At 62.2% G+C, this 57671-nt stretch carries 49 protein-coding genes and 1 other RNA gene (2 of these 50 running past the window's edge); 29 read left to right on the top strand and 21 right to left on the bottom strand.

Going from position 1 to position 57671, the window contains the following annotated elements; genetic code table 11:
- From PXK01_RS10915 to PXK01_RS10905, 3 genes are all read left to right on the top strand, one after another.
- On the top strand, nucleotides 1-383 hold the final stretch of the coding sequence (locus PXK01_RS10915) for a sigma-54-dependent transcriptional regulator (protein ID WP_274860025.1). 955 nt of this gene lie to the left of the window's left edge; only the last 383 of its 1338 coding nucleotides appear in the window; its start codon lies off the left edge, out of view; the stop codon is at nucleotides 381-383.
- A gap of 602 nt (nucleotides 384-985) precedes the next feature.
- Nucleotides 986-3970 carry a ribonuclease E/G gene (locus PXK01_RS10910; RefSeq protein WP_274860024.1) on the top strand — a complete coding sequence of 995 codons (2985 nt, stop codon included), beginning with the start codon at nucleotides 986-988 and terminating at the stop codon, nucleotides 3968-3970.
- A gap of 55 nt (nucleotides 3971-4025) precedes the next feature.
- Nucleotides 4026-4424, top strand: a complete 399-nt coding sequence (locus PXK01_RS10905; protein WP_274846353.1) for a nuclear transport factor 2 family protein — start codon at nucleotides 4026-4028, stop codon at nucleotides 4422-4424.
- Between the two features lie 24 nt (nucleotides 4425-4448).
- Here the strand turns inward: PXK01_RS10905 and PXK01_RS10900 are convergent, their stop codons facing one another.
- Nucleotides 4449-4682: a sulfurtransferase TusA family protein gene (locus PXK01_RS10900; RefSeq protein ID WP_274860023.1), complete on the bottom strand. Its 234-nt coding sequence runs from the start codon at nucleotides 4680-4682 to the stop codon at nucleotides 4449-4451.
- A gap of 93 nt (nucleotides 4683-4775) precedes the next feature.
- Here PXK01_RS10900 and PXK01_RS10895 point away from each other — a divergent pair, with 93 nt between their 5' ends.
- The 3 genes from PXK01_RS10895 (at nucleotide 4776) to PXK01_RS10885 (ending at nucleotide 8255) form a co-directional block, all read left to right on the top strand.
- Nucleotides 4776-5528, top strand: a complete 753-nt coding sequence (locus PXK01_RS10895) for a cytochrome c biogenesis CcdA family protein (protein ID WP_274860022.1) — start codon at nucleotides 4776-4778, stop codon at nucleotides 5526-5528.
- 70 nt (nucleotides 5529-5598) lie between these two features.
- Nucleotides 5599-6891, top strand: a complete 1293-nt coding sequence (locus tag PXK01_RS10890; protein WP_274860021.1) for a hypothetical protein — start codon at nucleotides 5599-5601, stop codon at nucleotides 6889-6891.
- Nucleotides 6888-8255: a cytochrome P450 gene (locus PXK01_RS10885; RefSeq protein ID WP_274860020.1), complete on the top strand. Its 1368-nt coding sequence runs from the start codon at nucleotides 6888-6890 to the stop codon at nucleotides 8253-8255. The genes PXK01_RS10890 and PXK01_RS10885 overlap by 4 nt, the downstream gene beginning before the upstream one ends.
- On the opposite strand, the gene PXK01_RS10880 is transcribed toward PXK01_RS10885, so the two are convergent.
- From PXK01_RS10880 to fumC, 3 genes are read right to left on the bottom strand one after another with little or no spacing between them, the layout of a single operon-like run.
- The gene (locus PXK01_RS10880; RefSeq protein WP_274860019.1) at nucleotides 8240-8470 is read right to left on the bottom strand and encodes a ribbon-helix-helix domain-containing protein; all 231 of its coding nucleotides are present in this window, start codon (nucleotides 8468-8470) and stop codon (nucleotides 8240-8242) included. The genes PXK01_RS10885 and PXK01_RS10880 overlap by 16 nt on opposite strands.
- Nucleotides 8467-8667: a DUF4169 family protein gene (locus tag PXK01_RS10875; protein WP_274860018.1), complete on the bottom strand. Its 201-nt coding sequence runs from the start codon at nucleotides 8665-8667 to the stop codon at nucleotides 8467-8469. Before PXK01_RS10875 ends, PXK01_RS10880 begins: the two co-directional genes overlap by 4 nt.
- The gene (fumC, locus tag PXK01_RS10870) at nucleotides 8667-10061 is read right to left on the bottom strand and encodes a class II fumarate hydratase (protein WP_274860017.1); all 1395 of its coding nucleotides are present in this window, start codon (nucleotides 10059-10061) and stop codon (nucleotides 8667-8669) included. The genes PXK01_RS10875 and fumC overlap by 1 nt, the downstream gene beginning before the upstream one ends.
- A gap of 275 nt (nucleotides 10062-10336) precedes the next feature.
- On the opposite strand from fumC, the gene PXK01_RS10865 reads away from it, so the two are divergent.
- Entirely contained in the window at nucleotides 10337-10876 is a 540-nt protein-coding gene (locus PXK01_RS10865; RefSeq protein WP_274860016.1) for a hypothetical protein, read from the top strand.
- A gap of 230 nt (nucleotides 10877-11106) precedes the next feature.
- Here PXK01_RS10865 and PXK01_RS10860 read toward each other — a convergent pair whose 3' ends face one another.
- The 6 genes from PXK01_RS10860 to PXK01_RS10835 form a co-directional block, all read right to left on the bottom strand.
- Nucleotides 11107-11586 carry an SspB family protein gene (locus PXK01_RS10860; RefSeq protein ID WP_274860015.1) on the bottom strand — a complete coding sequence of 160 codons (480 nt, stop codon included), beginning with the start codon at nucleotides 11584-11586 and terminating at the stop codon, nucleotides 11107-11109.
- 125 nt (nucleotides 11587-11711) lie between these two features.
- Nucleotides 11712-12935 carry a chromate efflux transporter gene (gene chrA / locus PXK01_RS10855; protein WP_446728445.1) on the bottom strand — a complete coding sequence of 408 codons (1224 nt, stop codon included), beginning with the start codon at nucleotides 12933-12935 and terminating at the stop codon, nucleotides 11712-11714.
- A gap of 175 nt (nucleotides 12936-13110) precedes the next feature.
- Complete coding sequence (locus tag PXK01_RS10850) at nucleotides 13111-13560, bottom strand: nuclear transport factor 2 family protein (RefSeq protein ID WP_274846342.1); 450 nt, start codon at nucleotides 13558-13560, stop codon at nucleotides 13111-13113.
- A 242-nt stretch (nucleotides 13561-13802) separates the two neighbouring features.
- Nucleotides 13803-14237: an ester cyclase gene (locus PXK01_RS10845; protein WP_274846341.1), complete on the bottom strand. Its 435-nt coding sequence runs from the start codon at nucleotides 14235-14237 to the stop codon at nucleotides 13803-13805.
- Nucleotides 14238-14459: 222 nt separating this feature from the next.
- Nucleotides 14460-14837, bottom strand: a transfer-messenger RNA (tmRNA) gene (ssrA, locus tag PXK01_RS10840).
- An 85-nt stretch (nucleotides 14838-14922) separates the two neighbouring features.
- The gene (locus PXK01_RS10835; RefSeq protein ID WP_274846340.1) at nucleotides 14923-15660 is read right to left on the bottom strand and encodes a FadR/GntR family transcriptional regulator; all 738 of its coding nucleotides are present in this window, start codon (nucleotides 15658-15660) and stop codon (nucleotides 14923-14925) included.
- Nucleotides 15661-15833: 173 nt separating this feature from the next.
- Between PXK01_RS10835 and PXK01_RS10830 the strand changes: the two genes are divergently transcribed.
- The 9 genes from PXK01_RS10830 (at nucleotide 15834) to PXK01_RS10790 (ending at nucleotide 29989) form a co-directional block, all read left to right on the top strand.
- Nucleotides 15834-16937 (top strand): dimethylsulfoniopropionate demethylase, encoded by a 1104-nt coding sequence (locus PXK01_RS10830; RefSeq protein ID WP_274860013.1) that lies wholly within the window; start codon nucleotides 15834-15836, stop codon nucleotides 16935-16937.
- 17 nt (nucleotides 16938-16954) lie between these two features.
- On the top strand, nucleotides 16955-17947 hold the full coding sequence (gene acuI, locus PXK01_RS10825) for an acryloyl-CoA reductase (RefSeq protein ID WP_274846338.1): 993 nt from the start codon (nucleotides 16955-16957) through the stop codon (nucleotides 17945-17947).
- A 143-nt stretch (nucleotides 17948-18090) separates the two neighbouring features.
- A complete protein-coding gene (locus PXK01_RS10820; protein ID WP_274860012.1) occupies nucleotides 18091-19314 on the top strand; it encodes an aminotransferase class V-fold PLP-dependent enzyme in 1224 nt (407 codons plus the stop codon).
- A 27-nt stretch (nucleotides 19315-19341) separates the two neighbouring features.
- Nucleotides 19342-20766, top strand: coding sequence for a cryptochrome/photolyase family protein (locus PXK01_RS10815; protein WP_274860011.1), 1425 nt, complete (start codon nucleotides 19342-19344; stop codon nucleotides 20764-20766).
- A gap of 136 nt (nucleotides 20767-20902) precedes the next feature.
- Nucleotides 20903-21343 (top strand): TrgA family protein, encoded by a 441-nt coding sequence (locus tag PXK01_RS10810; RefSeq protein WP_274860010.1) that lies wholly within the window; start codon nucleotides 20903-20905, stop codon nucleotides 21341-21343.
- A 55-nt stretch (nucleotides 21344-21398) separates the two neighbouring features.
- Nucleotides 21399-22532 (top strand): NUDIX domain-containing protein, encoded by a 1134-nt coding sequence (locus tag PXK01_RS10805; RefSeq protein WP_274860009.1) that lies wholly within the window; start codon nucleotides 21399-21401, stop codon nucleotides 22530-22532.
- A 72-nt stretch (nucleotides 22533-22604) separates the two neighbouring features.
- Complete coding sequence (locus PXK01_RS10800; RefSeq protein WP_274846333.1) at nucleotides 22605-23639, top strand: cysteine synthase A; 1035 nt, start codon at nucleotides 22605-22607, stop codon at nucleotides 23637-23639.
- A gap of 5 nt (nucleotides 23640-23644) precedes the next feature.
- Nucleotides 23645-26089 carry a DUF3772 domain-containing protein gene (locus tag PXK01_RS10795; protein WP_446728444.1) on the top strand — a complete coding sequence of 815 codons (2445 nt, stop codon included), beginning with the start codon at nucleotides 23645-23647 and terminating at the stop codon, nucleotides 26087-26089.
- An 813-nt stretch (nucleotides 26090-26902) separates the two neighbouring features.
- Complete coding sequence (locus PXK01_RS10790; RefSeq protein ID WP_274860007.1) at nucleotides 26903-29989, top strand: Hint domain-containing protein; 3087 nt, start codon at nucleotides 26903-26905, stop codon at nucleotides 29987-29989.
- Between the two features lie 287 nt (nucleotides 29990-30276).
- Here PXK01_RS10790 and PXK01_RS10785 read toward each other — a convergent pair whose 3' ends face one another.
- Entirely contained in the window at nucleotides 30277-30702 is a 426-nt protein-coding gene (locus tag PXK01_RS10785) for a MarR family winged helix-turn-helix transcriptional regulator (protein ID WP_274860006.1), read from the bottom strand.
- Nucleotides 30703-30802: 100 nt separating this feature from the next.
- On the opposite strand from PXK01_RS10785, the gene PXK01_RS10780 reads away from it, so the two are divergent.
- From PXK01_RS10780 to PXK01_RS10745, 8 genes are all read left to right on the top strand, one after another.
- On the top strand, nucleotides 30803-31915 hold the full coding sequence (locus tag PXK01_RS10780; RefSeq protein ID WP_274846328.1) for a substrate-binding domain-containing protein: 1113 nt from the start codon (nucleotides 30803-30805) through the stop codon (nucleotides 31913-31915).
- Nucleotides 31916-32050: 135 nt separating this feature from the next.
- Nucleotides 32051-33646 carry a flotillin family protein gene (locus PXK01_RS10775; protein ID WP_274860005.1) on the top strand — a complete coding sequence of 532 codons (1596 nt, stop codon included), beginning with the start codon at nucleotides 32051-32053 and terminating at the stop codon, nucleotides 33644-33646.
- A gap of 51 nt (nucleotides 33647-33697) precedes the next feature.
- The gene (locus PXK01_RS10770) at nucleotides 33698-34918 is read left to right on the top strand and encodes an urea ABC transporter substrate-binding protein (protein WP_274860004.1); all 1221 of its coding nucleotides are present in this window, start codon (nucleotides 33698-33700) and stop codon (nucleotides 34916-34918) included.
- 83 nt (nucleotides 34919-35001) lie between these two features.
- Complete coding sequence (locus PXK01_RS10765) at nucleotides 35002-35868, top strand: ABC transporter permease subunit (RefSeq protein WP_274846325.1); 867 nt, start codon at nucleotides 35002-35004, stop codon at nucleotides 35866-35868.
- On the top strand, nucleotides 35868-36905 hold the full coding sequence (locus PXK01_RS10760) for a branched-chain amino acid ABC transporter permease (protein WP_274860003.1): 1038 nt from the start codon (nucleotides 35868-35870) through the stop codon (nucleotides 36903-36905). The genes PXK01_RS10765 and PXK01_RS10760 overlap by 1 nt, the downstream gene beginning before the upstream one ends.
- Entirely contained in the window at nucleotides 36898-37614 is a 717-nt protein-coding gene (locus PXK01_RS10755) for an ABC transporter ATP-binding protein (protein WP_274860002.1), read from the top strand. The genes PXK01_RS10760 and PXK01_RS10755 overlap by 8 nt, the downstream gene beginning before the upstream one ends.
- 1 nt (nucleotide 37615) lies before the next feature.
- The gene (locus PXK01_RS10750; RefSeq protein ID WP_274860001.1) at nucleotides 37616-39973 is read left to right on the top strand and encodes an amidase; all 2358 of its coding nucleotides are present in this window, start codon (nucleotides 37616-37618) and stop codon (nucleotides 39971-39973) included.
- Nucleotides 39974-39985: 12 nt separating this feature from the next.
- Nucleotides 39986-41734, top strand: coding sequence for an AMP-binding protein (locus PXK01_RS10745; RefSeq protein WP_274859999.1), 1749 nt, complete (start codon nucleotides 39986-39988; stop codon nucleotides 41732-41734).
- Nucleotides 41735-41777: 43 nt separating this feature from the next.
- On the opposite strand, the gene PXK01_RS10740 is transcribed toward PXK01_RS10745, so the two are convergent.
- The 7 genes from PXK01_RS10740 to PXK01_RS10710 form a co-directional block, all read right to left on the bottom strand.
- Nucleotides 41778-42362, bottom strand: coding sequence for a nucleotidyltransferase family protein (locus PXK01_RS10740; protein ID WP_274859998.1), 585 nt, complete (start codon nucleotides 42360-42362; stop codon nucleotides 41778-41780).
- A gap of 132 nt (nucleotides 42363-42494) precedes the next feature.
- On the bottom strand, nucleotides 42495-44912 hold the full coding sequence (locus tag PXK01_RS10735; protein WP_274859997.1) for a GcvT family protein: 2418 nt from the start codon (nucleotides 44910-44912) through the stop codon (nucleotides 42495-42497).
- Between the two features lie 111 nt (nucleotides 44913-45023).
- Nucleotides 45024-46646: a hypothetical protein gene (locus PXK01_RS10730; RefSeq protein WP_274846318.1), complete on the bottom strand. Its 1623-nt coding sequence runs from the start codon at nucleotides 46644-46646 to the stop codon at nucleotides 45024-45026.
- Nucleotides 46647-46692: 46 nt separating this feature from the next.
- Nucleotides 46693-48003 (bottom strand): HlyC/CorC family transporter, encoded by a 1311-nt coding sequence (locus PXK01_RS10725; protein WP_274859996.1) that lies wholly within the window; start codon nucleotides 48001-48003, stop codon nucleotides 46693-46695.
- Between the two features lie 95 nt (nucleotides 48004-48098).
- Nucleotides 48099-49058 carry a site-specific tyrosine recombinase XerD gene (locus PXK01_RS10720; RefSeq protein WP_274846316.1) on the bottom strand — a complete coding sequence of 320 codons (960 nt, stop codon included), beginning with the start codon at nucleotides 49056-49058 and terminating at the stop codon, nucleotides 48099-48101.
- Nucleotide 49059: 1 nt separating this feature from the next.
- Nucleotides 49060-50610: a hypothetical protein gene (locus PXK01_RS10715; protein WP_446728443.1), complete on the bottom strand. Its 1551-nt coding sequence runs from the start codon at nucleotides 50608-50610 to the stop codon at nucleotides 49060-49062.
- The gene (locus PXK01_RS10710) at nucleotides 50600-50740 is read right to left on the bottom strand and encodes a hypothetical protein (protein ID WP_274860042.1); all 141 of its coding nucleotides are present in this window, start codon (nucleotides 50738-50740) and stop codon (nucleotides 50600-50602) included. Before PXK01_RS10710 ends, PXK01_RS10715 begins: the two co-directional genes overlap by 11 nt.
- Before the next feature lie 90 nt (nucleotides 50741-50830).
- Between PXK01_RS10710 and PXK01_RS10705 the strand changes: the two genes are divergently transcribed.
- Both PXK01_RS10705 and aroB read left to right on the top strand, forming a co-directional pair.
- Entirely contained in the window at nucleotides 50831-51421 is a 591-nt protein-coding gene (locus PXK01_RS10705; RefSeq protein ID WP_274846313.1) for a shikimate kinase, read from the top strand.
- Complete coding sequence (gene aroB, locus PXK01_RS10700; RefSeq protein WP_274859994.1) at nucleotides 51421-52545, top strand: 3-dehydroquinate synthase; 1125 nt, start codon at nucleotides 51421-51423, stop codon at nucleotides 52543-52545. The genes PXK01_RS10705 and aroB overlap by 1 nt, the downstream gene beginning before the upstream one ends.
- Before the next feature lie 21 nt (nucleotides 52546-52566).
- Here the strand turns inward: aroB and PXK01_RS10695 are convergent, their stop codons facing one another.
- Nucleotides 52567-53646: a site-2 protease family protein gene (locus tag PXK01_RS10695; RefSeq protein ID WP_274859993.1), complete on the bottom strand. Its 1080-nt coding sequence runs from the start codon at nucleotides 53644-53646 to the stop codon at nucleotides 52567-52569.
- Between the two features lie 33 nt (nucleotides 53647-53679).
- The gene (ssb, locus tag PXK01_RS10690; protein ID WP_274859991.1) at nucleotides 53680-54216 is read right to left on the bottom strand and encodes a single-stranded DNA-binding protein; all 537 of its coding nucleotides are present in this window, start codon (nucleotides 54214-54216) and stop codon (nucleotides 53680-53682) included.
- A 430-nt stretch (nucleotides 54217-54646) separates the two neighbouring features.
- Between ssb and PXK01_RS10685 the strand changes: the two genes are divergently transcribed.
- The 3 genes from PXK01_RS10685 (at nucleotide 54647) to PXK01_RS10675 (ending at nucleotide 57065) form a co-directional block, all read left to right on the top strand.
- The gene (locus PXK01_RS10685; protein WP_274860040.1) at nucleotides 54647-55222 is read left to right on the top strand and encodes a lytic transglycosylase domain-containing protein; all 576 of its coding nucleotides are present in this window, start codon (nucleotides 54647-54649) and stop codon (nucleotides 55220-55222) included.
- A gap of 163 nt (nucleotides 55223-55385) precedes the next feature.
- On the top strand, nucleotides 55386-55760 hold the full coding sequence (locus tag PXK01_RS10680) for a hypothetical protein (protein ID WP_274859988.1): 375 nt from the start codon (nucleotides 55386-55388) through the stop codon (nucleotides 55758-55760).
- Between the two features lie 201 nt (nucleotides 55761-55961).
- Entirely contained in the window at nucleotides 55962-57065 is a 1104-nt protein-coding gene (locus PXK01_RS10675) for a cytochrome-c peroxidase (RefSeq protein ID WP_274860039.1), read from the top strand.
- An 87-nt stretch (nucleotides 57066-57152) separates the two neighbouring features.
- Here the strand turns inward: PXK01_RS10675 and PXK01_RS10670 are convergent, their stop codons facing one another.
- Nucleotides 57153-57671, bottom strand: partial view of a dipeptide ABC transporter ATP-binding protein gene (locus tag PXK01_RS10670; RefSeq protein ID WP_274859987.1) — the 3' end only. The gene runs 1569 nt beyond the window's last position; the window shows 519 of its 2088 coding nt (coding positions 1570-2088); its start codon lies beyond the right edge, outside the window; it ends in the stop codon at nucleotides 57153-57155.

The following is a 57671-nucleotide window of genomic DNA, read 5'->3' as shown; positions in this document are numbered from 1 at the left end:
AACAGTTTTCCGAGGAATATGGCTGCGATGCGCCGCAGGTCACCGCGCAGGAGGCGGCACAGCTGCTGCAGGCGCCCTGGCCGGGCAATGTGCGCCAGTTGATCAACGTGGCCGAGCGCGCGGTGCTGCAATCGCGGCGTGGCTCTGGCACCATTGCCTCGCTCCTGATGTCCGATCACGAGGAAATGCAGCCGGTGATGACCACCGAAGGCAAGCCTCTGAAGGAATATGTCGAAGCCTTTGAGCGGATGCTGATCGACAATACCATGCGGCGCCACAAGGGCTCCATCGCATCGGTGATGGACGAACTGTGCCTGCCGCGCCGAACCCTGAACGAGAAGATGGCCAAATACGGCTTGCAGCGCTCCGACTACCTGGGCTGAACACCGCTTGTGAAAGCTGACTGGTGGTTTTGAAACCGGTGCATCGGTTCAGGGTGCTGACCCTTTTCTGAGTGTCCCATCCACCAGCGCACCCTGCACAGCGGCCTCTGCGATGCGAAAGCAGGCGGTATTTGTTAACGATTACCGCCTATGGAAGAATAGTTTACAGTTTCACGACTGCCTGTTGCGAATGCCCATTGTCATTTCCCGGCGACAGGCCTTATGCTGAAAATGCGGGATATACGTGCCTTGGATGCACGTCCCCAGATGAGATTCGCTGCGTTGCGCTTTTGTCCGGCATGATCCGAGAAGGCTGACGCAGACCGATTTGCCCCGGAAAACGGGGCAGCCTAACACCTCTTCCGGGATATCCGGGAAGGAATAACATGGCAGGGTTCGGGACATCCCACCTGTCGGAGAAGAACCGCGATGACGCGCGCGCGAGCGAAGAGCATACAGGACAAAGGGCCGGACAGACGTTCCGGGATCCTCTCCTGCGGTGCGACGTCTCATATCGCCCTGACAAGACGCCCCCCAAGACATGCGCTCCCCCCTGGACAGGGAGGGTTTTCGTTTGCACTGGGCAGGTGCACCAAGGACACATGGCCAAGAAGATGCTTATCGATGCCACCCACGCGGAAGAGACCCGCGTCGTGGTGGTTGACGGAAACAAGGTTGAAGAATTCGATTTTGAATCCGAAAACAAACGCCAGCTTGCCGGCAATATCTATCTCGCAAAGGTAACACGGGTCGAACCGTCGCTTCAGGCGGCTTTTGTGGACTATGGCGGCAATCGCCATGGTTTCCTCGCCTTTTCCGAGATCCATCCCGACTACTATCAGATCCCCGTCGCCGACCGCGAGGCGCTGATGGAGGAAGAACGCGCCTATGCCGAGGCGATGCGCGCCCGTGACGAGGCCGAAGAGGAAAAGCCCTCCCGCTCGCGCTCGCGCAGCCGGAAATCCTCGAGAAGCAAGGCTGCAAAGACGACGTCGGCCGATGCGGTGGAGACCAAGGAGGTCGCGCAGCCGGAGGTGGACGAGGCCCAGCTTGACCAGGGCGGCGAGATCGCCGGCATGGAGACCATCGATCTGACAGCGGATGAAGCCGTAGCGGATGCGACCCTTGCCGAGGTTCCCGAAGGGACCTCGCCGATGGAGCGTGTCGGTGAAACCCCGGTGGAAGAGCCGGAAGGGGAAGAGGGCAGCGTCGAGAGCGCCACAGAGACGGCCTCCGATGACACGTCCTCCGACGAGGAAACCGCCGACGCCGCCGAGGCAGAGACTGCCGAAGAGGCTGCAGCCGAGGACGACACTTCGGCCGAGGAGACGACGGCGGATGCGGGTGACGACGGTGACGCGCAAGAGGACGAGACCGACGAGTCCGACGAAGACGATGCGCAAAAGCAACCCGATGCGGCATCCAAGGATGAGAACATCGAATCCGTTGCCGATGACGATGACAGCGAGGACATTCGTCCGCCGCGCAAGCCGCGGCCGCGTCGCTACAAGATCCAGGAAGTCATCAAGGTGCGCCAGGTTCTTCTGGTGCAGGTCGTCAAGGAAGAGCGCGGCAACAAGGGCGCGGCTCTGACCACCTACCTGTCGCTGGCGGGCCGTTACTGCGTGTTGATGCCCAATACCGCCCGGGGCGGCGGCATCAGCCGCAAGATTACCAATGCAGCCGACCGCAAGAAACTGAAGGACATCGCCACCGAGATCGACGTGCCCAAGGGCGCCGGCCTGATCGTGCGCACCGCAGGCGCCAAACGGACCAAGGCCGAGATCAAACGTGACTATGAATACCTGCAACGCCTGTGGGAGCAGATCCGCGAGCTGACGCTGAAATCCATCGCGCCGGCCAAGATCTATGAAGAAGGCGACCTGATCAAACGCTCGATCCGCGACCTGTACAACCGCGAGATTGACGAGGTTCTGGTGGAGGGCGAGCGCGGCTACCGCATCGCCAAGGACTTCATGAAGATGATCATGCCGTCCCACGCCAAGAACGTGAAGAACTACAACGAAGCGCTGCCGCTCTTTGCGCGCTACCAGGTGGAAAGCTACCTGGCCGGCATGTTCAACCCGACGGTGCAGCTGAAATCCGGCGGCTATATCGTGATCGGCGTGACCGAGGCCCTGGTGGCCATCGATGTGAACTCCGGCCGTGCCACCAAGGAAGCTTCGATCGAGGAGACCGCGCTCAAGACCAACCTGGAGGCTGCCGAAGAGGTGGCCCGCCAGTTGCGCCTGCGCGACCTTGCCGGGCTGATCGTGATCGACTTCATCGACATGGACGAGCGCAAGAACAATGCGGCCGTCGAAAAGCGCATGAAGGACAAGCTGAAGACCGATCGCGCCCGCATCCAGGTGGGCCGGATTTCCGGTTTCGGCCTGATGGAAATGTCGCGTCAGCGCCTGCGCCCCGGCATGATCGAGGCGACAACGGCACCGTGCCCCCATTGTCATGGCACCGGCCTGATCCGCTCGGACGATTCCCTGGCGCTGTCGATCCTGCGTCAGATCGAAGAGGAGGGCACCCGTCGTCGCTCGCGCGAGGTTCTGGTGAAATGCCCGGTGGCGATTGCCAACTACCTGATGAACCAGAAGCGCGACCATATCGCCCAGATCGAAACCCGCTACGGCATGTCGGTGCGGATCGAGGGCGACGTGCATCTGATCAGCCCCGATTTCGAGCTGGAGAAGTTCAAGACCGCGTCCCGCACCGTGCCCGCGGCCACTGCACCGGTGGTTTCGGTCGACACCTCGATCATGGATGAAGTGGATGCTGATGAAACCGCGTCCGAGGCCGTCGTCACTGAGGCAGAGGAAGCACAGCCCGAGGGTGACGGCGAGGCCAAGCCCAAGCGCAAGCGCCGTCGTCGCCGTCGCCGCAAGTCCGGCTCCTCCGAAGGGGGCAACGGCGAGAACGGCTCGGAAGAGAACGGCTCTGACGACAAGTCGGACGAGGGTGAGGCCACCGCTGAGCCGTCTGAGGCATCCGAACAGGATGCTCAGGTCACCGAAGGTCAGGCTGATGGTTCGGAAGAGGTGAGCGACGGCGAAGAGGCCACGCCGGAGGCCGAAGACAAGCCCAAGAAGCGCACCCGCAAGCGCCGCAGCCGCAGCCGCAAATCCACCGACAAGGACGCGGAAACCGAGGCAGCAGAGGCCGAACCCGCAGAGGCGGCAGAGGAAGACACGGCTGCACCTGCGCAAGAGACCCCTGTCGAGGAGGCTGCCGAAGCCGAAACCCCGGCTGAGGAAGCCCCCGCAGCCGACGCGCCGCAGGACGCTGTAGCCGAGGTCTCCGAGGCAGAGCCCGAGGTGGCGGAGGCAGAGCCTGCCGAAGCTGAGGCCGCAGAGCCGCAAGTCGAAGAGATCTCCGAACCGGAGGGGGGCGTCGAAGATGCGGCGCAAGCCTCTGATCAGGACGTGGAGCCCGAACCGGAAGCTGAGGCCGAGCCTGAGGCCGCCGAGGTTGCCGAGCCGGAACTGGCCACGGCCGATGCGGAACCGGCGCCTGAGGCGGAGCCGGACAGCCCGCCCAAGCCAAAGCGCCGCGGCTGGTGGTCGCTGGGCGGCTGATAAACGGAACAAAAGGCGGTCCTGCGGGCCGCCTTTTCTTTTGGAGCGAAACCCCATGGTTGATGACGACGATCTGTTGCAGGATCTTCTGGGCTGTGAAACCGCTGTCTGGCGCGCTCTGCAAAGGGGCGATGCAGCGGCAGACCGGGCGGCGCTTCACCCTGCGTTTCTGGGCGTCTATCCCAGCGGGTTTGCAGGGCGAGACGCCCATTGCGCCCAATTGGCAGACGGGCCGACTGTTGCGCGCTTCACCCTGTCGCAGGCGCGGGTCATGGCCCTGGCTCCGGATTGCGCGCTGTTGGCCTATCGGGCCGCCTATCATCGCCCCGGGGACGAGGTGGAGCAGGCCATGTATGTCAGTTCAATCTGGAAGCGTGCTGAAGGGGCTTGGATCAATGTCTTCAGCCAGGACACCGAGGCCCTGCCAGAAGGCGCGGTGAACCCGCTGCCCTGAAACCCGCCCCCGGACTGGCCCGCGTCAGCCGCCCTTGCGAATCCGGTAGATCTGGTGGTCCGAACCGTCGCTTTGTCCCAGGAAGTCATGCCCCGCTTCGGCGCAGAAATGGGGGACATCCACAATGGCCGCCGGATCATCGGCCAGCACGGTCAGGACATCGCCTGGCGCAAGCGATTTCAGCCGCTTGCGGGCCTTCAATACGGGCAGGGGGCAGAGGAGGCCAATGGCGTCCAGGATCGTGGTCTCGTTGCTCATGGCACTGAGATAATCCGGCACTCACAGCCTGTCCACAAGGATGTGACCGCAGGTCCCCGTGACCTTTGGCTGCGGCTGGTCTAAGTGAGGGATATGTTTGGAATTGAGATCATCGACGCAGGACTGATTCCTGCCATGTTCGTGGCGCTGATGGCCGGGCTTATCAGCTTTCTGTCGCCCTGTGTGCTGCCGATCGTGCCGCCCTATCTGGCCTATATGAGCGGTGTCACCATCGGCGAGATGCAAGGCACGGACACCGCGCGGCGCAAGGTCATCGCCTCAGCGCTGTTCTTCGTGCTGGGGCTGTCCACGGTGTTTCTGCTCTTGGGGTTCACCGCGTCTGCCTTTGGCGCCTTCGTGCTGCAGAATCAGGAGGTCTTCGCCAAGGTATCCGGCGTCGTGGTGATCGTCTTCGGCCTGCATTTCCTGTCGGTCTTCCGCATCCCGATCCTGGATCGCGAAGCGCGCATGAATGCCGGGGAATCCGGTGGATCGGCCGTGGGCGCCTATGTACTGGGCCTGGCCTTTGCCTTTGGCTGGACGCCCTGCATTGGGCCGCAACTGGGCGCGATCCTTTCGCTGGCGGCATCTGAGGCCTCTGTCAGCCGGGGCACGCTGCTGCTGGGCGTCTATGCGCTGGGGCTGGGCGTTCCCTTCCTCCTGGCGGCGATCTTCCTCAACCGCTCCATGGCGCTGATGAACCGGATGAAGCGTCACATGGGGCTGATCGAGAAAATCATGGGCGGGCTGTTGCTCTTCGTGGGCATCATGCTGGTGACCGGGCTATTCTCCACCTTCTCCTGGTGGCTATTGGAAACCTTCCCGGCACTTGCAACACTCGGCTAAGACCCTGCGCCTTGGGTCTTACTCTTGCCCAGATCCGCCGCTAGTCTGAGCGAAATCGGATGAGGCCGGAATGGGCAGAGCGGCAGATCAGGATCAGGCAAGGGGGCAGGGCGGTGCAGCAGTGCGCCGCCGCCACGTGTTCTATATTCCCGGATATGATCCGATCCATCCCCGCCGCTACCGGGAGCTATACCGCAGCGAAAGCGCGGCGCAGGCCGGGATTTCAGGCTATGAGATCGCACAGCGTCCCAAACAGACAGGCGGCCCCTATGGCTGGCATGTGACGGCCCATGTGGAGGGCGCCGCTGTCGAAGCGGACGTGGAGGTGCTGGTCTGGTCCGACATCGTGCGCGATAGCATGGCGGCCTCGATCCCGGCGACCTATCTGCAACTGCTGCGCACCGCCTGGATCTACATCTCCACCGGCGCCTTGTTCCGCCTGATGCGCCTGCGCAAGGGGCCGGTGATCGCAGCGCTCTACCCGGTTGGCATGCTTCTGCTGCAGTTGCTGCTGGCCCTGGGCGTTGGGGCGCTGCTCGGCTTTGCGGCCGGGGGGCTTGCTGAATGGGGGTTTGTGCCGTTCCTTGGTGCAAAGGCGCTATCGATTGTCGGGCTACTCCTGTACCTCGGCACCTTCTGTGCCGTTTCGCTGCTGCTGCTGCGCTGGTTCAAGGCACGCGATGGCACTTTCTTTGCCTACTACCTGATGCATGATTACGCCTATTCGGCAGCCGCGCGCGGAGCCAACCCGCCAGAGTTGGAAGCCCGCATCACCGCCTTTCGCCAGTTGATCAGCAGCGCGATGGAAGAGAATGCGGTGGATGAGGTTCTGCTGGTTGGCCATTCTTCCGGCGCCCATGTCGGCGTTTCGGTTCTGGCGGATCTGTTGCGCGAAGGCCTGCCAGAGACGCGCCCGGCCTTGGGGTTTCTCAGTCTCGGGCAGGTGGTGCCGATGGTGTCCTTCCTGCCAGAGGCGGATCGCTTGCGCGGCGACCTGCGGTATCTCTCGGCCAGTGCCGATATCACCTGGGTCGACGTCAGCGCGCCGGGGGATGGCTGTGCCTTTGCTCTGTGTGATCCGGTTGCCGTCAGCGGGGTCGCGCCGAGCGGCAAACGCTGGCCGCTGGTGATCTCTGCCGCCTTCACCCAGACCCTGAGCCCCGCGCGCTGGAAGGAGCTGCGCTGGCGTTTCTTCCGGCTGCATTTCCAGTACCTCTGCGCCTTCGATCAGCCCGGAGACTATGATTATTTCAAGATCACGGCAGGCCCAATGACACTGGCCGACCGCTATGCGGGGCGCCAGCCGTCCAAGTCCCGGATCGAGGCTGCACGTTCCGGCTATACCTCGGTGAGGGCGCCATGACGCCGCGCCCGCCCAAACCACCTGCGCGGCCAGACAAGGTTTCGCTCTGGCGCTATGTGCAGCTCTTTCGCAAGGATATCCTGTCGGCGCAGCCCGCGCGCCTCTACCGGGCCTGGATGGCAGAGTTCCGCACGCCCTTTTTCCGCTCCTTCCTGCTCAATCAGCCGGATCTGGTACGGACGGTGCTGAAGGATCGCCCGGATGATTTCCCGAAATCAAACCGGATCAGCGAAGGCCTGCGACCCCTGTTGGGCAATTCGGTCTTCCTGACCAATGGTGAGGTCTGGAAGCGCCAGCGCCGGATCATCGACCCGGCCTTTGAAGGGGGGCGTCTGAAGGAAACCTTCCCGGCCATGCGCGCCGCCGCCGAGGCGGCCGTGGAGCGGCTGAAAGGGCAGGCAGGCGAGGTGGAGATCGAGGCGGTGACCTCTCATGTGGCGGCGGATGTGATCTTTCGCACGCTGTTTTCCATCCCGATCGAGCACGCGGTCGCGGCGGAAGTTTTTGCGCGGTTCCGCGACTACCAGCGCAGCCAGCCGATCCTGAATCTCGCCGCCTTTGTGCCGGTGCCCGCCTGGATGCCGCGTTTCTTTCGCCGGGGCACCCGCCAGAATGCCGCCCGTATCCGCGATCTGATCACGCGGCTTACGGATGAACGCGCGGCTGCGATCGGGGCCGGTACGGCACCGCAGGATCTGGCGACCAAGATCATGACCACGAAGGATCCCGAGACCGGGGAGACATTCACCACCGAGGAAATGGTCGATCAGGTGGCGATTTTCTTCCTGGCGGGCCATGAAACCAGCGCCTCGGCGCTGGCCTGGACGCTTTATCTGATGGCGATCTACCCGGAGTGGCAGGAGAAGATCGCCGAAGAGGCCGCAGCCCTTGAGGACGACAGCTTTGCTGTGGTCTCACGTCTGAAGATCAGCCGCGACGTCTTCCGCGAGGCGCTTCGGCTATATCCGCCGGTGCCGATGATGGTGCGCGAGGCCACCTGCCCGGAACAGTTCCGGGACCGGGATGTTCCGAAAGGTTCGCAATTGGTGCTCAGCCCCTGGCACCTGCATCGCCATGAACGGCTCTGGGACAACCCCGATGGGTTTGATCCGGCGCGATGGGGAACGGAGAACGGCAAGGCCTGCCAGCGCGAGGCCTATATGCCCTTTTCCGCAGGCGCGCGGGTCTGCACTGGCGCGGGTTTTGCCATGGTCGAAGGGCCGTTGATCCTGTCGATGCTGCTGCGCCACTACCGTGTCGCTCCGGTTGAGGGCAGGGAGCCTGTGCCCGTCGCGCATCTGACGGTGCGCGCAAAGGACGGGATCTGGTTGCGGCTGGAGCCGAGAAATTACACCGCCGACTGACGTTGTTGCAAATGCCGCAGGACGTACAGCCTAATAGCCGAGGCTAGCCCGCAGTCGGTCCCGCGCGACTCGTCAATTTCAGCCGCCAACTCGTTGATTGCGCGACCTTCATCTGCAGCTATCGCGCGGAAGGCGGCCCAGAATTCGTCTTCCAGTGACACTGATGTGCGGTGACCGCGTAAGGTCAGGGAGTGTTTCTTGGGGCGGCTGTTCATGTCTCGCCCGGATCGTCAGACCGATCATCTGTCTGATGCCCGTCCAGATGCCGCTCCTGTTTGTCCCGAAGGCTGCGGTCGAGCTGTTTTTCCGCCTTGCTGCGGCCGAATTTCACCGCATTAGCGTCGGCGCGGGCCTTTTTCTCGGCCCGCGCCTTTTGCTTTCGAAACCGGTTCAGATTGACCGGCTCTGCCATCAGTCCTTGGGCCCGATCATTTGCTCGGGGCGCACAACCGCGTCAAAGGTGGCCTCATCCACAAAGCCAAGCGCGATGGCCTCTTCCTTCAGGGTGGTGCCGTTCTTATGGGCGGTCTTGGCGACCTTGGTGGCGTTGTCATAGCCGATGGTCGGGGCTAGCGCGGTGACCAGCATCAGCGATTCCTTCATCAGCTTGTCGATGCGCGGCTCGTTGGCCTTGATGCCGTTCAGCATCCGCTCGGTGAAGCTGTCGGCCACATCGCCCAGCAGCTGCATGGACTGCAGCAGGTTGTAGGACATCATCGGGTTGTAGACGTTGAGTTCGAAATGGCCCTGGCTGCCTGCGAATTTCATCGCTGCATCATTGCCCATCACATGGGCGGCCACCTGGGTCATCGCCTCGGCTTGGGTGGGGTTCACCTTGCCCGGCATGATCGAGGAACCCGGCTCGTTCTCCGGCAGGATCAACTCGCCCAGACCCGAGCGCGGGCCGGAGCCCAGGAAGCGGATGTCATTGGCGATCTTGTACATCGCACCAGCAACCGACGCCAAAGCACCGGACATGAAGACCATGGCGTCATGGGCGGCCAGCGCTTCGAACTTGTTGGGCGCGGTCACGAAGGGCAGGCCGGTGATTTCGGCCATGTTCGCGGCGACCTTTTCGCCCCAACCGTGTTGGGTGTTCAGACCGGTGCCGACGGCGGTGCCGCCCTGTGCCAGCTCATAAATGCCGGGCAAGGCGGCCTCGATGCGGGTGATGCCCATGCGGATCTGATGGGCATAGCCGCCAAATTCCTGGCCCAGGGTCAGCGGGGTGGCATCCTGGGTGTGGGTGCGGCCGATCTTGATGATGTCCTTGAACTCTTCGGACTTGGCTTCCAGGCCCGCCAGCAGCTTGTTCAGCCCCGGCAGCAGGACGTCGCGCACCATCATCGCGGCAGCGATATGCATCGCGGTCGGGAAAGTGTCGTTGGAGGACTGACCCATGTTGCAGTGATCGTTCGGGTGCACCGGATCCTTGGAGCCGATCACGCCGCCAAGGATTTCAATCGCGCGGTTGGCGATCACCTCGTTGGAGTTCATGTTCGACTGGGTGCCGGACCCGGTCTGCCAGACCACGAGCGGGAAGTTGTCGTCGAACTTGCCCTCGAAGACCTCACCGGCGGCCTGGATGACGGCATCGGCGATCTTGGCGTCCAGCTCGCCGCTTTCCTTGTTGGCCATGGCACAGGCCTTCTTGATCACGCCCAGCGCGCGCACGATGGCGACGGGCTGCTTTTCCCAGCCGATGGGGAAGTTCATGATCGAGCGCTGCGTCTGCGCGCCCCAGTATTTGTCGGAAGGAACTTCCAGCGGACCAAAGCTGTCTGTTTCGGTGCGGGTGTTGGACATCTTGTCTCTCTCCGTCTCGTATGCCGTTGCATGCCGTTTAGCCCGCAGTTGCCGTGGAAGCAATCGGGCAGTTGCGCGCATCATAGGGAAACGCGCGATCTGGTATAGGGAGAATTGCAGCGGGTCCATTGCCTGTTGTGCGGAATCGTCTAGAATTTGCCATACACCCTGTCACGCGCACAGAAGGGAAAGCCGTGCTGAACCCTGTCATTCCTTCCATCTGCAGCGCTTTTGCGTCCATCGGGGCGATTGCCACCGGTCGGGCGCTTTGGTTGATGGGCCGCTTGGTCCCGCTTGTCCTGTTGGCCGTCCTGGGCGCTGTCCTGCTGGCAAAAGCCGCTCTTGCGGATGTTACGCCGTTTGTCGGCCGCTACGCGGGGTCGGTCGAGACGATCAACAGCGATGGCAGCGTCGAAGCGCGGGATATGAGCGTGTCGATTGATCAGGGGCGGTATGGGTTTCTCATCACGTGGAGCACCGTCTCCCTGCGCGAGGACGGGACGCGCAAGGAAAAGACCTATGAGGTCCGTTTCGTGGAAAGCGATCGGAGCGGGATCTATGCGGCGGCGATGGAGCGCAATGTCTTTGGACATGCGGTGCAGATGGACCCGATGAAGGGGCAGCCCTATGTCTGGGGGCGGATCACCGGCAAAACCCTGACGGTGTTTTCCATGTTCATTGCGCCTAACGGCGACTACGAGATGCAGCAGTATGACCGCACTCTTGCCGACGGTGGGTTGGACCTGCGCTATGTCGTGCATCGCAATGGGGCCCCGACGCGAACGGTATCGACCTTTCTGACACGGGTGGATTGATCGGGGCGGACTGGACACGCGTTGATCGGCTCGGGGATCGGGTCGGGCTGGCAGCGACCGACCGGGTGCCGAGCCATTCTGCGGCCGATTTAGCGTGAATAAGATTCTAAACGCGTACCTACAGCACACCCCAGTCAATCGGTACCGCCCGACAGACGGAGCATGCACTGATCCGTGCGAGGTTGCTGATGCGGGGAGGGGGCAACGAGCCCCCCGAACGGCTGCCTGAGCTACTTGCGGAAACTGTCCAGCGACACCACGTCGGCGTCGGGTTTCGCCGCGGACTTTTCGGCGCTCTTCTTTTTTTCCGGGTCCGTCGCCTTGATGTCCTCGACCGATGCGTCTTCGTCATCGTCCTCGGCGGATTCAAACCGAAGGCCGAATTCGACCGAAGGATCAACAAAGGTCTGGATTGCATCAAAGGGGATATAGAGCGGCTCTGGCGTGTCACCGAAGTTGAGCGTCACCGCGAACCCGTCGGGATCGATTTCCAGGTTGTCATACCAGTGCTGCATCACCACGGTCATCTCTTCCGGATACCTCTCACGCAGCCAATCGGCCAGTTGGGCGTCCGGATGGCGCGTATCGAAGGTGATGAAGAAATGATGGCTGCCGGGCAGGCCATGATCGGCCACACCTTGCAGAACGGTGCGAATGAGACCGCGCATGGCGGAATGCATCAGGTTGCCGTAGTCGATTTGCTGGGACACGTCTTGACCCCTTTTCCTTTGCTCCCAGCATAGGCGAATTTGCGGGAAACGAAATAGGCGCCGGAAGCGATTTCAAAAAAATGCTTGCCACTTGTTACCTTGCCCATTGGGCTGCAGGTTTCATCTTAGAGCAGGGATGCAATCTCAGGTCGTGACAGGGCCAGGCCCGCGCCTGCCATCAGAACCAGAAGCGGCATCAATCTGCCGCGCAAAAGCAGGGCCGCCAAGATGGCAACAAGGGTCAGGATGGCAGCCTTGGCATCAAGACTGCTCCACTCGGGCACGGCAAAGGAAACCGGACCAAGGTGCACGGCAGACAGGCGGTCAAACAGCACATGGGCCATGAACCACAGGCTGAGATTGAGGATCACGCCGGTCACGGTGGCCGTGATGGACTGGAGCGCATTGCCCAGGCGCGGATGCCGTGCCAGGCCTTCGATGAAGGGGGCAGCCGTGAAGATCCACAGAAAACAAGGCACGAAGGTCGCCCAAAGCGCAACCGCGCCCGCTGCCAGGAACATCGGCATGCCGCCTTGGGTCAGCCCTGCCAGCATGGCCACGAACTGGGTGACGAGAATCAGCGGCCCCGGCGTCGTTTCCGCCAGGCCAAGCGCATCGATCATCTGCCCGGCCGTGATCCAGCCGTGTTGTTCCACCACGGTCTGGCCCAGATAGGCCAACACCGCATAGGCGCCGCCAAAGGTGACAACCGCAAGCTTGGCAAAGAACCAGCCGATGTCGGCGAGAAAGCCGTTGTGCAACAGCTCAAGACTCAGCAGTGGCACCAGCCAGAGGGCTGACCAGAAAAGAACCGTTCCGAGGCTGGCTGACAGATCGGTTTCATAGGGCGCAGCAGCAGGCTCTTCGCGGTTTATGGGCTTCAGGAGCATCCCAAGCAGCCCGGCTGACAGGATCACCGCCGGAAAGGGCAGCCCAAGACAGAAAAGGGCGATGAAGCCAAAACAGGCCAGCCCCCAATCGACAGGGGCATGCAGTGCCTTTTGCCGCAATCGCCACAGGGCCTGCAGCACGATCACGATCACCGCCGCCTTGATCCCGGAGAATGCGGCCTGAACGGTCGGCAGCGTGCCATAGGCGGCATAGAGCCAGGTCAACAGGGCAATGACCAGGGCTCCGGGCAGGACGAACAGCAATCCGGCGAGGATCCCCCCGGCGACACCGCGTAGCCGCCAGCCGGTATAAGTGCACAGCTGCATGGCCTCGGGACCGGGCAGCAGCATGCAAAAGGACAGTCCTCGCAGGAACTCCGTATCGCTGAGCCAGGGACGTTCTTCCACCAGTTCGCGATGCATCAGGGCAATCTGCGCGGCGGGGCCGCCAAAGCTCATCAGGCCGATGCGCAGGAAAACGCGAAACAGCTCGGGAAAACCCGGGCCTTGCTCCTTGATGCCTCTGGTCACGTCGCTCTCCGGTGCTGTTTTGACCTGATCCGCCAAGGGCTATAGGCCAAGCCGGGGGTGGGAGACAGTGAAATCTTGTGCCGGGATCGGCGGCGCCCGATCCCTATTTCGCCCAGATGAGCCTTTCCCCGGTCAGGCAGATCGGCAGCGATTCCTCCGGAAGCTGACCAAGCTTCTCGAACATGGTCATGTAGTCCATGGTGGAGAAGATCTCCGCAACCTGGCCGTCTGTCACCCGCGCGCTGATGTGCCCCGAAAAGCGGAGGCTCTGACCGGTTGCAACGGAGTCGGCATTGACGATCAATTGAAAGGCAATCCACTCCCCCTGTTCAATCGGGTTGGCATACTCGAAGACGATGTTCTGCAGCAGGTTGTTCAGCGCCCGGACCACTTCTCCGTAGTCGCTATGAGGCGTGCCCAAGTCGGAAATTGGTCCGTGCATCTTGGTGCCGGACTGTGCCAGTGCCTGAATGGCGGCCGTGTCGGCTTCTTCCCAAAGCTCGTGAAACCAGTGTTTCACAATCTCCAGGTTGCGGCTGGGAGGGGTCGTCATGAAGGAGTATCTCGATCAGTCATAGTTGAAGGTTCAACCTGATACTCTTTGCCAATGCCAATGCCGGTGTCGATGGGGGGAGGGGTGATTTTTTTGGCAATTTTTGTGACTGAAAATCAATTAGATAGGACCGATGCAGCAGGGCTGTGCGCAGGCCGACAGTGGCCTGTGCAGAAATCGCCGGGATAGAGCCAGGGTAGAAAACGCCGACGCAGAAGATGCCCCAGCGGCTGGCTTGCGCCTTACTGCTGCCAGTCCAGGCGTTGCCCGGTCATACAGATGGGCATGGTATCCGTCGGCAGCATGCCCATCTGCTCCAGCAGTGAGATATAGTCGAAGTGATTGTATGCCTCGACAATCTTGCCGTTTTCAAAACGCGTCATGACCTGGCCTGTCACCTCAATCGGGGCGCCGGTGTCGGCCCGGGTGGTGCGCACGATCACGATGGCGGACAGCCAGTCTCCATCTTCGACGATCTTTGGCAGGAAGACCTTGAACTTGCCGACATGCGCCTGAAAGGCCATGACCAGATCGCGAAAGTCGTCGGTCCCCATCTGCATCTCCGGAACAACGCCGTTGGCGATTGTATCGGGCGCAAAATAGTCGCCAATCACGTCCAGGTTCCCCTTTTCCCAGACCTCGGTGTACCAGTTGCGCAAAACGTCGATGTTGCTCATGTCATGTCTCCGTGTTGTGAAGGAGGATCGGCGCAAAATCTGAATAAAATCTCAACGAGATACGTTCCCTCAAAACAGTGAGCGGGCATCTGCTCATTTGTTTCCGGCAAGCGCTCTCCAAAAGGGAGGAGAGCCAGCCCAAGCGGGTTTGATCAAGGCAATGGGTGACACCGAATAGATGGGTGACACCGGCAATAGCGAACAGGATCACGGAAGAGGTAAAGTGCAGGTTTCTGTTGCCAGGTACCTGCGAACCCCGCCTTACGCGGCTAGGCATAAGGACTTAAAGTCGGTTCGACTCGAACTGCTTACGCAGCCAGAGCAACCGGAGCACGATTGTCGTTTGCAATTGTACTGTTTTCGCCGGTAACGGTGGCAGACAGCCGAGACAAAGCTAACCCCTTTAGACGTTCGTCGATCCTATTTCGGCCCCCCGGTTCTGAAAGCGCTCCCCAAACGAAGGAGACTGCCAGAAGGTGTATGGTGGAGCCGCCGGGTACCGCCCCCGGGTCCGATCCGCTTATTACGAGCGCGTTTATGTCCATAGTCCCACGAGGAGACAGAACGAATATAGGATCAGGCGGGGCGGAATAAAAGGGGCAACCGTAGCCCGGGCACAGGTTTTCCGGAGGCCGGTTTCTTGATCAGAAGGGCGGGATCAAGGGGGAGACGCAAGGGGCCGGTGTCACACCGCTTGCGCCGGCATGCGGGCGGCAAAGACGTCGCGGGCCAGCTTGCGGGTTTCGTCTTCCAGCTCTGTCAGGATCCTGTTGGCCGCGTCTCCATCACCGCCTTCGATGGCATCTGCGATGCCCTGATGCAGGGCGATGATGCGGGCGCGATCCCGTGCGGTGAAGGTGATCATGTTCATCAGGGGCTGCATCGCCTCGACTGCACCGGCAAGATGATAGGACAGCACCGGATTGTCCGCGCCATCCACCAGGGCACGGTGAAAGGCCACATCCGAGGCGCAAAAGGTCTCATCCGTCAGCCCCGGCTGGGATTGGCGTAGGATTTCGGCGCGCATGGCCGCCAGGTGATCCGGGGTACGCCGCAACGCCGAAAGCGGGGCGCAGGCGCGCTCCAGCGCAAACCGGGCTTCGCAGGCGGTGTCGAAACTGACCGCATTCATCGACAATAGCAGCGTCGAGGTCGTGATCTGCTGGGCGTGGGCATCCTCGAAACTCAGCCGGTTGACAAAGGCGCCGCCCGCCGCGCCGCGCTGGGTGCGGATCAAGGCCTGTGCCGCCAGCCGTTTCAAGGCTTCGCGTACCGTCGGGCGGGACACCGCGAAATGATCGGCCAGCTCGGCCTCGGACGGCAGCCGCTCATCCACGATCAGGGCACCGCTCATGATGGCATCCTTGATGGCCTCGGCAATCTGAACGGAGAGGTCATCAGTGCTTTTGGGGTCGATCTTCATGGTCGGATCCGCTGCGGTTTGCTGAGCCTACCGCCGTACCCGCAGGTATGACGGAGGCAGGGTGCAGAAATTATTTGTCAGACATTTAAAAGTCTGACATTTAAAGTTCAAGTCCTGAGTCGCGCTCTGCCGCCCCTGGGGCAGAGGCTCACCATTGCCTGGGAGGATTTGCAATGGCTCTGATCTCACCATCCCGTCGTCTGCGGCGCACACCCTTTTCCGAAGGTGTGGAGGCCGCTGGTGTCAAAGGCTACACGGTCTATAACCATATGCTGCTGCCCACGGTTTTCGAAAGCGTGGAGGCCGATTACCATCACCTGAAACGCCATGTGCAGGTCTGGGATGTGGCCTGTGAACGTCAGGTGGAACTGCGCGGGCCTGACGCCGGGCGTCTGATGCAAATGCTGACCCCGCGCGATCTGCGCGGCATGACGGCAGGCCAGTGTTACTATGTGCCGATCGTGGATGAAACGGGCGGCATGCTGAACGACCCCGTCGCGGTCAAGCTGGCGGAGGATCGCTGGTGGATTTCCATCGCCGACAGCGATCTTCTCTATTGGGTCAAGGGTATCGCCAATGGCTGGCGCCTGGATGTGCTGGTGGATGAGCCGGATGTGTCGCCACTTGCGGTACAGGGGCCAAAGGCCGAGGAACTGATGGTGCGGGTCTTTGGCGAAAGCATCCGCAACATCCGCTTCTTCCGCTTTGGTGTCTACCAGTTCCAGGGCCATGATCTGGTGATTGCGCGCTCGGGCTATTCCAAGCAGGGCGGTTTCGAGATCTACGTGGAGGGCAGCGAATTCGGCATGCCGCTGTGGCGCAAGCTGTTCGAGGCGGGCGAAGATCTGGAGGTGCGCGCCGGCTGCCCCAATCTGATCGAGCGGATCGAGGGTGGTCTGCTCAGCTATGGTAACGACATGACCGATGACAACACGCCCCATGAATGCGGGCTCGGTCGGTTCTGCAATACCCATACGGCTATCGGCTGTATCGGTCGCGATGCGCTGTTGCGGGTGGCCAAGGAAGGGCCGGTCCAGCAGATCCGCGCGATCTCGATCCATGGCGATGCGGTGCCGCCCTGTGATCAGATCTGGCCGGTCTATTCCGGCGGGCGCCGGGTCGGGCGGGTGACCTCGGCAGCCTGGTCGCCGGATTTTCAGACCAATGTGGCCATCGGCATGGTGCGCATGACCCATTGGGATGAAGGCACACGGCTTGAGGTGGAAACGCCGGACGGCATGCGCGCGGCCAGCGTGCGCGAGACATTCTGGATTTAGCGAAAGGGGAGTTGGGCATGTTCAATGCATTGGTGGTGAACAAGGACGAAGAGAGCGGCAAGACCTCCGCCGCGGTCGAACAGATCGGGCTTGACGATCTGCCCGAGGCCGAGGTGACGGTGGCGGTGGAATACTCCACCGTGAACTACAAGGACGGGCTCTGCATCGGTCCCGGCGGCGGGCTGGTGCGCAAGTATCCTCATGTGCCGGGCATCGATTTCGCCGGTACCGTCGAGGCTTCTTCCGATGATCGCTACAAGCCCGGTGACAAGGTGGTGCTGACCGGTTGGCGGGTGGGCGAGGCCCATTGGGGCGGCTATTCCCAGAAGGCCCGCGTGCGCGCGGACTGGCTGGTGCCGCTGCCCGAGGGGCTGGATACCCGTCAGGCCATGGCGGTTGGCACGGCCGGTTTCACGGCCATGCTGGCGGTGATGGCGCTGGAGGACCACGGCATGGAGAAACACCACGGCCCGGTTCTGGTAACCGGTGCTGCGGGGGGTGTCGGCTCGGTCGCGACCGCGATCCTGGCGCATCTGGGTTATGAGGTGGCCGCCGTCACCGGTCGCCCCGAGACCGAGGACTACCTGCGCGGCCTTGGCGCGACACAGATCGTGGCGCGTGAAGAGATCAACGAGACGGTCAAGCGGCCGCTGGAAAGCGAGACCTGGGCAGGCTGCATCGATGCCGTGGGTGGTCCCATGCTGGCACGGGTGCTGGGTCAGATGAAATACGGAGCCTCGGTTGCTGCCGTGGGGCTGGCTGGCGGTGCCAACCTGCCTGCAACGGTGGTGCCTTTCCTGCTGCGGGGGGTGAACCTCCTGGGCATTGATTCCGTGATGCAACCCTATGACAACCGCCTGCGCGCCTGGCAGCGGATCGCATCCGACCTGCCGATGGACAAGCTGGAGGCGATGATCCGCCCGGCAACCCTGAAGGATCTGCCGCAACTGGGGGCCGATATCCTGAAAGGTCAGGTCCAGGGCCGTGTGGTTGTGGATGTGAACGGCTGATAAGGCATCCAATGCGGGATGTGATCAAACACGCGGCCTATGCGCCGCGTGTTTTCCATTCTGGTAGGGTTCTGCACGGCTGTGCTTGACCTTCACGGGGAAGACCTGCATCCCTTTTGTGACCGATAATGTGGGGGGCAAAGATGGCTTTGGATATCGATTTTGTGCGTGGGCAGTTCCCTGCCTTTTCCGAACCTTCTTTGCAGGGGCAGGCCTTTTTCGAGAATGCCGGTGGCTCTTACACCTGCAAGCCGGTGATCGACCGGCTGACCCGGTTCTATACCCAGCGCAAGGTGCAGCCCTATGCCCCCTATGAGGCCTCGACTCTGGCCGGGGCCGAAATGGACGAGGCGCGCCAGCGCCTGGCGGCGCTCCTGGGCGTGCAGGCGGATGAAGTCAGCTTCGGTCCCTCCACCACCCAGAACACCTATGTGCTGGCGCAGGCCTTTCGCCAGTTTCTGTCCCCGGGAGAGGCGATCATTGTCACCAACCAGGATCACGAGGCCAACAGCGGCCCCTGGCGCCGCCTGGCCGAGGAGGGGATCGAGATCCGCGAATGGAAGATCGACCCTTTGAGCGGCCATCTGGATCCAAGCGCTCTGGAAGATCTGCTGGATGAAAACGTCCGGCTTGTCTGCTTTCCCCATTGCTCCAACGTGGTGGGAGAGATCAACCCGGTGACCGAGATCACCGCGCTGTGCCATGCGGCGGGGGCCTTTGTCTGCGTCGATGGCGTGTCATATGCGCCGCATGGGTTGCCCAACGTGGATGAGCTGGGGCCGGATATCTATCTCTTTTCCGCCTATAAGACCTACGGGCCCCATCAGGGCGTGATGGTGATCCGCCGCGCCCTGGGGGAATTGCTGCCCAACCAGGGGCACTATTTCAATGCTGATACCCTTTACAAGCGATTCACCCCTGCCGGACCGGATCATGCCCAGGTGGCGGCGAGTGCGGGCATGGCCGATTACATCGATGCGCTCTGTGATCACCATGGCGGCCCCGCGGAAGGGGCCGTTGTGCGCGGCGCATTTGTGCATGATCTGATGCGGGCGCATGAGGTGGAACTGTTGCAGCCGCTGCTGGACGCGGTGAAGGATCGCAATGATCTGCGCCTGATTGGCCCCTCGGATGCGGCCCGGCGCGCGCCCACCGTGGCCGTCGCCATCAACCGCCCCGGCGAAGAGGTGGCAAAGGATCTGGCCGCCCATGGCATCATGGCGGGGGGCGGCGATTTCTACGCGGTCCGCGCGCTGGAGGCGATGGGTGTAAACCCCGATCAGGGTGTCCTGCGGATGAGTTTCACGCATTACACCAGCAAAAATGAGGTGACCCGGCTGATCGAGGCTCTAGATCGCGTGCTGTAGCGTTTCTCAGCACGAAGGCCCACGTATATGAACAGCCAAACTCCGGTGATCTGGTGGATTCGCCGCGATCTGCGTCTGGCAGATAATCCCGCCCTGACCGCAGCCGTAGCGGGGCAGGCTCCGGTGATCCCGGTCTATATTCTGGATGACCAGGAAGCGGCACTTGGGGCCGCGCCCAAGTTCCGGCTTGGGCTGGGGCTGGAACATTTCGCCAGGACGCTGGAAAGCCGGGGCAGCCGCCTGACCTTTCGGCGCGGCGATGCCTTGGAGGCGCTGCAGGAGCTTATCGCTGAAACCGGGGCCAGGCAGGTCTACTGGTCGCGCCTTTATGATCCTCGGGCCATCGCGCGGGATACCGAAATCAAGGAGACCCTGAAATCGGCGGGTGTCGAGGCAAGATCCTTTGGCGGGCGGCTGTTGTTTGAGCCCTGGACGGTGGAGACCAAGGCGGGCGGCATGTTCCGGGTCTATACGCCCTTCTGGAAGGCGGTGCGGAGCCGTGACCCGGATGCCCTGCTGCCGGAGCCGGGCAAGATACCGGCGCCGGATGCGTGGCCGAGCAACGATGCATTGGACAGCTTTCAGATGGGGGCAGCCATGCGGCGCGGCGCAGATGTGGTGCGGGCCCATTGCCGCATTGGCGAAGCCGCAGCTCTGGAGCGATTGGAGACCTTCCTGAGCAACGCGGTGGACCGCTACAAGGATCTGCGCGATTTCCCGGCGCTGGATGCGACCTCGGGCCTGTCTGAAAACCTTGCCTGGGGCGAAATCAGCCCGCATCGGATGTGGCATCTGGGACAGGCTGCGATGGCGCAGGGCGGCAAGGGTACCGAGCACTTCCTGAAGGAACTGGTCTGGCGCGAATTTGCCTATCACCTGATGTATCACACGCCCCATATCCTGAGTGAGAACTGGCGCCCCGAATGGAACGGTTTCGGCTGGAGCCAGGAGGTCACCCCGGATGTGGAGGCCTGGAAACGCGGCCAGACGGGCTATGATTTCGTCGATGCCGCCATGCGCGAACTCTATGTGACCGGCAAGATGCACAACCGCGCGCGGATGATCGTGGCCAGTTTCCTGACCAAGCACCTGATGGTGCATTGGACGCTGGGCATGGAGTGGTTCGCCGACTGTCTGGTGGATTGGGATCCGGCGGCAAATGCCATGGGCTGGCAATGGACCGCAGGGTCGGGGCCGGATGCGGCTCCGTTCTTCCGGATCTACAATCCGGAAGGGCAGATCGACAAGTTCGACGCCGACCGCCGCTATATCCGCCGCTGGATCGCCGAAGGCCAAAGCACGCCGCCGCAAAGCGCGCTCGGTTTCTTCGATGCGGCGCCACGCAGCTGGAAACTCTCGCCCGATCAGCCGCGCGCCCGGCCCTTGATCGATCTCAAGGCAGGGCGAGAGCGGGCATTGGCGGCCTATGGGGCGCATCGCGAGGGCAGGTAGCGGTCCTCGTGGCAAAACCTCAGGTTACCCCCCGTGACAAAACAATGAACTTTCTACGCAGCTCTTGTACCCCTGGCCGGAAAACGGGACAGTGCGGCTGAACCCGGATCCGCCAAAACCAGGGGAGTGAATGCCAATGCCCAATGGAGCCAGACTGATCGCAGCCCTGTCGATGGCGCTGCTTGCCTTTGTGGTGTCGGGCATGATCATGCCCTTGATGCCGGAGGGCACCGATTTTGGCTATTTCACCCATGTGAACATGGCGATCGGGGTTGTGACGGGTTGGGTCCTGATGGGACGGCGCGCCGGACATGGTTTGGTGCCTGCGATCAACAACGGTGTGACCGGCATGGCGGTGATGGTGTTCTGGGGGCTTTTCGCCCAAGGGGTGTGGGAGATGTTCCGCCTGGCGATGCGGCACCGCTACGATGGCCCGTTCGAGGCGCTGAGCGCGATTTTCACGATTGCGCTGGACTACTTCTTTGTGATGGCTGTGTCGCATGTGCTGGCGGCGCTGGTGATCGGTGGGGTTCTGGCGGGTCTCGCCACGGAAAATGCCCACAACCGCTGGCGCTGAACTCAATCACAATTCCAGCCCCAATCCTTAGCCCAAGCCGAAAGGAACCTGCCGCATGGCCGACTTCTTCTTCTATGGAACGCTGCGCCATGCGCCGCTCCTGGCCCTCGTGCTGCAAAGACCCGTGGATTGCCTCGGCGGGGAAGGGGCGACGCTGGCCGACCATTGCGTGCGCCGGGTGGCGGGGCAACCCTATCCGGTGATCGAGAGCTGCCCGGGCCAGAGTGCGGAAGGGATCGTCCTGCGGGGGCTGTCGCAGGCGGATCTGGAGGCGCTGCATTTCTACGAGGGCGGCTTTGGCTACACGGTGAAAACGGTTGCGGTGCACCTGCACGGGGGCGAGACGATTGAGGCCCAGGTCTATTTCCCGATACCGGGACAATTGCCGACGGATGGCCCATGGGAGCTTGAGGTCTGGGAGCGTGACTGGGCAGCCATATCGCTTCGCGCCGCCGAAGAGATGATGGCATACCAGGGGCGAAAGACGCAGGAGGAGATCGCCAGGATCTATCCCGCGATGTTTCGACGGGCCTCTTCCTGGTTGGCGGCGCAGGCGCGCTCCGAGGATCCGGAGCATGATCTGTCGCAGGATGTGCGCGTGCACGCGCACAAGCGCGCCTATGTGAACTTTTTTGCGATGGAGGAGATGGATCTGCAATTCCGTCGCTATGATGGCAGTTTCAGCCCGGTGATCAATCGCGGCGTTGCCCTGGTGGGCCGGGCCACGGTGGTGCTGCCTTACGATCCGGTGCGTGACGAGGTGCTGTTGATCGAACAGTTCCGCGCCGCGACCTTCATCGCCGGTGAAAAACGCCCCTGGATGTGGGAACCGGTGGCCGGTCTGATCGATCCCGGGGAAACGCCGGAGCAGGCGGCCCTGCGGGAAGCACAGGAAGAGGCCGGGCTTCAGGTCACCCGTCTGGAGCCGGTGGGGGAGGTCTACTCTTCCAGCGGTTCATCGGGTGAGTTTCTGCATCTCTTCGTGGGGCTCGCGGATTTGCGTGCCGTGCAGGGCGGCGGCGGTCTGGACAGCGAAAACGAGGACATCCGCAGTAAAGTCATTTCGTTCCGGGAATTGATGGATGGGGTGGACAACTGTATCTATCAAGACATGCCTTTGGTGACAGCGGCGCTGTGGCTGGCCCGGCACCGGGAGAGACTTCGTTCACGAGACGGCCAGGGGGCGTGAGCCTGGCGCTTCACACCTTGTGATCGGGCAGGGGCTTGTCTAAGTCTTTTGGGAACGACTGAAAGGGATACCATGCGCATTGCACGTGACCTGGCCGATGCCATCGGCCATACGCCTCTGATCCGGCTCAACCGCGTCAGCGAGGAAACCGGCTGTGAAATCCTCGGCAAGGCGGAGTTCATGAACCCCGGCCAGTCGGTGAAGGACCGCGCCGCCCTTTACATCATCCGCGACGCCATTGCGCGCGGGGATCTGAAGCCGGGCGGCACCATCGTGGAAGGCACCGCCGGCAATACCGGGATTGGCCTGGCGCTGGTCGGGGCTTCGATGGGGTTCAAGACGGTGATCGTCATTCCCGAAACCCAGTCGGAAGAGAAAAAGGACATGCTGCGCCTCGCCGGTGCGCAACTGGTGCAGGTGCCCGCAGCGCCCTATCGCAACCCCAACAACTTCGTGCGTTACTCGGAACGTTTGGCCAAGGAACTGGCAAAGACGGAACCCAACGGCGCGATCTGGGCCAACCAGTTCGATAATGTTGCCAACCGTCAGGCCCATGTGGAAACCACCGGCCCCGAGATCTGGACACAGTCCGACGGCAAGGTGGATGGCTTCATCTGTGCGGTGGGATCGGGCGGTACCCTTGCGGGTGTGGCAGAGGCGTTGCAGCCCAAGGGCGTGAAGATCGGCCTTGCCGATCCCATGGGGGCGGGGCTTTACAGCTATTACACCACCGGCGAGATCGCCATGGAGGGCTCTTCCATCGCCGAAGGAATCGGACAGGTGCGCATCACCAAGAACCTGGAAGGCTTTACCCCCGATTTCAACTACCAGGTCCCCGATGAAGAGGCGCTGCCGTTTGTCTTTGACCTTCTCCATAATGAAGGGCTGGTGCTGGGCGGATCCTCGGCGATCAATATCGCCGGTGCGGTGCGCATGGCCAAGGACATGGGGCCGGGCAAGACCATCGTGACGGTGCTGTGCGACTATGGCACCCGCTATCAGTCGAAACTGTTCAACCCCGATTTCCTGCGTGAAAAGAGCCTGCCGGTGCCGGATTGGATGACCCATGCGCCGGCCTCGATCCCGGGCGTCTTCGAAGACGTTTGATGGGAATGGCGCGGGCGGGTTCCCTTTTTCGGCTGTGGCTCTATGGGCTGGCGCTGCTGATCGCCCTGGCCCTGCCGCTTTTTGCGCAGATCCCAGCCGGATATGCCGAAACGATCGACGCTTGGCAGAAGACAGCCAGCCGGGCCGAAGAGGTGATCGATACCAATCGGGCCTCCAGCGCGGCGCTGGAACAGCTGCGCAGCGAATTGGCGGGCTATCGGCAAGGCTTTCTGACCGCAGGCAGTGAAAACGCTGACCGTATCCGTACCCTGAAAGGGCAGCTGGAGGCGCTCGGACCGGCGCCGACTGAAGGGGAGGGCGAAGCCCAGGATATCGCCGCGTTGCGGGCCAGCCTGACGCAGCAATTGAGCGCCTTGCAGGTGCCACGCGTGGTGGCCGAGGAAGCCTATCGCCGCGCCGATGGCTTGATCGCGGAAATCGACAAGATCGTGCGCGAGCGGCGCACCGAGCGGCTGCTGGAGCGTGGGGCATCCCCCCTGAACCCCGAGCACTGGCCCGGCGCTGTATCGGTCCTGGTGAGCATTGGCACGGCGCTTTGGCAGGAGACAGTTGTCCAGGTCGTTCACGACACCACGCGCGAGCGGATCAATGACAGTCTGCCTGCCATTCTGGCGCTCGTGATCCTTTCCGCCTTGCTGCTGATGCGCGGGCGTCCCTGGGCCCGTGCGGCGGGGGATTACCTGCGTGAATTTGGCGGTATGGGCACAGGGGTGTGGAGCTTTGTGGTTTCGCTGCTGCAGGTGATTTTGCCTTTTGTGGGGATACTATTGCTGACCAAGGCCGTGGGGCTGGCGGGGATCCTCGGACTGCGCGGCACTCTGCTTGGCAGCTATGTGCCGCTTTGGGCGCTGCTGATCCTGTCGTTCCGCTGGCTGGGAGAGCAATTGTTCGTCCCTCGCGGTCGGCCGGATCTTCTGCCGGTGGCCGACAATCGCCGCAAGCAGGCCCGGTTGATGGTCGACCTTATGGCGCTGGTCCTGGTGTTGCAGGACGCGCTGGGGCGGCTGGAACAGATAGAGCGGATGTCACCTGAAGCCGAGGCGGTTCTGGCCTTTCCGCTGATCTTGGCGGCGTCCCTGCTGCTGGTGCGGCTGTTGCGGCTGACCATCGCATCGCGGGAGGCAGCCAGGTCCGAGGTCGAGGACACAGTCGGTACCGGTGGCAGCAAGATCGTTGCCCTGCTGCAAAAGGGTGCCTATGCGATTGCCATTCTATCCCCGCTTCTGGCTTCGGCAGGCTATCTCAGCGCGGCGGAAGGGCTGGTCTATCCCACGATCGCGACGCTTGCCGTATTGGCCACCACGCTGGTGCTGCAACGGTTTCTGGGGGATACCTATGGCTGGCTCAGCGGCCAGGAGCAGGCGGCGCAGGAGTCACTGTTCACGGTCATGGTCGGCTTTGGGCTGATTGTCCTGGTGCTGCCTTTGCTGGCCTTGATCTGGGGCGCCCGGGTTGCCGATCTGACCGAACTGTGGTCGCGGTTCCTTGTCGGCTTCAGCATTGGTGACACGCGGATCTCTCCGACGGCGTTTCTCAGCTTTGCGGTAATCTTTGCCATTGGGTACACGGTGACGCGGATCGTGCAGGGCAGCCTGCGCAATTCGCTCCTGCCCAAGACCAATATTGATCCGGGTGGGCAGAATGCCATCGTTTCGGGGCTTGGCTATGTGGGGATCTTTCTTGCGGCGGTTGTTGCAATTTCGACCGCCGGCTTCGATCTGTCCTCCTTGGCGATTGTTGCCGGTGCGCTGTCGGTCGGGATTGGCTTTGGCCTGCAGACCATCGTTTCCAATTTTGTCTCGGGTATCATCCTGTTGATTGAACGGCCGATCTCCAAGGGGGACTGGATCGAGGTTGGCGGGCTGATGGGTTATGTGCGCGATATCTCGGTCCGCGCGACCCGGATCGAGACCTTCGACCGCACCGATGTGATTGTTCCCAACTCCGACCTGATCAGCGGGACGGTGACCAACTATACCCGTGGCAATACGGTCGGCCGGGTGATCGTGCCGGTCGGGGTGGCCTACGGTACCGATCCGCGCCAGGTGGAAGCGATCCTGTTGCAGGTCGCCGAGGCACATCCCATGGTCCTGTTGAATCCGGAGCCAAAGGTGATCTTCCAGGGGTTTGGCGCCGACAGCCTGGATTTTGAAATCCGGGCGATCCTGCGCGACGTGAACTGGGTGCTGTCTGTCAAATCCGACATGAACTATGAGATTGCCCGCAGGTTCGAGGAAGCAGGTATCGAAATTCCCTTTGCGCAGCGCGACATCTGGATTCGCAATCCCGAGGCGCTTGTTCCTGCGGCACAGGAGGCTGAGGACCGGGAAGACAGCCAGCAGGCTCCGGTACGCCCCGAACTCTCCGAACTCCCGGAACGCCCGGATCTCGACGATGTAGACTCGGCTGAAGGTGAGACCGACAAGTAGGCTTGAAACCTGCCCAATGAACGTCGCTTGGGTCGTGATCAGCAGGGATAATCCGCAAGTGGGATCCCTGCTTTGGCGCGAAATGCACCACCAACCGGATGAAAAGGGCCCGTGATTCGGGTCGGTTTTTCGGTTTATGTGTTTCCAAATCAGAGACGGTACGGATATTGCTCTTTCATTGTCGCCGATAATGCGGTCCTGCGTCATATTGCAGGGTGATCGATTTGGTTGATTGTATGGGTTTCCCAGGCCGTCAATTGATATCCAGGTGGAAACAAAGAACCACCTGATCGGGGTGAGTTGGCGCTGTTTTTCTGCCAAAACGGCGCATATCTGCCCAATGTGCAGCAGGGCAACCGATTGTTGCAAAATGTATAAATCGCCCTGGAAACAATCTGAACCGCGCATTTGGTCCGGTGCAGGCCTTCTTCCGGGCTGTCGCGGCGATCCGGTAAAGTTTCGTTCAAATTTTTCCTTTGTCCGCCTCGGGGGCTGCAGTAGTTTGAAGATGCCCATTTGGGGGGGCTGTTGCTGCGTATGCCAGTAATTGGTGGAGGCGCTGTTCGCTGCGAACGCTGCTGTTTGGCGGTTGTGTCCTGTTGGATCGTGATTGGTGTCGAAGGTTGTGAAACCGGACACCGCGACCGCAGGCGCCTGTGCAGGTCGTGGACGCGCGCCCTGTGAACGGTTGCGCGCCGAGCTCCCTGATATTGGCTGGATTTAACGCCTTGCGCGCTGTTTCGCCGAAGAGGTTCGGCGCCTTTGCAGCGCATGGGGTATCAGGCGAATAGATGCGCCGATAAGGAGACTGTGATGGCTAAGAATTTCGACAACCCTTATTCGGCCAATCTGATTGGGCTGTGGGATTTCCGTGACGGGTATACCGAAGACGATACCGGTCTGGGCGACGGCATTGCCCAGGATGGGGCGGGCTCGCCCACAACCGGCTATGCCGGTGGCTGGATGGTCGGCAACGGCTCGGATACCCAGTTCACCGTCGATGGCAGCCAGGATGATCCCTTCGATCTGACCGAAGGCACGATCATCACCACGTTCCGCCCCAATGACGTTCCGGCTTCCGGCTCGCAGACCGTGGTGAGCCGCGGGCTTGAAACACCGGGCGACGCCGATGGCGAAAACTTCGAAATCCGCACCACATCGGACGGTGCGATCGAGGTGGTGCATGCGGATGGGGGCTCGTCGGTGCTCTTGTCCACGGATCCGGGTTTCTTCACCTCCGGTGATATCCTGACCGTGAAATACGCCTGGACCGACGGTGGGCAGACCATGGTGGTCGAGAACACCACCCAAGGGACCGTCGCCACCGCAGGGGATGATGTGGCCGGTATGACGCTGGATGTCGCCGGCGCCGGAGAGGACAGCTTCTCCATCGGCGCTGCCGGGGACGGGGCGCAGTCCTTCGATGGGATCATCGACTATGTGGCGGTTCTGGACGAGGACGTGATCGTTTCGGGCCTTGATGGCATTGTCGAAGGTGCTGCCACGGATGATCTGATCGATGCCGCCTACACGGGCGATCCTGAGGGCGACATGATCGATGCGGGCGACGCCATCGACCCCACGGTCGGCCCCGATGATGATCTGGTCCATGCCGGTGCCGGAGATGACACGGTCGAGGCCGGTGCCGGTGATGACACGGTTCATGGCGGATCGGGTGCGGATGTTCTGAATGGCGGCGCCGGTGACGATGTGATCGAAGGCGATACCGATGCGCCGGGTGCTGGCAGCAGCAGCCGCGAGGTGTTCCAGTGGGATCTGGCGCCGGATCCCGATGATGGCGGCGCGGTCGATCCCGACGATGATCTGACCGGCGGCTTCAGCCAGGATACCGGTTCGGTCACGGTCGATTTCTCCGTTCAATCGCAAAGCTCAGGCGTGGAAACCGAATTCGGCAACGCCACGCAGTTCGTCGGCAATATCGATACCGGCGGCAGCCCGGCGGATCCGAACAGCGGCCTGTCCTCCGTCATGAACGGTGACGGCAATGCGGCGACCTATCAGCTGGATTTCTCTGACTCTGTCGGCAATGTCTCCTTCCGCGTCAACGATATCGACGGCAATAGTTCGGTACAGATCACCGCCTATGACGCCAGCGGCAACCCGGTTGTGGTCAACCTGGCGGGTGGCCCGGCGTTGACCATGTCCGACACAGATGCGGTGGCTGGCGACGATACGGCGGATGTGTCGGTGCCCGGCACCTATGCCAGCAATGACAATGCCGACCATTCCCTGCTGGTCACCATTCCGGGGCCGGTCTCGCAGATCGTGATCGAACACAGCCAGCCCGGACCCAACAACAGCGGCATCGATGTGTCGGACGTCTATTTCGACGCGACCGACCCGGCCGCTCCGATCGTGCCCGGCGATGACACCATCGACGGCGGCGGCGGTGACGATGTGATCATCGGCAATGGCGGTGATGACAGCCTGACCGGTGGCGATGGCTCCGACAGCGTCGATGGCGGGGATGGCGATGATGTCATTGATACCTCGGGCAATGAGCCGACGCCGCTGCCCGACCGCGGTTTCCCCGGCTACACGGGCACCACACCCTCGATCCCTCCGATCCCGGCGGACGCCGACCCGACCGACGACATGGATACCGTTGTGGGTGGCGCGGGCAATGACACCATCACCACAGGCGATGATGCCGACCTGATCTCGGGCGATGGCGGCGACGATGTGATCGACGCAGGTATCGACGACGACACCGTCGATGGTGGTGACGACAACGATCTGATCACCGGTGGCGAAGGCTCCGACAGCCTGATGGGCGGCGCGGGCGATGATACCATCTATGGCGGATTGGACCCGGTCTTCCCCGATGGTTTGAACATCATGGACGATGGCGCCGATGGCCGCCCGGTGGATCCCGATCCCACCAATGGCATGGATACCATCGAAGGTGGTGCGGGCAACGATGTGATCTACGGCCAGGACGATGACGATGTCATCTCCGGTGGCGAAGGCGATGACACCATCGATGCCGGCATCGATGACGATGAGGTGTCCGGTGGCGTCGGCAACGACATGATCACCGGCGGCCACGGCGCCGACACCCTCAGCGGTGATGCCGATCGTGACTACTTTATTGGTGGCACCGATGGCGACGTGGTCGATGGCGGCTCGACCGGCGACGACTATGACACGCTGGACCTGACCGGCGTGAACTTCGAGATCGCCTCGCGCACCCTGGATGCGGATGGCAACAGCTACTCCGGCACCATCAACCTGCTGGACAGCTCGGACGCGGTCGTCGGCTCCATGACCTACAGCGAGATCGAGCGGATCATCCCCTGCTTCACGCCGGGCACCCTGATCGCCACCCCGCATGGGGAGCGTAAGGTGGAAGAGCTGCAGGCCGGAGACCGCGTGATTACCCGCGACAACGGCATCCAGGAGATCCGCTGGGTCGGCACCCGCAGCCTCAGCCCCGCAGAGCTGAAGGGTGCTGCGCATCTGCAGCCGGTGCTGATCCGCCAGGGTGCTCTTGGCAACGGTCTGCCCGAGCGCGACATGATGGTCAGCCCCAATCACCGGGTTCTGGTCGCAAATGACAAGACAGCCTTCTACTTCGAGGATCGCGAAGTCCTGGTTGCCGCCAAGCACCTGACCGGTCTGGACGGGGTGGATGTGGTGGAAACCACTGCGGTGACCTACATCCACTTCATGTTCGATCAGCACGAGGTGGTGCTCTCCGATGGGGCCTGGACCGAAAGCTTCCAGCCGGGCGATCTGACCTTGCGCGGCCTGGATCTGGAGCAGCGCAACGAGGTGTTCGAACTGTTCCCGGAGCTGCAGACAGAGGAAGGCCGCGAGGCCTATACCTCGGCGCGCCGGTCGCTGAAGAAACACGAAGCCCGTCTGCTGGTACACTGACCCGGTTTCGCCTGTCGCCTGGGGAGGAACGACAGGTAGACCGCGCGGTGCAGGACATCGGCACATGGGAGGGGCAGGGCTGTCATGGCCCTGCTCTTTTTTGATCAGTTGGTGCTGAAACCCAGAGGTCCGGATTGTGCCTGAAAGCTGCGGTGCCATACCCGGCGCCAATGCCCTCAATGGCCAAGTGTCGGGCGATGGACAGGCGCCTGTGGGGCCATGGCAGAACGCATGTCACCGTGACAGGGGCGTGCGGTTCCTCGGGAGTTGATCTTGCGGCGAGCGCGCTACTGACTGACGCCGCGCAGCAGTTCAATCAGCTTGTCGGCCTCGTCCTTGCCGAGCAAGGACTGGAATTCGGCATCTTGCTCTTTCACTTCCTGCCGGATCTGAAGCATCCGCTTCTTGCCAAGGGCCGTAGGCAGGACATTGATCTGGCGATGGTCAGCCTGTGCGACTTGCCGGTGTACCAGGCCGTCCGAAACCATCCGGTCCACCAGCTTGGTCAGGGTCGGTGGGTTCATCAGCACCACCTCGGCAAGCTGCCCCATGGTCAGCCGCTGGTCCGCTTCCAAGGTTTCAAGTATCCGCCATGCTTCGATCTGAATGCCGTGTTGCTTCAGGCGCGAGTTCAAAGACGCGGCCACCTTTCGATGGGCTGCGGCCAGAGCATAAGACAGATAGTCCTGGATTGGGTTTTGACTCGTTTCCATCGGGGCACCTGCTTGTAACGTTTGGAATTTATTTGACTTGGAAAATAAAATCAATTGGTATGTAGCGGTTCCCGATCCGGCAGGGAAGGGCCGAACGACATTGACGACCTTACCACGTGTTCCGACCGAACTTGAGGAGCTGCGCGATGATCCGATCTTGCGTGGCAAGGGGATCTTTCGCGTTGCCCTTCTCATTCCCCTATGCGGGGCTGCGGGTCTATGGGCGCCCTCCTGCATCTCAAGTGCGCAAGTGGCGGTCGAAGAGCTGAACCGGGCAAATGGGATTGATGGCCGCAAGGTGCAGCTGATCATGATAGATGCCGCCATGGAGGCGAGCATTTCGATCGAGGAGACGGTGAACGACCTGATCGAGACCAATTCGATCGATGCCATCGTCGGCATGCACATCAGCGCCATTCGCCAACGGCTCAGCAAGGTTGTCCGTCAACGCATCCCCTATATCTATACGCCGCTCTACGAGGGGGGCGAGCGGACAGAGGGGTTGTTCGCGATCGGTGAAACACCCGAAGAACAGCTCGGTCCGTCGATCGAATATATTCAGAACGCCTACCGGCCGCGCAGCTGGGCTTTGATCGGCAACGATTATGTCTGGCCCCGGACCTCGCACAACTATGCCAAGACCAAGCTGCAGGAGATGTCAGTGGGCTTGGCCTATGAGAAGTATCTGCCCTTTGGTCTGACCAGCATGAGCCGGTTTGTCGAGGAGATCTCGAACTCCGGTGCCGAAGCGGTGCTGATCTCGCTGGTGGGGCAGGACGCCGTTGCCTTCAATCGGGCCTTTGGCAATGCGAAACTGCATGACCGAATGGTGCGCCTGTCCTGTGCCATCGAAGAAAATGGCCTGTTGGGATGCGGGGCGAAAAACAGCAAGCGGTTGTTCGCCGCGTCGTCCTACTTTGGCACCCTGCCGACAGAGGCCAACCAGGCCTTCAAGGAGAAATACTACCGCGTGCACGGGGACCAGGCACCGGTGCTGAATGCCTTGGGACAGTCCACATACGAAGGGGTGCATTTCCTGGCCGGTCTGATGGAAGGACATGCCAAGATCTGGCGCGATCACACCGTTTCGGATGCCCTGCCTGTGGTGTACCGCAGTGGCCGGAAACTGCTGTCATCCAACGCAAGCGACCGGGCGCCGATCTATCTTGCGCGCGCCGACGGCCTGCGGTTTGAGGTCATAAAAGAGATTTGAAACAGCGACTTGATGGAAAGTAGTTTCCAATTCAATTTTTTTACTTGAATTGGAAAATAAATTCTCCCACGCTTTGACCAACGAATGGATTGCGGGCCAGCGGGCCTGACGATCGGTCAAATGGGGAGAAATGCCTTGGCTTGGGTTATCCTGCTGGTTCTGCTGGTTGTTGTTGCGCTGATCGCGATCTGGTTTCTGCAAAGATACTACGCAAAGGCGACCCTGGACACTGCGCTGGTGCGCACCGGTTTCGGGCGCCGCCGCATCATCACCGACGGGGGCTGCCTGTCTCTGCCAATCCTGCATCAGGTTCAGAAAGTCTCCATGGGAGCGCTGAGTTTCAGCATCAGCCGCGTCGGGCGCGATGCGGTGCTGACACGGGACAAGATGCGCGCTGATGTGCAGTTCGAGTTCGAGCTGCGCGTTGCCCCGACAGAGGACGGCATTGCAACGGCGGCGCAGGCCTTGGGGTCGCGCATCGCCCGAGGCGGCGAAACGGTCCGGGATGTTTTTGCCGGTTCGCTTGTGGATGCCATCCAGCGTGCAGCGGCCATTCGCACCTTGGAAGAGATCCACCTGGACCGCTCCGGCTTTTCCGCCGATGTGGCCGAGGCCATCGAAGCGCAGGCCCAGAAACTGGGTCTCACGCTGGTTTCGGCGTCGCTGATTGCAGTGGATCAGAGCGATCTTGGCCAGTGGAACGAGAACAATGCCTTCAACGCGCAGGGCATGCGGCAACTGGCGGAATTGGTCGCCGAGCAGCGCAAGGAACGCATTCGCATCGAAACAGAAGCCGAGGTCGCCGTGCGCGAAAGTCATCTTGCACAGCATCAGCGGCAATTGGAACTGCAGCGCGCCGAGCGCGAGGCAGAGATCGCACAGCAGGAGCATCTCGCGAAACTCGAAGCCGACGCGAAATCCCGCGAGGCCAGGGCGCGCGATGAAGCCAGGCTCGCCAGCGAAACCACGCGGATCGAGAACGAAAAACGCATGAAGGCAACGCAGGTCGAAACCGACGAGGCCCTGCGCAAAGCCGAGATGACAGCCATCCGGACGCTCGAAGAAGAGAAGATCGAGAATGATATCCTGATCGCGAGGAAACGCGCCCAGGAAGCCGAGGCGCGCGCCGAGGAAGAAACCGCCAAGGCCAAGGTCATCCTCGCCGCCGAAAGCGTGCAAGCCCAGAAAGAACGTGCCATTGCCGAACGGCAACGTGAGATCGCCCGCCTGAACCAGGAAAAGGAGCTGGAGCTGGAGGGCGCCAAGGTCCGGCGCGATGTCGAGACGCTTCTGGAAAAGGCCAAGGCCGATGCAGCCGTGAAAACCAAGGCCAGCGAAGTGGAACGCGCCCGGATGGAGGCAGAGGCCGCAGGCCGCGTTGCACTGAACCAGGCTGAAAACACGCTGGGTGAGGCTGTCATCCGGATGCGCCTGGAAGAGCGCAAGCTGGACCGGCTGCCTGAAATCATGACGCAGATGATGAAGCCGGTCGAAAAGATCGACTCGATCCGGATCAACCAGATTTCAGGCGTCGGAGGTGGCGCTGGCACGGGTGACGGGGTTGATGGCGCCTTTGGCTCGGCCATGGAGCAGATCCTTGGCATGGCCGTCCGTCTGCCCGCGATGAAACAGATGGGCGAGGAGATCGGGCTTGATTTCGATGCCAATCTGGCCGGGCGCACCGCTGATTACGCCAACCGGATCAAAGACAAACCAAAAACCGAAAAGTGACGGAAAAACCGTCCAGCCCCCAACCGGAACGACAACAGGAAGGAAATTGATATGTCATTGAACCGCCGCACCTTTTTAGCCGGTACAGCAGCCCTTGCTGGTGCGTCTGCGCTGCCGCGCGTCAGCCTTGCCGCCGATACCATCAAGCTGGGCTCGATCCTCGATACATCCGGCATCTTCGATGCCTATGGCAAGCCGATGGATATGGCCATGCGTCTGGCCGTCGATGAAATCAACGCAGGCGGAGGCCTGCTGGGCAAGCAGGTCGAGATCGCCGCCTATGACACGCAATCGGATATGGCGCTCTATTCGCAATATGCCCAGCAATTGACCCGTCAGGACAAGGTGGATGTGGTGCATGGCGGCATCCTGTCCGCGTCTCGCGAGGCCATTCGCCAGACAATGCGCAAGACAAAAACACCCTATTTCTACAACGTCCTTTACGAGGGCGGTGTCTGTGACCGCAACATCTTCATCAACGGTGTGACCCCGGCCCAGCAGGTCGAGGCGCTGGTGCCCTATGCCATGGGCAAGTCGGGCAAGAAGGTCTACATCCTCGCCGCCGATTATAACTACGGGCAGATCACCGCGCGCTGGATTCAGAAATTCGTGGCCGACAATGGCGGTGAAACCGTGGGCGTCGATTTCTTCCCGCTGGACGTCAGCGACTTTGGCTCGACCATCGCCAAGATCCAATCCGTTGGCCCCGATCTGGTGATCGCGCCGCTGGTGGGCGGTGCGCATCTTAGCTTCTTCCGTCAGTGGGCCGCCGCAGGCATGAAGGACAAGATCCCGCTGGCCTCCACCACCCTCGGCGTGGGCAACGAACATAAAGTTCTGACCCCGGAAGAGGGCAACGGCATCATGGTCGCCTACAACTACAGCCAGGAGCTCGATACCCCCGCCAACACCGCCTTCAAGGAACGTTGGGCGGCCGCCTATGGGGATAGCAACCTGATCCATGAAATTGCCGTGTCCAACTATCAGGGCGTGCTGACCTGGGCCGAAGCGGTGCGCCAGGCGGGGTCCCTGGATCGTGACGCGTTGATTGCCGCACTGGAATCCGGCCTGTCGATCGAGGGTCCGGCCGGCAAGGTCACGGTTGATCCCAAAACGTACCACGCGGTTCTGGATGTCCATATCATGGAATTCGTAAACCAGGGTATGAAGGTGATCGAAACGCTGCCCCAGCGCCAGCCGGTCGATACCCAGGCTGTCTGCGATCTTGCGGCCAATCCGGGCGACAACACGCAGTACGAAATCGAGATCTGATCGCTGTCTCAGATCGCGCGCGGGGTGTTCTTGCCCCGCGCAACCATCCCATAGATCTCTCTTTTCAACGGAATCTCGCGCCAATGGATTTGTCCGTCGTCATTCTTGTCGAAATGCTCTACGCGGTTGCCTCCTTGATCCTTGTCAGCGCGGGCCTTGCGGTCGTGTTCGGCATGATGAAAGTGATCAATCTTGCCCATGGCGAGTTCATGATGATGGGCGGGTATGCGACCATCACCGCCGTAAATCTTGGTGTGAACATCTTTCTGGCGATGCTGGTGATCGCGCCAATCGTCGTGGGGCTGATCGGACTCGCGGTCGAGCGGCTGGTGATCCGGCATCTCTACGGACGCTTGGTCGATACGATGCTGGCGACCTGGGGGTTGAGCCTGTTCTTCATCGGTCTGGCCACGATGATCTTTGGCAATACGACAACCGGGATTTCGACACCGATCCCCGGGTTTGCCATCGGCAACTATCAGATCAACGGCTACAATTTTTTCATCATCGTGGTCGCGGTGCTGTTGCTGGTCGGGATGCTATTGATCCTGAAGACAACACGCGCGGGGTTGATCGCGCGCGGCGCCATGCAGCGGGCCGACATGGCGGCGGCCCTGGGCTACAGCCCCGACCGTATCTACATGGCGACCTTCTTTTTCGGTTCGGCGCTGTCCGGGATGGCGGGGGCCGTGCTGGCCCCGCTGGTTGGCCTCGTGCCGACATCGGGTGGCGCCTATATCGCCAAGGCCTTCATCACGGTGATCGCGGGCGGGCCGTCGCTGATTGCCGGTCTCTTTTCCAGCGCCGGTTTCTTCGGCGTGGTGAACCAGTTTTTCACCTTCGCCGTCTCTCCGGTCATCGGTGAAGTCGCCTTGCTGGTTGCCGCTGTCGTTCTGCTGCGACTTCTGCCGCAGGGCATCACCGGCAAGTTCTTCAAGGGGAAGCTCTGATGCAGGGAAGCCTCTCAAAAGACGCCGTCAAGATCATCCTGGTCACGGCTGTGCTGATCTGGGTGATGCCGCTGCTGATCGGCACCTACACGCTGACGGTTCTGATCGTCTACGGGATGCTGGGCCTGAGCCTTGGCCTGATCTGGGGCTTCGGTGGTATCCTCTGTTTCGGGCAAGCGGCGTTTTTTGGCCTCGGCGCATATACTTACGCCATTGCCGCGATCAACCTGGGCGAAAGCACGGTCCCGATGATCCTGGCGGTCCTGGTCCCGGGCCTCTTTGCAGCGCTTCTGGGCGCCATGATGTTCTACGGGCGGCTGAATGATGTCTACCTCGGGGTCATCACCCTGGTTGTGACCCTGATCCTGTTCAAGTTCATCAACTCCACCGCCGGGCCGCAGTATGTGATCGGAACCGCGCGGCTGGGCGGGTTCAACGGCATCCCCGGTTTCCAGACCCTGAACGTCCCCGGAGACCCCGATGCCTACATCTGGGGTGACAGCTATTTCTATGTCTGCGCTGTTCTGTTGGGGCTGGTCTTCTTCCTGGTGACGGCCTTGCTGAGATCCAGCTTTGGCCGCATCGCGGTCGGCATCCGGGAAAACGAAACCCGCATGTCGCTGATGGGCTATGACGTGCGCGCCCGGAAAACCCTGCTGTTTGCCACCGGCGCTGCCATCGCCGGGTTGGCCGGCGCGCTGTTTGCCAACTGGGCAGAGATTGTCACGCCGAACCTGTTTTCCCTGGGACAATCGGCCGAGATCATCATCTGGTGTATCGTCGGCGGTCTGGGCACGCGGCTGGGGCCGGTTCTGGGCGCTGCCGGTCTGGCCTATCTGAAGTTCCTGCTGGGGCAGCAGGCCGTGGTGGACAACACGCTGATCACTGGGCTGATCCTGGTGCTGTTCGTGCTCTTCCTGCCCAAAGGCGTCGTTCCGGCGCTGGCGGACCTCTGGAAGGTGAGCTTTGGCCGCCGACCCCTGGGGCGCATTCACCAGCAACGGCGCCTGAGATACCGGGAGCGTCGCAATGGCTGAACTTGTTCTTGAAACCCAGGGACTGACAATGCGCTTTGGCGGTGTGGTCGCGGCCAATAACGTCGACTTCAAACTCCGCGCCCGCGAGCTGCGCTGCCTGATCGGCCCGAATGGGGCGGGCAAATCCACCTTCTTCAAATGCGTGACGGGGTTGCAGACGCCAACCGAAGGCGAGGTCTACATGCGTGGGGTCGAGACCACGCACTGGATGCCGCATCAGATTGCCTCCCTGGGGGTCGGCATCAAGACCCAGACACCCAACGTCATGGACAGCCTGAGCGTCTTTGAAAACATCTGGTTGGCAGCCCGGCGGTTTCATGAGCCCCAGGAGGCCAATCGCAAGACGCAGGAGATCGTCGAACGCCTGGCCCTGGGGGCGATCGCCCGCGACGATCTGGGGCGGCTGGCGCATGGCGAACGCCAGCGTGTCGAGCTGGGTCTGGTTGCCGTCGGGGATCCCTGGCTGGTGTTGCTGGACGAACCCGCGGCCGGCATGAGCGCCGAAGACGTGGAGCGCATGACCGCGATCATTCACGAACTGAACAAGACCGCCGCGATCATCATCGTCGAGCATGACATGCAGTTTATTCGCTCCATTGCCGAGGTGGTGACGGTTTTCCACCAGGGAGAAGTGTTGATGGAAGATCATGTGGACCGGGTCATGTCCGACCCAATGGTGCGCAACGTCTATCTTGGAAAGAAGGCCTGAGATGCGCGACGACGAAGCCGAAATTCTTGCCGTCAAAGGCCTCTCAGGCGGATACGGAAAGGTGCCGATCCTGCACGGGATCGAATTCGCTGTTGCCGCAAATGAAGTTGTCGGGATCCTCGGCCATAATGGCATGGGGAAAACCACGCTGTTGAAGACCTTGATGGGGTTCCTGCCCGCCGGGTCCGGCACGATCAGGTTTCACGCGAGTGACATCACCGGCATGCCTCCCTTCGAGCGAGCCGGGCTTGGTCTGGGCTATGTGCCGCAGGGCAGGGGCATCTTCCCGCAGTTGTCCGTGCGCGACAATCTGCGCTTCGCCTGGCACGAGTACGCCGGAGCCTCCGAGCACGATGTCATGGAAAGCGTGCTGTCGGATTTTCCGCGCCTGCGCCCGCTCATGGACCGCGAAGGCGGCGCGCTTTCTGGTGGGGAGCAGCAATTGTTGGCGCTGGCCCGCTGCCTGATGGGAGATCCGGATTTCCTGCTGCTGGATGAGCCGACCGAAGGCATCCAGCCCTCGATCATCGAGGAAATGGGCGAAACACTGCTTACCCTGCGCCAAAACCGCGGGCTTTCGATCCTGCTGGTCGAGCAGAATTTCGACTTCATTTCAGACCTTTCGGACCGGGTGCTTGTCCTTGAACGGGGCCGCATCACCGGAGAGTTGAGCAAGGCGGATCTTTCCGACCAGGCCAAAGTTGATCAGTTTCTTGGTTTCGGAGCGGCCCGATCAACCCGTGGTCACGGCAACCGCCCCCGGACCGACTCCGCCGCCTCACATATCCAATGGAAACCCCAGGCAATGCCCGCGATTGAACCGGCTGCCGCAAGCGTGGTGACGAACATGACAATAAAACGACCGACACTGGCGCAGATGCGCGATATGGCCAGCCGGTTCGGGATGAGCCTTTCGGATGAGGATCTGGAAGAATACCGCGAGATCATCGAACCCTACATGCAGGCCTATGATCGCTTGGACGCGATGCCGGACTACCTCCCTGAGGTGCGCTACCCGCGCAGTCCCGGTCATTTCCCGAACCAGACCGAAAATCCTCTGAACGCCTGGTATGTCAAAACCGAAGTGCGCGGCGCGCCGGATGGTAAGCTGCGCGGCAAACGCATCGCGCTGAAGGATACCATCTGCCTGGCCGGCGTGCCGATGATGAATGGCTCGTCCATCATGGAAGGCTACACGCCAGAGATCGACGCCACCATCGTGACGCGCATGTTGGATGCCGGGGCGGTCATTGTCGGCAAGGCGCATTGTGAAAACTTCTGCCTGTCGGGGGGATCGCATACAAATGCCAAGGGGCCGATCCACAACCCCTGGAAGCGGGGATATATGGCGGGCGGCTCCTCGGGGGGCTCGGCTGCCTTGGTGGCCGCCGGAGAGGTCGATATGGCCATCGCCGGGGATCAGGGCGGCTCGATCCGCATCCCGGCTTCGAATTGCGGCGTCTACGGGATGAAACCCACGCATGGGCTTGTCCCATACACGGGCGCGATGCCGATCGAACAGACCATCGATCACCTTGGCCCCGTGACAAACACCGTGGCCGACAATGCCTTGCTCTTGGAGGTTTTGGCCGGTGCGGATGGTCTGGATCCGCGCCAGTGCAAGCCCACCGTCTACAGCTATACCGAGGCGCTCGGGCGCGGTGTGCAAGGGCTGCGCATCGGCATTCTCGAGGAAGGATTTGCCCACGAGAATTCGGAATTCGACGTGGATACCAAGGTCATGCAGGCCGCCGAGCGGTTCCGGGAGCTGGGTGCGCGTGTCGAGGAAGTGTCCATCCCCGAGCATCACACGGCCATGGATGCCTGGACCGCGATCACGCTAGAGGGGCTTCAGGACGGCATGATGTGGGGCAATTCCACCGGCACCAACTACAAAGGGCTGTTCCTGCCCTCGATGACCGATCACATGGCGCAATGGCAGGGGCGCGCGGATGAGTTGAGCCATTCGCTGAAGGCCTGCATGTTCGTGGGAGAGCATTTTCAACGGCAGTACCGGGGCCGCTTCTATGGCAAGGCCCAGAACATCATGCGGCTGTGCAACGAACGCTACATGGCGGCGCTCAAGCGGTACGATCTCTTGCTGATGCCGACCCTGCCGATCAAGCCGCAACCCCATCCGCCGGCCGATTGCTCGCTCAGCCTCTATGTGCAGCGGGCCTTTGAAATGGTTCCCAACACTGCGCCCTTCAACGGCGGTCTGCCTGCGATGAGCATCCCCTGCGGGCTGAGCGAAGGGCTGCCCATCGGCATGATGCTGGTCGGGCCGCATTATGGCGAGATGAAGATCTACCAGGCGGCGGATGCATTCGAACAATCGGGCGATTGGCGAAACATGTAAGGGAGGATCGACATGTCAATCCTGAGTGAAAGCCAGGCGGCGCGCATATCCGATTGGGATTTCAGGACCGAAACCTTGGTCGGCACGACCGCCCCGCAAGACGGCCAGTCCTATGTCCAGGGACCGTTACAGCCGTCATTGGCCTATATCACCATACCGCAGCTGTTGCGCGAAGCGGTGTCGCGATTTGGCCCGAGGGAGGCTGCGGTTTTTCCCGAACAGGACCTCCGGCTGAGCTATTATGATCTGGACCGCGCCGTGGACGAGCTGGCCTCCGGGCTGTTGGCGCTTGGCCTGGAAAAGGGGGATCGCGTCGGGATCTGGTCGCCCAACCGGTTCGAATGGGTGCTCACCCAGTTTGCCACCGCACGCGTCGGGCTTGTGCTGGTCAACATCAACCCGGCGTACCGGCTGGGCGAGCTGGAATACGCATTGAACAAGGTCGGCTGCAAGGCTGTGATCGCGGCCAAGTCCTTCAAGAGCTCCGATTACGCAGGCATGATCCGGCAACTGGCCCCGGAACTGGACTCATGCGAGCCGGGGCGCCTTCAGTCTGCCAGACTGCGCCATTTGCGCAGTGTCATCCTGATGGATGATCACCCCGGCCCCGGTGCCTATTCCTTTGCCGAGCTCAGGAAACTTGGTGGCCCGGCCCAGCAACTGCGGATTTCCGAGATCGACAGGACCCTCGACCCCGATGACGCCATCAATATCCAGTTCACCTCCGGCACGACGGGGATGCCCAAGGGCGCAACGCTGTCTCATTACAACATCGTCAACAATGCCCGCTTTGTGACGGACCGTATCAACCTGAGCGAGACGGACCGGTTGGCAATCCCGGTGCCGCTCTATCACTGTTTCGGCATGGTGATGGGGGTGCTGGGCGCGGTCAGCAAGGGGGCGGCCATGGTCTTTCCCGGCGAAGGCTTCGATGCGGCCCAGACGCTTGATGTGCTGGCCAAGGAGCGCTGCACCGCTGTTTACGGTGTGCCGACCATGTTTGTGGCGATGCTGGAAAACCTTGAAGACAGCCCGCGCGATCTTTCCAACCTGCGCACCGGCATCATGGCGGGCGCTCCCTGTCCGGTAGAGGTCATGCAGCGCGTCAATACACAGATGAACATGAAGGAGGTCACCATCTGCTACGGGATGACGGAAACCTCGCCGGTGTCCTTCCAGAGCTTCGTGGATGATCCCACCGGCAAACGCTGTGAAACGGTTGGCCGGGTTCACCCGCATCTTGAAGTGAAGATCATCGGCGCGGACGGACATGTCGTGCCGGTCGGGACACAGGGCGAGCTGTGCACCCGTGGCTATTCGGTCATGAAGGGCTATTGGGAAGATCCGGAGAAAACCGCCGAGAGCATCGTGGATGGATGGATGCATACCGGAGATCTTGCGGTGTTCGATCAGGACGGATTCTGCTCCATCGTGGGGCGGGTCAAGGACATGATTATCCGGGGCGGCGAAAACATCTACCCGCGCGAGATCGAGGAATACCTGATGCGACACCCCGGTGTCAGCGATGTCCAGGTCTTTGGCATCCCCGACGAGAGGTTCGGCGAGGAAGTCTGCGCCTGGGCGATCGCAAAGCCGGGCATGGATCTGAGCGAAGAGGAGCTGCGTGCGGTGTTGCAGGGCCAGATCGCGCATTTCAAGATACCGCGGCACATCCGGATCGTGGATGAGCTGCCAATGACCATCACAGGTAAACCACAGAAGTTTGTGATGCGGGCCAGAATGATCGACATGCTTGGATAGCGGCTGTTTGCCTTTCTGCGGATGGGGCCTTGCCCGGGCAGGCTCAGCCGCGTGCGGCGCGCCAGGCGGCCCAGGCTTCGGGCGTGTCGAGATCGGTGATCGCATGGCGCGCGGGCAGGGAGACATATTGCACCTTGTCCCGTTTTAACAGCGGGCGCGCCCCTTGATCGCCTGAAATCTCGCAAAGGTCGGCAAAGCAGCGCTTTGGAAACAGCACCGGGTGACCTGCCTGACCGTCCTCGGATGTGGCCCGCAGAATCGGGCCGTCCCCGCCGTGAAAATGTGCCGCCACATGCATCATATCCTGGGTTTCCACCTCGGGCATATCGGCAGGCAGGATCATCACGCCTTCGGTGCCAGCGGGCAGCGCGGCGATGCCACGCCGGATCGAGGCGGCCATGCCTTCATCGGCGTCGGGCACCGGCACCGTGGTCGCCGTGCCAGTCAGGCCGGTGCGGGGATGTGCATCACTTGGCACCGTGACATAGACCGGCAGCCCGGTCAGTGCGCCGCGGCGGCACATCAGGGACAAGAGCGGCTGGCCATCAACCTCTTCGGTCAGCTTGTCGCGCCCGCCCATGCGGGAGGAGGCACCGGCTGCCAGCAACAGGATCGCGATATGTGACATGGATCTTCCCCCGTCAGATGGCAGGTGTTCACCATCTGGCGGGATCTTGGGCGAAGGACCGGGCCAAGGCCAGCGTTTTTTCGCCGCAGGCGATGCCCCCGCTGGTTGGCGGGGGGCGTCTGGCTCAAACGGTCATCCGCGCATGCGTGCGCCGTCTGCGTCGAACAACGGCGTGGTGATCAGCCGGGCCTTGTGCATCTTGCCGAGGATCTCGATCTCGACCTCCAGATCCTCTGCCACCTTGCCGGTGGGCAGAAACCCTTGCGCGATGGATTTCTGCGCATGGTGCGAATAGCCGCCCGAGGTACAGAAGCCGACCACAGTGCCATCCAGCCAGATCGGCTCATAGGCGGTGACATCGGCATCATCGGCGTCGACCTCAAAGGCGCAGAGCCTGCGGGACGGGCCAGCATCCCGTTCTGCCTCGGCAGCGGCACGACCAATGAAATCCGCGTCCTTCTTGAAGGAGATGAAGCGATCCAGGCCGGTCTCGGCAGCGGTGTAATCGGGGGAGAACTCCCTGAGCCAGGCGCCGAAGAACTTGTCGAGCCGCAGCGACATCATCGCCCGCATGCCGAAGGGTCTCATGCCATGGGGCTGACCCACCTCCCACAGCACATTCCACAGCGCGCGCTGGCTGGGCAGGTCGCAGTAGATCTCGTATCCCAGATCGCCGGTGTAGCTGACCCGCTGCACGATGCAGTCGGCCATGCCGACGGTCATCGGCCGCACGTCCAGGAACTTCATGTCCGAGATATCCTGCCGGGTGCAGGCCTGCAGCACCTCGCGCGCCTTGGGACCTGCGATTTGGAAGCCGTTCACCCTGTCCGAGATGTTTTCGACCGCGACGCCATCCTCTGCGTTCTGCTGGAACCAGCGCATGTGATAGGCCTGCGCCCCATAAGAGGCGGTCAACTGGTAGCTTTCCTCGCTGAGGCAGGAGATGGTGAAATCTCCGATCAGGCGCCCCTTGTGGGACAGCATCGGTGTCAGGCTGATGCGCCCGGGTTGCGGTACACGGCCTGCCATGATCCGATCCAGCCATGCGCGGGCATTGGGGCCGGTGACGCGGTATTTCCCGAAATTATGCACCTCGTTGATGCCAACCGCCTCGCGCACAGCCTTTACTTCGCGCGCTGTGGCGTCGAATGCGTTGGAGCGGCGGAAGGAGGGGGTCTCGTAGCGCGGCTCATCCCCTTCAGCGAAGTAGTTCACCACTTCCATTCCGTATTGCTGGCCCCAGACCGCGCCCATCCCGTCAAAAATGTCGTACATCGGTGTGGTGCGGAAGGGGCGCGCGGCCGGCAGCTCCTCGTTCGGGTAGGAGACCGAGAAGCGCGTCTGGTAGTTCTCCACCACCTTGGGGCGGGTATAACCCGGCGTGATCCAGTCGCCGAAACGGGCGCAGTCCATGGCGAAGGTGTCGCGCTCGCATTCGCCTTCGACCATCCATTGCGCCAGCATCAAGCCGACGCCGCCGCCCTGGCTGAAGCCTGCCATCACAGCACAAGCCGACCAGTAGTTGCGCATGCCCGGCACCGGTCCGACCAAGGGGTTGCCATCCGGGGCAAAGGTGAAGGGGCCATGGATCACCGATTTCACCCCGGCGCGCTCCAGCGCGGGGAAGCGGCGATAGGCAAAGGCGATACTGTCCTCGATCTTGTCGAAATCATCCGGCAGCAGCTCGTGGCCGAATGTCCAGGGCGTGCCATCCACCGCCCAGGGTTTGCAGGGCTGTTCGTAGAACCCGATGCAGAGGCCGCGACCTTCCTGGCGCAGGTAGCTTTCGCCGGCGGGATCCATCACGTGTGGGTGTTCGCCGCCCGCATCGATGATGGCGGCGATTTCCGGCACCTCGTCGGTGACGATATACTGGTGCTCCATCGGGTGCAGCGGGAAGTAGACCCCGGCCATGGCGCCCACCTCGCGCGCCCATAGCCCACCTGCGTTGACCACATGTTCGGCGTGGATGGTGCCCTTCTCGGTGACCACATCCCAGGTGCCATCGGGGCGCTGGTTGGTCTCGATGACCTTGCAATGGGTTTCGATACTGGCGCCGCCCATGCGCGCGGCCTTGGCATAGGCGTGGGTGGTGCCGGAAGGATCAAGGTGACCGTCCAGCGGATCATATAGCGCGCCCAGGATACCGTCGGTATTGGTGATTTCCGACAGTTTCTTCACCTCTTCGGGGCCGATGATATCGGTTTCCAGCCCCATGAAGCGATGCTTGGCCCGCTCGGCCTTCAGCATGTCGAAACGTTCCTGGTTGTCGGCCAGGGTGATGCCGCCCACATGGTGCAGCCCGCAGGACATGCCGGTGATCTCTTCCAACTCGCGGTAGAGTTTGATCGTATAGCCCTGCAGCGCTGCCATATTGGTGTCGCCGTTGAGCGTGTGAAAGCCGCCCGCCGCATGCCAGGTAGAGCCCGAGGTCAGCTCGGACCGTTCGATCAGCATGACATCGGACCACCCCAGCTTGGTCAGGTGGTAGAGGACCGAACAGCCGACGACTCCGCCGCCGATGACCGCGACACGGGTTGTGGTTTGCATGACATTGCTCCCTGGCATTTCGCTTTGACCCCATTCTGGACAGAAGTGCACAGTAATCCAGTGGAAAAGCGACACCCCATGTCGCGGACAGGTCGCATGCGCAGTGGGCGATCAGTCTTCGGTGCGGAAGCGGCTGTTCTGAACGATCACGATTGCCAGCAGTGGCATCACCAGCGTCAGCACCGTGACGGTGATCAGGAGCGGCCCCAGCTGGCTGTAATCGGCTCCGGTGGTGACTGTACCGCTGGCGTCCTTCACCTCGCGCGTCACCACGAAGATCTGGTTGAGATATTTGGTCCCCAGGCTGGAGGCCGAAAGCGCCAGATTGGTGAAGGAGGCCATCACCGCAAAGAAGGTCGCCTTCAGGCCCGAAGGCGCGTTGCGCGCGATCCAGGCCAGCATCGGGATCATGGAAACCTGCCCCAGCGGCGATTCCACGGCCGTGTCCACCAGGGCGATAAAACGGGCATCGACGACACCATTCGTCATCGCTGCGGTCCATTCGTGTACCCCGTAGTAAAGCGCCAGATTGGGCAGGCTGAGGATGGCTTCGCTGATGGTCAGGAAGATCACGATCCAGGTGATCGAGTTGTTGGCCATCATTGGGCGCAGCACGATCATGCCCACGAGCGTCAGCAGCGAGGCGATCAGCGACAGCACCGAAAAGAACTGCGGATCGAAGCCCAGGACGTCGATCTCGAACCAGCCGGTGCCGGGGCCGCTCAGGGGTTTGGCGCGGTAGACGAAGATGATGATGGCGGTGCCGATCAGCGCGCGCGCCTGCGCCGGTGTCAGCACGGCAATCAACTGCCGCATCAGCACAAGCACGATGGCCATGGATCCGGCAAAGATCACCTCTTGCCCGTAGGCAAGATCACTGAGCCCGACACTGAGCGACAAGGCCACGAAGGCACCGCCACCGATGAAATACCACCAGTTCACCTCCACCGGATCCCGCGGCGGGTCCAGCCGCTGGCGGATCTCAGCCTGTGCCAATCCTTCACGGCGCAACGCCCTTGTTCGGCGCAATCGCTGCACAAGGGCCAGCGCCACGCCCGAGAGTGACAAGACCGGGACCAGCAGCGCCAGCATGTAGACATGGGCATAAAGCGCGCCTTTGTCGGCCTGGGGCAGCGCCTCGGCACCATCAAACAGCAGCACGTTGAAGGCCGCCGCCGCGCTGGATCCGCCGATCAGGGCCATGCGACCCAGGGTCTGCATGGTGGTATGGAGCGCGCGGGTCTCTTCCGCGGGCAGCTCGGCGCCGCTGCGATCCCGGTGCGGGACGGCCTCGACCGACATGGCATCGGCGACCACGTCCTGCAGAACGAAGCCGCAGGGCGCCAGGATGATTGCGGTCACATACCAGGCATTGACCGGCATCAGCGCCTGCATCATCTGCGGCAGGGTCAGAAGGGCGACAATGATGGCATAGCTGAGCGCCATCAGTGCAGCTCCCAGCAGAATCAGCAGGTATTTCCATCGCCAGATCAGATCGACGAGATGGCCGATCGGCATCTTCAGCGCCCAAGGGATCCCCACCCAGAACCCAAGCCCCGCCAGGAAAGCAGCAGGCAGGTCCAGGTATTCCTTGACGTAAAAGGCCCCCGCGACCGAGGTGATGCCCTGCGCGCCATAGGCGAAATAGATCAGGAGCGGCGGCAGGAAGGACCAGCGCATCTGCCGGGACAGATCCACCACAATGCTGTCGATCCATCGCCAGGCGCGGGTCATCCGTTCACTGTCCTCTCGCCGCTCTGATGTCCGTCTACGCCCCGGTTCATGCCAGCGGCCGGATCTTGAGACCGGTAAGCCGGTTGCCTTCGCGGGCCGTGACCTCAAAGCGGAAACCGTGGAAGGAGAAGACCTGTCCCACGGTCGGGATCATCTGCGCCTCGTGGATCACCAGGCCCGCGATGGTGTTGGCCTCCTCGTCGGGCAGGTTCCAGTCCGTCGCCCGGTTGAGGTCGCGGATGGTGGTGGCACCATCGACCAGGAAATGACCGTCCTGGGTCTTCTTGGCCGGGGATTGCTCGGCCGGGTCGAATTCATCGGTGATCTCGCCGACGATCTCTTCCAGGATATCCTCAAGCGTGATCAGCCCCTGCAAGGCGCCGTATTCGTCCACCACCAGGGCAAAATGGCTGCGCATGCGCAGGAATTGCCGCATCTGCTCGTCCAATGTGGTGGTTTCAGGCACGAAATAGGGCGGTTTGGCCACCGAGGTGATCTGGAAATCGCGCAAGGCTGCGGCATCGCCGTCCGGCCCGCCGATCTGGGCATACATGGTACGCAACAGATCCTTGGCATGAACCACACCGATGATGTTTTCCTGCTCGTCCTTGAAGACGGGCAGGCGGGTATGGGGCGAGGTCAGGCATTGCTCCAGGATGGCTTGCGGGTCGGTATTGGCATCGATCATCTCGATGTTGGAGCGATGCAGCATGATCTCTTCGACAAAACGGTCCGACAGATCCAGCGCGCCCAGGATCCGGTCCCGGTCTTCCTTTTCCACCACCCCTTCGGAATGGCCAAGGTGCAAGGCGCCGGCGATCTCTTCACGCACGGCCATGATGTGGCTGTTGGGGTCGATGCGCACGCCAAAGACACGCAGGACTCCGCGCACCAATAGGCGCACCGCGCCCACGACGGGGGCAAGCACCGTCACCAGAACGCCAATCACCGGGGCCACGGCAGAGGCGGCTTTTTCGGCGTTGGAAATGGCATAGGTCTTGGGCAGAACCTCGGCAAAGACCAGCACCAGAAGCGTCATGACCAATGTCGCCAGCGCCACGCCGCTTTCGCCAAGAGCACGGGTGAACAGCGCCGTGGCGAGAGAGGTCGCCAGGATGTTCACCAGGTTGTTGCCCAAGAGCACCGAGCCGATCAGCCGCTCGTTGTCTTCGGTGACGGCCAGTGCGCGCTGCGCGCCGTGGGATCCCTTGTCGGCCTGGCTGCGCAGCTTCCCGCGCGAGGCTGCGGTCAGCGCCGTTTCAGAGCCGGAGAAGAACCCGGACAGGACCAACAGCAGTACGATGGAGCCGGCGGTGAACCAGAAGGCACTGTCCAGCGTGAAGGGATCGGTTTCCATGTCAGGTTCCGTTTATCTGAGTGTCGTTTCGGTTATGGGGTGCCGACCGGTTTCGTTCAAGGGGGCGGGGCGCCAGTTGCGGTCGGGACCCTGCACTAGTCCTGATCCAGGCCGACCGGGCTTCGTGCAAGGGGGTGATGATCCAGGACCAATTCGCGGAGCCGGGCATCCAGCACATGGGTATAGATCTCGGTGGTTGCGATATCCGCATGTCCCAGAAGCGCCTGTATGGCGCGCAGGTCGGCACCATTGGCCAACAGGTGCGTGGCAAAGGCATGGCGCAGCGTGTGAGGGGTCACCTTGTCGGGTGCCACGCCGCCGGTGACGGCCAACTCCTTGATCAGCAGGTAGAACCGGTGCCGGGTCAGGTGGCCTGCCTTGCTGCGGGAGGGGAACAGGAAGCGCGACGGGCTGTGGCCCTTGGCTTCGGCGTCATCTTCTGCGGCGTCGCGTGCCTTCAGCCAGGCGGCCAGCGCATCGCGCGCCGGGGGCGACAGCGGCACCATGCGCTCCTTGCCGCCCTTGCCAAGCACCAAAAGCATGCGGGGATCGCCACGGGCGGCAGAGACCGGCAGCGAGACCAGCTCGCTCACCCGCATGCCGGTGGCATAGAGCAGCTCCATCAGGCAGGTGTTGCGCAAGCGATCCGCTGGCGTGCGGCCGGTCTGGCGCGCCGCATCCAGCAGGCGGTCGACTTCGATGACCTCCAGCGTCTTCGGCAGCGCCTTGCTGCGACCGGGCCCCTTGATCTGGATGGCCGGGTTGTCGTCGCGCCAGCCCTCCTCGAAGGCGAAGCGGAAGATCTGGCGGATCGCCGACAGGCGGCGGGCGCGGGTGGCGCGGGACAGGCCTTCGGCGTCACAGGTCACCAGGTAGGATTCGACCTGCTCCTGGGTCAGGCTGGCAAAGCCGGTGTCGCGCCGCTGCATCCACGCGGCCAGGTCCTTCAGGTCGCGCCCATAGGCCAACAGCGTATTGCGCGCGGCCCCCAGATCCGCCGCCTGCGCATCCAGAAACGTGGCGATCCAGGTCAGGTCATCCGGCGGGGCAGGCATGTCAGTGCCGCTCCAGCAGCATCAACTGCAAGGCGGCCCGGCGCGCGCTGTCTTCAAGCCCCAGGGTGCGAAAGGAGATCAGCGCGGCGGTCAGATCGCCAAGATTGCCCTCGGCCCCATGGGCAAAGAGGATCATGCTGCGAAGGATCGCCTCGCCCAGATGACCGGCATCCAAATGGTGGCGCAGCGACAGGGGCGCAATGGCCTGCTCCTGAAATCCGGCCGCGATTGCACGGGCCAGGTCCGACGGGGCCTGCTCCTGATCGGGGCGCCCCTGGGCAAGTGCCGCAAGAAACCGGTTCTCGGCGCTGTCGGACGGGGGCGTGCGGGCGGCCAGCTCATAGCTGGGCGCAAGCAGTCTTATGTGCCAGGCCCGTTCCGCCGCAGGGCCTTGCAGGCGGGTGCGGGACAGGTCGGCGGCAAAGAGATCGGCAAAGGCGACCTCGGTCCGAGAGTGTCTTGCCGCGGTCCAGGCCGCCTCTAGAGCCTTGCTCAGCGCGGTGCCAGTGGCGGGCGGCTGGCCATTGCCGCCCCGCAGGGCGGTCTCGAACTCCTGCAAGGCACGGACCCGGTCCCAAATCCCGCCCGAAGCGGCAGGTCTACGGGCGGTGAAAAGGCCCAGCAACTGGTTGGGGTTCAAGGCACCGATCCGGGTCAGGCGTTCTGCCGCTTCCAGCTGCGCCTTCCAGCCGGCGATATCCCGCAGGTCCGCAGCGGCAAAGACGCGCGCAAGCGGTGCCGTTGGAAGCCGTTCCCCGATGGCTTCGAACAGCCGGAAGGTCAGCGGATCCGGGGCGGCGGGCGCGGGCAGGAGCGGCGCCCCTTCAAAGATGTCCGGATTCAGAAACCGGTCCAGCACCGCAAGGCGCTCGGCTGGCAACAGCTCCAGCGCATGGGCGGATTCCAGCATCAGGGCGGCGGTTGGCCAATCCCCGCGTCGTGCAGCGCAGAACACGCGGGCGCCGTAGTCGGGCGCAAGAAAGGGGCTGGCGGTCAGGGCAGCGCAGGCGCGATCCTCATCTCCGCTCAGCAGTGTTGCATCGAACCAGCGGGCAAATCGCGACGGGTTTTCCGTCGGCCCGGCCTGCTCTGCCAGGGCCTGGGCGGGGTCAATCGCACCAAGATCCATGAGCCGGTCAAGGCGCGCCAGCAAAATGGCGTCATCGCCGCCGGGCACGGGTCGGCTTTCGGACAGCAGCAGCGTAAACAGCAGTGATTGCATGGCGGGGCTGTTGCGCACCGGAACCTGGTCGATCAGGTGGGCAATTTCGTGCGGGTCGCTGCCGCGCCACAGATCGACCGGCAGGCCGGTGGCAGAGGGGGCCACCAGCCCGATGGGCGGCAGCAGGGCCTCAAGCGGGGCCACGGCGATTTCCGGCTGAGCGGCACTGCCTGCCACCGGCGGTTCCAGCAGCACGGTCTCGGGGATGGCCTGGGTGTCGGGCTGGCCCAGCCAATCGATCACGGTCAAAGGTTCTTCGGCCCGGGCCACGCCTGCAAGGAGACCCAGGCAGGCAGCCCCAGTCAGCAAGAGGTGCTGCCTAATCGGCATGCAGCACCACCGGCTTGCGAATCTCCTCGGTCGGGGCGCTGAAATCGGCGCCGAACCATGGGCCGACATAGGCATATGCCACCAGACCGATCGCGGCGAGGATGACGATGTAGAACAGATATTTGATCAAGCGCGCCATAGCGTCCCTGTTGCCTGCTTCTTTGTGTTTTGCTCAAGTTATATATGGCCTTTTTGATAATATCACGTCATTCACGGAAGAATGAGCGAAAAAGAGCAAACAGAAGAGACGGCGACGGTCGCGCCCGCTCCGGGGCGCCTCAACAAGACCGTCGTGATGGTGGGCATGATGGGGGCCGGCAAGACCGCCGTTGGGCGGGCCCTGGCCGCGCGTCTGGGGGTTCCGTTTCTCGACAGTGATCACGAGATCGAAGCCGCCGCCAATATGTCTATCCCCGAGATTTTCGCCCGCGACGGTGAGCCGTTCTTTCGCCAGAAGGAGCGCCAGGTGATTGCGCGCCTTCTGGAGGAGGAACGCGGGATCCTGTCCACGGGCGGTGGTGCCTTTCTGGCGGAAGAGAACCGCAGGCTGATTTCGCAACGGGGCGCCTCGGTCTGGCTTCAGGCGGATCTGGAGGTGCTGTGGAACCGGGTGCGCCATCGCGACACGCGGCCGCTGCTGCGCACCAAGGATCCCAAGGCAACGCTGCGCGACCTGTACGAGGCGCGGGTGCCGTTTTATGCCAAGGCCGACCTGACGGTGAAATCCGATGGCAAGGCCTCGATTGAAGAGATGGTCGATCGGGTGCTGAACGCCCTGAGGGAGCGACCGGATGTATTGGAGTGGAAGTGATGGAACGCGTGGTACATGTGCCCTTGGGGGATCGCGCCTATGATGTGGTGATCGGTCCCGGCCTGTTGCAGCAGGCGGGACAGCGGATCAAACCTCTGCTCAAACGTCCCCGGGTGGCGGTCCTGACCGATGAGACCGTCGCGGCATTGCACCTTGATACCCTGCGCGCGGGCCTGGCCGCGGAAGGCATCGAAATGGACGCCCTGGCGCTGCCGCCGGGCGAAAGCACCAAGGCTTGGCCGCAGTTCACCCGTGCGGTCGAGTGGCTGCTGGAAAAACGGGTAGAGCGCTCGGATGTCGTTGTGGCCTTTGGCGGCGGTGTGGTGGGCGACCTGGCCGGTTTCGCGGCTGCCGTGCTGCGGCGCGGGGTGCGGTTTGTGCAGATCCCGACATCGCTTCTGGCCCAGGTGGACAGCTCCGTCGGCGGTAAGACCGGCATCAATGCGCCCCAGGGCAAGAACCTGATCGGCGCCTTTCACCAGCCCTCGCTGGTCTTGGCCGATACCGAGGTTCTGGGCACGCTCACCGCCCGCGATTTCCTGGCCGGCTACGGCGAGGTGGTGAAATACGGGCTTCTGGGTGATGCGGAATTCTTCGACTGGCTGGAACAGCAGGGTCCGGCCCTGGCTGCCGGTGACATGGCCGCGCGGGTCGAAGCGGTGGCGCGCTCGGTGCAGATGAAGGCTGATATTGTGGAGCGGGACGAGACCGAACAGGGGGATCGCGCGCTGCTTAACCTGGGGCATACCTTCTGCCACGCATTCGAGGCGGCGACGGGCTATTCCGATCGGCTGCTGCATGGAGAAGGCGTGGCGATCGGCTGTGCGCTGGCGTTCGAGCTGTCCTCGCGTCTGGGCCTGTGCAGCCAAGAAGACCCAAGCCGGGTGCGGGCGCATCTGAAGGCGATGGGCATGAAGGCGGATCTGGCCGATATTCCGGGCGATCTGCCGGGGGCAGAGGCGCTGTTGGACCTGATGGGGCAGGACAAGAAGGTGGTCGATGGCAAGATCAAGTTCATCCTGGCGCGCGGGATCGGCTCGGCTTTCGTGACATCGGATGTCCCGCGTGAGGCGGTCTTGTCTGTCCTGAAAGATGCCCTGGCTCTGCGCGCTGTCCCTGCCTGAAGGTTCACGTGGCCGGGGCCGTCAGCGGCCCTTGACCACCATCAGCTCGCCGATGTTTTCGGCCGTGATGTAGCCCGCAAGAGTGCCGGATTTTGTGACGACCTTCACCGCGGGGGCCCCGTGATGTAGGGCATCCAGCACGGTCTCCAGACCTGCGGTCAGCGGGACGGCTGGGATGTCGGTCTGCATGATCAGCGAGATCTGCTGCATGCGCGGCCTGTCCGTGGCCAGGGCCGAGAACAGATCGCTGCGGGTCACGAACCCCAAGGGGTGACCAGCGGGGTCCAGAACCGGAAATTCATGCTGGGTGGTGCGGATCACGGCGTTTGACGCGGTTTCCAGCGTGTCTTCGGGCGCAAGTGCTTCGAATCTGGTGATCATCGCATCGCGGGCCAGAAACTGGCGCGAGACGGCGCGCATGGCCACGTCCTGGTTTTCCGCATTGGCGGCAATGAAGACGAACCCGGCTACCAGCACCAGCACCGGATTGCCGGAGGTGAGGCCGAGATAGGCCAGGCCAATGGCGCAGACCTGCCCGGCGATGGAGGCGACGCGGGTGGCCTTCACCCGGTCCATGCCAAGGCAGAGCGCTGCGCGCAGCACCCGCCCGCCATCCATTGGAAAGGCAGGGATCAGGTTGAAGATCGCCAGGATCAGGTTCACCGCCGCAAGGCGACCAAGGAAATTCCAGATGGTGAAGGCCTGCGCCGGATCGGTCAGGCTTTCCAGCGTCCACTGACCTGCGCCGATCACCACCAGAATGGCCCAGATCGCGATATTGACCGCAGGGCCTGCAAAGGCCACCGCGATTTCATGCCAGGGGTTCGTGGGCATCCGCTCCAGCCGGGCGAGGCCGCCGATGGGCAGAAGGGTGATGTCCGGGGTGGCAATGCCATAGCGGCGCGCCATCAGCGCGTGTCCGAATTCATGCGCCAGCACGCAGGCAAAGAGCGCCAGCACGAAGGCGGTGTTCTCGATTGCGCCGGGCAGGCCCTGCTCTTGATAGGCGGAGATGCCGATCCAGGCCAGAAGCAGGAAGAAGGTGACATGGACCCTCACCTCGGAACCTAGCAGGCGACCTAGGGTGAAGGACCATGTCATGGGATCAATTCCTCAACAGAGGGGAAGGGGAGATCAGAACGGGATCTCGTCGTCGTCGATATTGTGGGAGGGGCCACCCTGGCCGCCGCCGAAGCCACCGCCGCCCTGTGGGCCGCTGTCGTACCCGCCCCCCTGCGAGCCACTGTCGTAGCCACCGCCACCATAGCCGCCGCCGCTGCCACCGCCATAGCCGCCGCCACCCTGGCCACCGCCTTCACCGCGGCCATCCAGCATGGTCAGGGTCGAGCCGAAGCCCTGCAGGACGACCTCGGTGGAATAGCGGTCCTGGCCGTTCTGATCCTGCCATTTACGGGTCTGCAGCTGGCCTTCGATATAGACCTTGGAGCCTTTGCGCAGGTACTGTTCGCAGACCCGCACCAGACCTTCGTTGAAGACGGCGACGCTGTGCCATTCGGTACGCTCACGGCGCTCGCCGGTGTTGCGGTCCTTCCAGGTTTCCGAGGTGGCGATGCGCAGGTTGCACACCTTGCCGCCGTTCTGAAAGGTCCGCACTTCGGGGTCGCGGCCCAGGTTGCCGATGAGGATGACTTTGTTGACTGAGCCGGCCATTTGGTCCTGTCCTTGTTCTTATCTGTGTTCTTATCCGATAGGCGCCGGGGCCGAGCCAGAGCGAATCTGACCCGGCGGCGCGTTGGCGTCACCCTACAGGCCCCCAAGCCGCGATGAAAGCAACCTTCTGGCAGGCGTCGGTGCGGATTTGTGGCATATCAATTGCTGGCCTCTCATCGGTCCTGCCGGGCGCAGATCTGCCGATCACAGCCAGATGGTTCCAATTCCCGGCAAATTGGCTATAGTCCGGCGCATAAAGAGCATGTTTTGTAGAAATTGAGGCTGAGGAGTGTTTATGCCAAAGCTGAACGCGACCGGACAGGTATCTCCCGGACAGGTATCACAGTGTCGGGCCCTCAAAGCCCCCCGGTGGATCCCCCCTTTCATGCCCCGAACCACGGCCGGTGTTTCGATGGGCCTGTCTGCGGCGATGGTCGTGGCCTCTTTCGCCTTTTGTCTCCTATCCGGGCAGGCGGCCCGGGCGGATATGTTCTCCACCAAGAACCAGCGCAGTCTTTTTGCCGCCCATACACGGGTTCTGGATAGTCGTGCGGCGAAACAATATGAGTATTCGTCGCGACTGAAACCGCCAACCTCCTACGGCGACGAGGCGGCCGGAAAGCTGCTTTATACCGGTAAATACCGGGGTGAATTCCTGCCCATGGCCCGTGCAGCCGCGCGCAAGCATGGGGTACCGGAAGGGCTGTTCCTGCGCCTGGTGCAACAGGAAAGCAACTGGGACCCGGAGGCAGAATCCCACAAGGGGGCCCTGGGGCTGGCGCAGTTGATGCCGCAGACCGCCAAAACCCTGGGGGTGGATCCGACCGTTCCAGCGGAAAATCTGGATGGTGGTGCGCGGTATCTGGCGCGCCAGTTCCGCAAGTTCGGGTCCTGGCGGCTGGCGCTGGCGGCCTATAATGCCGGGCCGGAAGCGGTTCAGAAACACGGCGGCGTGCCCCCATACAGTGAAACCCAAAGTTATGTGAGAACCATCTGGGGCGGCTGATTTCCCGCCAGATTGGACCTGAGCGGAAGCGCTGTGGTGGCCACGCGTGGGCGGCAGGTTCACGGATTGTTAAAAATAGTAAATGCCGCGTTAACTTCGATTCTTGGCCACGAAGTTGCCTGAATTGACTCTCAGAAAGCGGGCAGTTTCAGGAGGGCATAGGATGCGTGCACATAGCTTTGAAGATCGTCTCGAGCGGATCGAATGGAAACCTTCTGCGGTGCCGACGCGTGAGATCGTGGACAGTGTGCTGGGCGCGGAGAACCGCCTGCGACCGCGCAGCGTGCTGAGCACATTGGCCGGGGCGATCCTGGGCATCCTGATCGGGTTCGGCCTGCTGGGCATGGCCTCGCAGCAGTCGCCCTGGGGCCCTGAGAGCGGCACGCCGGGGCTGATCCTTGGAACGCTGTCGCTGGGCGGACTGGTGGTCTCGGTCGGTCTGGCGCTTTATGCCGCCTGCCGCAGCCAGAGCCACCCGCGGCTGATGCAATTTGCCTCCATGAACCTGTTGATGATCGTGGTTCTGTTGCTCAGCTAAGGGGATCCGGCGGCTGGTCGCATTTGGCTGAGCGGAATGGTCGGAAATTGCGTTTGATCAAGGTCTGACCTATGGGTTTGCTGGATCCTCCAGCCCATGACGCAAGAATCGAAAGTTCAGACCATGCCGCAGCAGCCGTTACGAAACCGGGCCGTAGGGGGCGTTGCCCTGTCGCTTGGGGTTCTGCTCCTTGGCGTACAGATGTCCTGGTCTGATGATCTGCCCAAGACCGGATTTGCGACGCTCGAGGCCTTGGGGGAGGCGCTGTTTCACGATCCCAACCTCTCGGCCAATCGCAGCCAATCCTGCGCCAGCTGCCATGACCCGGACTATGCGTTTACTGATCCGCGCCGGTTCGCGGATGGAGCCTTTTCGCTGGGGGATGATGGGCAATCGCTGGGGGACCGCAGTGCCCCCACAGCGAGCTACGCGGCCTTTACTCCGCCGTTTCACCAGAGGGAGGATGGCGCCTGGGTGGGCGGCATGTTCTGGGACGGGCGCGCGGCCGGGCTTGCGGAACAGGCTGCGGGGCCGCCGCTCAATCCGATTGAGATGGGGTTGAAGGACGAGGCCGAAGCCGTTGCGCGCTTGGCCGAAAACCCGGATTATGTCGCGGGTTTTGACGCGCATTTCGGGGCAGGGGTGCTGGATGATCCGCAGGCGGGCTATCGCGCCATGACCGAGGCCATTGCCACCTTCGAACGCAGCCCCGTGTTTGCGCCTTTTGACAGCCGCTATGATCGCTTCCTGCGCGGCGAATTGGAGCTGACCAAAGAGGAAGAGCTGGGACGGCTGCTGTTCTTTTCCGAGCAATTCACCAACTGCAACCAGTGCCATCAACTGAGGCGCAGCGCGATTGATCCCAAAGAGACCTTCACCGATTACAGCTACCACAACATCGGGGTGCCGGAAAACATTCTGGGACGTGCTGAGAACGGTGTGCCGCCCGGCACCATCGACGAGGGGCTGTTTGCCAACCCGGCGGTGTCTGACCCCGCTGCGCGCGGCAAGTTCAAGACGCCGACCTTGCGCAATGTGGCGGTGACCGGCCCCTATATGCACAATGGGGTGTTTCAGGATCTGCGCACGGTGGTTGTCTTCTACAACCGCTACAACAGCAGATCCGACGCCGCCCAGATCAATCCCGAAACCGGTCAGCCCTGGGGGGAGATCCCGTTGGCAGAGACCCTGTCCACCAAAGAACTGACCCATGGTCCGGCGCTGGATGATCGCCGTATCGATGCGCTTGTGGCCTTTCTGAAGGCGCTGACAGACCAGCGTTACGAGGTCTACCTGGAGCCATAGAGGCCCACCGGGGGCAGAGAAACCAGAAAACGGGCCAACGCGGGTGTCGCGCTGGCCCGTTATTCGTTCACTCGTTCAATACCGGGGTCACTCGGCGGCGATCTTGATCACGGGGGTCATCCGCTCCAGCACTTCATCGTCGAGGTGACATTTGATCTGATGCCCGGCCTGCAGGTGGCGGACCGGCGGCACCTCGCGTTCGCATAGGCCCCCCGGCACTTCGGATTTCCAGCGGCAGCGTGTCTGGAACGGGCAGCCCGGCGGCGGGTTCATCGCGGAGGGGATGTCGCCCTCCAGAACGATATGCTCCTTCTCGACCGAGGTGTCGGCGATGGGGACCGCGCTGAGCAGAGCCTCTGTGTAGGGGTGATAGGGCGGCGAGAAGACCTGATCGGTGTCGCCGAGTTCCACCACATGGCCCAGATACATCACCATCACCCGGTCGGAGAGGTAGCGCACGATGGACAGGTCATGGCTGATGAACAAGAGTGTCGTCTTCTCATTGCGCTGGATCTCCATCAGCAGGTCCGTCACTGCCGCCTGTACCGAGACATCTAAGGCCGAGACGGGCTCATCCGCCACCACGATGCGTGCCCCACCGGCAAA

Origin of the sequence: Phaeobacter sp. PT47_59, assembly GCF_028890025.1 — a bacterium.
Lineage (GTDB): Bacteria > Pseudomonadota > Alphaproteobacteria > Rhodobacterales > Rhodobacteraceae > Phycobacter.
This window is presented reverse-complemented; position numbering and strand designations above follow the sequence as displayed.

Coding starts and splice junctions, on each gene's coding strand:
- PXK01_RS10910 (WP_274860024.1), top strand. CDS start 986: ATGGCCAAGAAGATGCTTATCGATGCCACCCACGCGGAAGAGACCCGC.
- PXK01_RS10905 (WP_274846353.1), top strand. CDS start 4,026: ATGGTTGATGACGACGATCTGTTGCAGGATCTTCTGGGCTGTGAAACC.
- PXK01_RS10900 (WP_274860023.1), bottom strand. CDS start 4,682: ATGAGCAACGAGACCACGATCCTGGACGCCATTGGCCTCCTCTGCCCC.
- PXK01_RS10895 (WP_274860022.1), top strand. CDS start 4,776: ATGTTTGGAATTGAGATCATCGACGCAGGACTGATTCCTGCCATGTTC.
- PXK01_RS10890 (WP_274860021.1), top strand. CDS start 5,599: ATGGGCAGAGCGGCAGATCAGGATCAGGCAAGGGGGCAGGGCGGTGCA.
- PXK01_RS10885 (WP_274860020.1), top strand. CDS start 6,888: ATGACGCCGCGCCCGCCCAAACCACCTGCGCGGCCAGACAAGGTTTCG.
- PXK01_RS10880 (WP_274860019.1), bottom strand. CDS start 8,470: ATGAACAGCCGCCCCAAGAAACACTCCCTGACCTTACGCGGTCACCGC.
- PXK01_RS10875 (WP_274860018.1), bottom strand. CDS start 8,667: ATGGCAGAGCCGGTCAATCTGAACCGGTTTCGAAAGCAAAAGGCGCGG.
- fumC (WP_274860017.1), bottom strand. CDS start 10,061: ATGTCCAACACCCGCACCGAAACAGACAGCTTTGGTCCGCTGGAAGTT.
- PXK01_RS10865 (WP_274860016.1), top strand. CDS start 10,337: ATGGGCCGCTTGGTCCCGCTTGTCCTGTTGGCCGTCCTGGGCGCTGTC.
- chrA (WP_446728445.1), bottom strand. CDS start 12,935: ATGAGCTTTGGCGGCCCCGCCGCGCAGATTGCCCTGATGCATCGCGAA.
- PXK01_RS10850 (WP_274846342.1), bottom strand. CDS start 13,560: ATGACGACCCCTCCCAGCCGCAACCTGGAGATTGTGAAACACTGGTTT.
- PXK01_RS10845 (WP_274846341.1), bottom strand. CDS start 14,237: ATGAGCAACATCGACGTTTTGCGCAACTGGTACACCGAGGTCTGGGAA.
- PXK01_RS10835 (WP_274846340.1), bottom strand. CDS start 15,660: ATGAAGATCGACCCCAAAAGCACTGATGACCTCTCCGTTCAGATTGCC.
- PXK01_RS10830 (WP_274860013.1), top strand. CDS start 15,834: ATGGCTCTGATCTCACCATCCCGTCGTCTGCGGCGCACACCCTTTTCC.
- acuI (WP_274846338.1), top strand. CDS start 16,955: ATGTTCAATGCATTGGTGGTGAACAAGGACGAAGAGAGCGGCAAGACC.
- PXK01_RS10820 (WP_274860012.1), top strand. CDS start 18,091: ATGGCTTTGGATATCGATTTTGTGCGTGGGCAGTTCCCTGCCTTTTCC.
- PXK01_RS10815 (WP_274860011.1), top strand. CDS start 19,342: ATGAACAGCCAAACTCCGGTGATCTGGTGGATTCGCCGCGATCTGCGT.
- PXK01_RS10810 (WP_274860010.1), top strand. CDS start 20,903: ATGCCCAATGGAGCCAGACTGATCGCAGCCCTGTCGATGGCGCTGCTT.
- PXK01_RS10805 (WP_274860009.1), top strand. CDS start 21,399: ATGGCCGACTTCTTCTTCTATGGAACGCTGCGCCATGCGCCGCTCCTG.
- PXK01_RS10800 (WP_274846333.1), top strand. CDS start 22,605: ATGCGCATTGCACGTGACCTGGCCGATGCCATCGGCCATACGCCTCTG.
- PXK01_RS10795 (WP_446728444.1), top strand. CDS start 23,645: ATGGCGCGGGCGGGTTCCCTTTTTCGGCTGTGGCTCTATGGGCTGGCG.
- PXK01_RS10790 (WP_274860007.1), top strand. CDS start 26,903: ATGGCTAAGAATTTCGACAACCCTTATTCGGCCAATCTGATTGGGCTG.
- PXK01_RS10785 (WP_274860006.1), bottom strand. CDS start 30,702: ATGGAAACGAGTCAAAACCCAATCCAGGACTATCTGTCTTATGCTCTG.
- PXK01_RS10770 (WP_274860004.1), top strand. CDS start 33,698: ATGTCATTGAACCGCCGCACCTTTTTAGCCGGTACAGCAGCCCTTGCT.
- PXK01_RS10765 (WP_274846325.1), top strand. CDS start 35,002: ATGGATTTGTCCGTCGTCATTCTTGTCGAAATGCTCTACGCGGTTGCC.
- PXK01_RS10760 (WP_274860003.1), top strand. CDS start 35,868: ATGCAGGGAAGCCTCTCAAAAGACGCCGTCAAGATCATCCTGGTCACG.
- PXK01_RS10755 (WP_274860002.1), top strand. CDS start 36,898: ATGGCTGAACTTGTTCTTGAAACCCAGGGACTGACAATGCGCTTTGGC.
- PXK01_RS10750 (WP_274860001.1), top strand. CDS start 37,616: ATGCGCGACGACGAAGCCGAAATTCTTGCCGTCAAAGGCCTCTCAGGC.
- PXK01_RS10745 (WP_274859999.1), top strand. CDS start 39,986: ATGTCAATCCTGAGTGAAAGCCAGGCGGCGCGCATATCCGATTGGGAT.
- PXK01_RS10740 (WP_274859998.1), bottom strand. CDS start 42,362: ATGTCACATATCGCGATCCTGTTGCTGGCAGCCGGTGCCTCCTCCCGC.
- PXK01_RS10735 (WP_274859997.1), bottom strand. CDS start 44,912: ATGCAAACCACAACCCGTGTCGCGGTCATCGGCGGCGGAGTCGTCGGC.
- PXK01_RS10730 (WP_274846318.1), bottom strand. CDS start 46,646: ATGACCCGCGCCTGGCGATGGATCGACAGCATTGTGGTGGATCTGTCC.
- PXK01_RS10725 (WP_274859996.1), bottom strand. CDS start 48,003: ATGGAAACCGATCCCTTCACGCTGGACAGTGCCTTCTGGTTCACCGCC.
- PXK01_RS10720 (WP_274846316.1), bottom strand. CDS start 49,058: ATGCCTGCCCCGCCGGATGACCTGACCTGGATCGCCACGTTTCTGGAT.
- PXK01_RS10715 (WP_446728443.1), bottom strand. CDS start 50,610: ATGCCGATTAGGCAGCACCTCTTGCTGACTGGGGCTGCCTGCCTGGGT.
- PXK01_RS10705 (WP_274846313.1), top strand. CDS start 50,831: ATGAGCGAAAAAGAGCAAACAGAAGAGACGGCGACGGTCGCGCCCGCT.
- aroB (WP_274859994.1), top strand. CDS start 51,421: ATGGAACGCGTGGTACATGTGCCCTTGGGGGATCGCGCCTATGATGTG.
- PXK01_RS10695 (WP_274859993.1), bottom strand. CDS start 53,646: ATGACATGGTCCTTCACCCTAGGTCGCCTGCTAGGTTCCGAGGTGAGG.
- ssb (WP_274859991.1), bottom strand. CDS start 54,216: ATGGCCGGCTCAGTCAACAAAGTCATCCTCATCGGCAACCTGGGCCGC.
- PXK01_RS10685 (WP_274860040.1), top strand. CDS start 54,647: ATGGTCGTGGCCTCTTTCGCCTTTTGTCTCCTATCCGGGCAGGCGGCC.
- PXK01_RS10680 (WP_274859988.1), top strand. CDS start 55,386: ATGCGTGCACATAGCTTTGAAGATCGTCTCGAGCGGATCGAATGGAAA.
- PXK01_RS10675 (WP_274860039.1), top strand. CDS start 55,962: ATGTCCTGGTCTGATGATCTGCCCAAGACCGGATTTGCGACGCTCGAG.